This is a genomic window from Kitasatospora sp. NPDC048194 (assembly GCF_043202455.1).
Classification (GTDB): domain Bacteria; phylum Actinomycetota; class Actinomycetes; order Streptomycetales; family Streptomycetaceae; genus Kitasatospora.
In genome coordinates this window covers 55,872-112,654 of sequence record NZ_JBIDAK010000014.1, presented here as the reverse complement: position 1 = coordinate 112,654, position 56,783 = coordinate 55,872, and the positions used below count along the sequence as shown (strand labels likewise).

The 56,783-nt window shown below is 74.0% G+C and carries 48 protein-coding genes (2 of these 48 cut by a window edge); 10 read left to right on the top strand and 38 right to left on the bottom strand.

Translation table 11 applies throughout. From position 1 onward, the window contains the following. Together ACGF07_RS19060 and ACGF07_RS19055 are read left to right on the top strand one after the other, a co-directional pair. Positions 1 to 325: the 3' portion of an arylsulfotransferase family protein gene (locus tag ACGF07_RS19060; protein WP_392900147.1), read on the top strand. It extends 896 nt beyond the left edge of the window; 325 of the gene's 1,221 nt are visible here — the last part of the coding sequence; its start codon lies off the left edge, out of view; the stop codon is at positions 323 to 325. Between the two features lie 187 nt (positions 326 to 512). Further along, complete coding sequence (locus ACGF07_RS19055; RefSeq protein ID WP_392900144.1) at positions 513 to 1,460, top strand: hypothetical protein; 948 nt, start codon at positions 513 to 515, stop codon at positions 1,458 to 1,460. A gap of 63 nt (positions 1,461 to 1,523) precedes the next feature. On the opposite strand, the gene ACGF07_RS19050 is transcribed toward ACGF07_RS19055, so the two are convergent. The 4 genes from ACGF07_RS19050 to ACGF07_RS19035 form a co-directional block, all read right to left on the bottom strand. After that, a complete protein-coding gene (locus ACGF07_RS19050) occupies positions 1,524 to 4,238 on the bottom strand; it encodes a LuxR C-terminal-related transcriptional regulator (protein ID WP_392900141.1) in 2,715 nt (904 codons plus the stop codon). 140 nt (positions 4,239 to 4,378) lie between these two features. Beyond that, positions 4,379 to 5,269, bottom strand: a complete 891-nt coding sequence (locus ACGF07_RS19045) for a YhjD/YihY/BrkB family envelope integrity protein (RefSeq protein WP_392900138.1) — start codon at positions 5,267 to 5,269, stop codon at positions 4,379 to 4,381. Between the two features lie 216 nt (positions 5,270 to 5,485). After that, a complete protein-coding gene (locus ACGF07_RS19040; protein ID WP_392900135.1) occupies positions 5,486 to 6,895 on the bottom strand; it encodes an MFS transporter in 1,410 nt (469 codons plus the stop codon). 12 nt (positions 6,896 to 6,907) lie between these two features. Next, on the bottom strand, positions 6,908 to 8,737 hold the full coding sequence (locus ACGF07_RS19035) for a glycoside hydrolase family 15 protein (RefSeq protein WP_392900133.1): 1,830 nt from the start codon (positions 8,735 to 8,737) through the stop codon (positions 6,908 to 6,910). A 183-nt stretch (positions 8,738 to 8,920) separates the two neighbouring features. On the opposite strand from ACGF07_RS19035, the gene ACGF07_RS19030 reads away from it, so the two are divergent. After that, the gene (locus ACGF07_RS19030) at positions 8,921 to 9,442 is read left to right on the top strand and encodes a hypothetical protein (protein WP_392900130.1); all 522 of its coding nucleotides are present in this window, start codon (positions 8,921 to 8,923) and stop codon (positions 9,440 to 9,442) included. Positions 9,443 to 9,483: 41 nt separating this feature from the next. Here the strand turns inward: ACGF07_RS19030 and ACGF07_RS19025 are convergent, their stop codons facing one another. Next, positions 9,484 to 9,768: an SHOCT domain-containing protein gene (locus tag ACGF07_RS19025; RefSeq protein ID WP_392900127.1), complete on the bottom strand. Its 285-nt coding sequence runs from the start codon at positions 9,766 to 9,768 to the stop codon at positions 9,484 to 9,486. Positions 9,769 to 9,791: 23 nt separating this feature from the next. Further along, the gene (locus tag ACGF07_RS19020; RefSeq protein ID WP_392900124.1) at positions 9,792 to 10,292 is read right to left on the bottom strand and encodes a DUF6325 family protein; all 501 of its coding nucleotides are present in this window, start codon (positions 10,290 to 10,292) and stop codon (positions 9,792 to 9,794) included. A gap of 443 nt (positions 10,293 to 10,735) precedes the next feature. On the opposite strand from ACGF07_RS19020, the gene ACGF07_RS19015 reads away from it, so the two are divergent. Both ACGF07_RS19015 and ACGF07_RS19010 read left to right on the top strand, forming a co-directional pair. Next, positions 10,736 to 11,980 (top strand): hypothetical protein, encoded by a 1,245-nt coding sequence (locus ACGF07_RS19015; RefSeq protein ID WP_392900121.1) that lies wholly within the window; start codon positions 10,736 to 10,738, stop codon positions 11,978 to 11,980. 144 nt (positions 11,981 to 12,124) lie between these two features. Then, on the top strand, positions 12,125 to 12,577 hold the full coding sequence (locus ACGF07_RS19010; RefSeq protein WP_392900119.1) for a hypothetical protein: 453 nt from the start codon (positions 12,125 to 12,127) through the stop codon (positions 12,575 to 12,577). Positions 12,578 to 12,777: 200 nt separating this feature from the next. Here ACGF07_RS19010 and ACGF07_RS19005 read toward each other — a convergent pair whose 3' ends face one another. The 21 genes from ACGF07_RS19005 to ACGF07_RS18905 all read right to left on the bottom strand — a co-directional run bounded on the left by ACGF07_RS19005 (position 12,778) and on the right by ACGF07_RS18905 (position 38,008). Beyond that, a complete protein-coding gene (locus tag ACGF07_RS19005; protein WP_392900116.1) occupies positions 12,778 to 13,362 on the bottom strand; it encodes a hypothetical protein in 585 nt (194 codons plus the stop codon). Continuing rightward, positions 13,355 to 14,077, bottom strand: coding sequence for a 4'-phosphopantetheinyl transferase family protein (locus ACGF07_RS19000; protein ID WP_392900114.1), 723 nt, complete (start codon positions 14,075 to 14,077; stop codon positions 13,355 to 13,357). The genes ACGF07_RS19005 and ACGF07_RS19000 overlap by 8 nt, the downstream gene beginning before the upstream one ends. Further along, positions 14,074 to 15,123 carry a C45 family autoproteolytic acyltransferase/hydolase gene (locus ACGF07_RS18995; RefSeq protein WP_392900111.1) on the bottom strand — a complete coding sequence of 350 codons (1,050 nt, stop codon included), beginning with the start codon at positions 15,121 to 15,123 and terminating at the stop codon, positions 14,074 to 14,076. The genes ACGF07_RS19000 and ACGF07_RS18995 overlap by 4 nt, the downstream gene beginning before the upstream one ends. After that, entirely contained in the window at positions 15,120 to 15,734 is a 615-nt protein-coding gene (locus ACGF07_RS18990; RefSeq protein WP_350740969.1) for a GNAT family N-acetyltransferase, read from the bottom strand. The genes ACGF07_RS18995 and ACGF07_RS18990 overlap by 4 nt, the downstream gene beginning before the upstream one ends. A 2-nt stretch (positions 15,735 to 15,736) precedes the next feature. After that, positions 15,737 to 16,000: a phosphopantetheine-binding protein gene (locus tag ACGF07_RS18985; protein ID WP_350740971.1), complete on the bottom strand. Its 264-nt coding sequence runs from the start codon at positions 15,998 to 16,000 to the stop codon at positions 15,737 to 15,739. Next, entirely contained in the window at positions 15,990 to 17,489 is a 1,500-nt protein-coding gene (locus ACGF07_RS18980) for an AMP-binding protein (RefSeq protein WP_392900107.1), read from the bottom strand. The genes ACGF07_RS18985 and ACGF07_RS18980 overlap by 11 nt, the downstream gene beginning before the upstream one ends. Further along, positions 17,486 to 20,821, bottom strand: coding sequence for an amino acid adenylation domain-containing protein (locus tag ACGF07_RS18975; protein WP_392900104.1), 3,336 nt, complete (start codon positions 20,819 to 20,821; stop codon positions 17,486 to 17,488). Before ACGF07_RS18975 ends, ACGF07_RS18980 begins: the two co-directional genes overlap by 4 nt. After that, entirely contained in the window at positions 20,818 to 23,076 is a 2,259-nt protein-coding gene (locus tag ACGF07_RS18970; protein WP_392900102.1) for a class I tRNA ligase family protein, read from the bottom strand. Before ACGF07_RS18970 ends, ACGF07_RS18975 begins: the two co-directional genes overlap by 4 nt. Then, positions 23,073 to 24,104 carry an FAD-dependent oxidoreductase gene (locus tag ACGF07_RS18965; RefSeq protein ID WP_350740979.1) on the bottom strand — a complete coding sequence of 344 codons (1,032 nt, stop codon included), beginning with the start codon at positions 24,102 to 24,104 and terminating at the stop codon, positions 23,073 to 23,075. The genes ACGF07_RS18970 and ACGF07_RS18965 overlap by 4 nt, the downstream gene beginning before the upstream one ends. A gap of 6 nt (positions 24,105 to 24,110) precedes the next feature. Further along, complete coding sequence (locus ACGF07_RS18960; protein ID WP_350740981.1) at positions 24,111 to 25,427, bottom strand: SidA/IucD/PvdA family monooxygenase; 1,317 nt, start codon at positions 25,425 to 25,427, stop codon at positions 24,111 to 24,113. A gap of 109 nt (positions 25,428 to 25,536) precedes the next feature. Then, a complete protein-coding gene (locus ACGF07_RS18955; protein ID WP_392900098.1) occupies positions 25,537 to 26,796 on the bottom strand; it encodes an MFS transporter in 1,260 nt (419 codons plus the stop codon). Beyond that, complete coding sequence (locus tag ACGF07_RS18950) at positions 26,786 to 28,102, bottom strand: ATP-grasp domain-containing protein (protein WP_392900096.1); 1,317 nt, start codon at positions 28,100 to 28,102, stop codon at positions 26,786 to 26,788. Before ACGF07_RS18950 ends, ACGF07_RS18955 begins: the two co-directional genes overlap by 11 nt. After that, positions 28,099 to 29,298: a saccharopine dehydrogenase family protein gene (locus ACGF07_RS18945; RefSeq protein WP_392900093.1), complete on the bottom strand. Its 1,200-nt coding sequence runs from the start codon at positions 29,296 to 29,298 to the stop codon at positions 28,099 to 28,101. The genes ACGF07_RS18950 and ACGF07_RS18945 overlap by 4 nt, the downstream gene beginning before the upstream one ends. Next, a complete protein-coding gene (locus ACGF07_RS18940) occupies positions 29,291 to 30,349 on the bottom strand; it encodes a saccharopine dehydrogenase (protein WP_350740990.1) in 1,059 nt (352 codons plus the stop codon). Before ACGF07_RS18940 ends, ACGF07_RS18945 begins: the two co-directional genes overlap by 8 nt. 67 nt (positions 30,350 to 30,416) lie before the next feature. After that, positions 30,417 to 31,541, bottom strand: a complete 1,125-nt coding sequence (locus tag ACGF07_RS18935; protein ID WP_350740992.1) for a cytochrome P450 — start codon at positions 31,539 to 31,541, stop codon at positions 30,417 to 30,419. A gap of 23 nt (positions 31,542 to 31,564) precedes the next feature. Beyond that, positions 31,565 to 32,743, bottom strand: a complete 1,179-nt coding sequence (locus ACGF07_RS18930) for an acyl-CoA dehydrogenase family protein (RefSeq protein ID WP_392900089.1) — start codon at positions 32,741 to 32,743, stop codon at positions 31,565 to 31,567. A gap of 10 nt (positions 32,744 to 32,753) precedes the next feature. Further along, a complete protein-coding gene (locus tag ACGF07_RS18925) occupies positions 32,754 to 34,937 on the bottom strand; it encodes an iron-containing redox enzyme family protein (protein ID WP_392900086.1) in 2,184 nt (727 codons plus the stop codon). Positions 34,938 to 35,084: 147 nt separating this feature from the next. Then, the gene (locus tag ACGF07_RS18920) at positions 35,085 to 36,017 is read right to left on the bottom strand and encodes a 3-oxoacyl-ACP synthase (RefSeq protein WP_392900083.1); all 933 of its coding nucleotides are present in this window, start codon (positions 36,015 to 36,017) and stop codon (positions 35,085 to 35,087) included. After that, the gene (locus tag ACGF07_RS18915; RefSeq protein ID WP_392900080.1) at positions 36,014 to 36,892 is read right to left on the bottom strand and encodes an isocitrate lyase/phosphoenolpyruvate mutase family protein; all 879 of its coding nucleotides are present in this window, start codon (positions 36,890 to 36,892) and stop codon (positions 36,014 to 36,016) included. Before ACGF07_RS18915 ends, ACGF07_RS18920 begins: the two co-directional genes overlap by 4 nt. Positions 36,893 to 36,983: 91 nt before the next feature. After that, positions 36,984 to 37,769 (bottom strand): alpha/beta fold hydrolase, encoded by a 786-nt coding sequence (locus ACGF07_RS18910; RefSeq protein ID WP_350741002.1) that lies wholly within the window; start codon positions 37,767 to 37,769, stop codon positions 36,984 to 36,986. Between the two features lie 47 nt (positions 37,770 to 37,816). Beyond that, positions 37,817 to 38,008 carry a hypothetical protein gene (locus ACGF07_RS18905; protein WP_392900077.1) on the bottom strand — a complete coding sequence of 64 codons (192 nt, stop codon included), beginning with the start codon at positions 38,006 to 38,008 and terminating at the stop codon, positions 37,817 to 37,819. Between the two features lie 330 nt (positions 38,009 to 38,338). Here ACGF07_RS18905 and ACGF07_RS18900 point away from each other — a divergent pair, with 330 nt between their 5' ends. Beyond that, positions 38,339 to 39,142 carry a LuxR C-terminal-related transcriptional regulator gene (locus ACGF07_RS18900; protein WP_392900074.1) on the top strand — a complete coding sequence of 268 codons (804 nt, stop codon included), beginning with the start codon at positions 38,339 to 38,341 and terminating at the stop codon, positions 39,140 to 39,142. A gap of 82 nt (positions 39,143 to 39,224) precedes the next feature. On the opposite strand, the gene ACGF07_RS18895 is transcribed toward ACGF07_RS18900, so the two are convergent. The 9 genes from ACGF07_RS18895 to ACGF07_RS18855 form a co-directional block, all read right to left on the bottom strand. Further along, complete coding sequence (locus tag ACGF07_RS18895) at positions 39,225 to 40,112, bottom strand: DMT family transporter (RefSeq protein WP_392900072.1); 888 nt, start codon at positions 40,110 to 40,112, stop codon at positions 39,225 to 39,227. Positions 40,113 to 40,422: 310 nt separating this feature from the next. Further along, positions 40,423 to 41,832, bottom strand: a complete 1,410-nt coding sequence (aspA, locus tag ACGF07_RS18890; RefSeq protein WP_392900069.1) for an aspartate ammonia-lyase — start codon at positions 41,830 to 41,832, stop codon at positions 40,423 to 40,425. 56 nt (positions 41,833 to 41,888) lie between these two features. Further along, on the bottom strand, positions 41,889 to 42,929 hold the full coding sequence (locus ACGF07_RS18885) for an asparaginase (protein WP_350741012.1): 1,041 nt from the start codon (positions 42,927 to 42,929) through the stop codon (positions 41,889 to 41,891). A 119-nt stretch (positions 42,930 to 43,048) separates the two neighbouring features. Continuing rightward, entirely contained in the window at positions 43,049 to 44,548 is a 1,500-nt protein-coding gene (locus tag ACGF07_RS18880; protein WP_392900066.1) for an amino acid permease, read from the bottom strand. Beyond that, positions 44,545 to 45,225 carry a FadR/GntR family transcriptional regulator gene (locus ACGF07_RS18875; RefSeq protein WP_350741019.1) on the bottom strand — a complete coding sequence of 227 codons (681 nt, stop codon included), beginning with the start codon at positions 45,223 to 45,225 and terminating at the stop codon, positions 44,545 to 44,547. Before ACGF07_RS18875 ends, ACGF07_RS18880 begins: the two co-directional genes overlap by 4 nt. Before the next feature lie 304 nt (positions 45,226 to 45,529). Then, positions 45,530 to 46,789 (bottom strand): hypothetical protein, encoded by a 1,260-nt coding sequence (locus tag ACGF07_RS18870; RefSeq protein WP_392900063.1) that lies wholly within the window; start codon positions 46,787 to 46,789, stop codon positions 45,530 to 45,532. A gap of 158 nt (positions 46,790 to 46,947) precedes the next feature. After that, positions 46,948 to 48,888, bottom strand: coding sequence for a YhgE/Pip family protein (locus ACGF07_RS18865; protein WP_392900060.1), 1,941 nt, complete (start codon positions 48,886 to 48,888; stop codon positions 46,948 to 46,950). Next, complete coding sequence (locus ACGF07_RS18860; protein WP_392900057.1) at positions 48,885 to 49,694, bottom strand: ATP-binding cassette domain-containing protein; 810 nt, start codon at positions 49,692 to 49,694, stop codon at positions 48,885 to 48,887. The genes ACGF07_RS18865 and ACGF07_RS18860 overlap by 4 nt, the downstream gene beginning before the upstream one ends. 494 nt (positions 49,695 to 50,188) lie before the next feature. Then, positions 50,189 to 51,469 (bottom strand): Ig-like domain-containing protein, encoded by a 1,281-nt coding sequence (locus tag ACGF07_RS18855; RefSeq protein WP_392900055.1) that lies wholly within the window; start codon positions 51,467 to 51,469, stop codon positions 50,189 to 50,191. Positions 51,470 to 51,733: 264 nt separating this feature from the next. Between ACGF07_RS18855 and ACGF07_RS18850 the strand changes: the two genes are divergently transcribed. Together ACGF07_RS18850 and ACGF07_RS18845 are read left to right on the top strand one after the other, a co-directional pair. Then, positions 51,734 to 53,128 (top strand): helix-turn-helix domain-containing protein, encoded by a 1,395-nt coding sequence (locus ACGF07_RS18850; protein ID WP_392900052.1) that lies wholly within the window; start codon positions 51,734 to 51,736, stop codon positions 53,126 to 53,128. Between the two features lie 274 nt (positions 53,129 to 53,402). Next, complete coding sequence (locus ACGF07_RS18845) at positions 53,403 to 53,924, top strand: hypothetical protein (protein ID WP_392900049.1); 522 nt, start codon at positions 53,403 to 53,405, stop codon at positions 53,922 to 53,924. A 92-nt stretch (positions 53,925 to 54,016) separates the two neighbouring features. Here the strand turns inward: ACGF07_RS18845 and ACGF07_RS18840 are convergent, their stop codons facing one another. Both ACGF07_RS18840 and ACGF07_RS18835 read right to left on the bottom strand, forming a co-directional pair. Then, the gene (locus tag ACGF07_RS18840; RefSeq protein WP_392900047.1) at positions 54,017 to 54,991 is read right to left on the bottom strand and encodes a right-handed parallel beta-helix repeat-containing protein; all 975 of its coding nucleotides are present in this window, start codon (positions 54,989 to 54,991) and stop codon (positions 54,017 to 54,019) included. A gap of 164 nt (positions 54,992 to 55,155) precedes the next feature. Further along, positions 55,156 to 55,764, bottom strand: coding sequence for a GNAT family N-acetyltransferase (locus tag ACGF07_RS18835; RefSeq protein ID WP_392900044.1), 609 nt, complete (start codon positions 55,762 to 55,764; stop codon positions 55,156 to 55,158). A 173-nt stretch (positions 55,765 to 55,937) separates the two neighbouring features. On the opposite strand from ACGF07_RS18835, the gene ACGF07_RS18830 reads away from it, so the two are divergent. Then, on the top strand, positions 55,938 to 56,285 hold the full coding sequence (locus ACGF07_RS18830; protein WP_392900041.1) for a GntR family transcriptional regulator: 348 nt from the start codon (positions 55,938 to 55,940) through the stop codon (positions 56,283 to 56,285). 14 nt (positions 56,286 to 56,299) lie between these two features. Continuing rightward, positions 56,300 to 56,783 carry the 5' portion of a DUF1648 domain-containing protein gene (locus ACGF07_RS18825; protein WP_392900038.1) on the top strand. The gene runs 524 nt beyond the window's last position, so the window shows 484 of its 1,008 coding nt (coding positions 1–484); its start codon is at positions 56,300 to 56,302; its stop codon lies beyond the right edge, outside the window.

Below are 56,783 nucleotides of genomic sequence, written 5' to 3'. Positions count from 1 at the left end.
GTACACCTTCTTCGACAACGAGGCCGCGGGTAGGGCGAACACCGGGTCCGACCCCGTTTCCGAGCTTCCGTACAGCCGGGTGGTCACCGTGCGCCTGGACACCAGGACGCACCGGGCGACCCTGGTGAGCTCCGCCGACCAGCCGGCGAAGCTCAGCGCCTCGTCGCAGGGCAACGCCCAGACGCTGCGCAACGGGAACCTCCTCGTCGGGTGGGGCTCGCTGCCCGGCGTCTCCGAGTTCGGCCGGAAGGGCGAGCTGCTGTACGACGCCACGCTTCCCGCGGGGGTGAACAGCTACCGGGCCTACCGGTTCGACTGGAAGTGACCGACGCGCACGAGCGCCCGGGAGACGCCTTCGTCTCCCGGGCGCGGTGCGGGGTGGTGGCCGTGGACGTCGCGGCTCTCCCAGGCGTAGTCGTAGAGATACGCACCGCCGGTCCGCCCCGGCCTCACCCCGGCCGGGTGATCCGGCCCCGGGGCGGGCGTCGACCGGCGGGGTTATCCTGCGGCTGATGGGCGGAGCGGAGCACGAGCGGCAACAGCGACCCGGCGTCGTGGGACGACTGCTGGCGACGGTCCGAGCGGATCCCGCCCACCTGCCCGAACGCCTCGCGGCCTTCGTGGTCGACTACCTGGGCCCCCAGGCGGCGGAACAGGCCGCGGCGCCGCGCCGGAGCGAGCCGGCGGGGACGGCCGGGCAGCCGGATCCGGCCGAGCGGATCATCGAGCGGGGGGTGCGCCGCACGGTCGTCGAGGGATCCTTCCTCGGGGGCCCGTTCATCCTCCTGCTCCCGGTCGCGTTCGTCGCGGCGCTGCTCGCCCAGCTGCGCATGGTGCTGGAGCTCGCGGCGCTGGCCGGCCGCGATCCCTGCGGCGACGACGCGGCGGCCCAGATCCTGGTGGTGCAGGGGGTCCACCCGACGGTCGAGCAGGCGCAGGAGGCCCTGCGGAGGGCGGCGCGGGCCGGAACCGGCGCCGGGGAGAAGGCCTCCTGGGCGGCCGTCGTCCGCCGCCAGGCGTACCTGATCGGGCTGGTGACCCCCGAGGACCCCGCCCGCACCAGCCTCCGCAAATGGCTCGGCTGGATCGGCCTGGGCGCGCTGGTGCTCATCGGAACCGTCGTCCCGTTCGTGTGGGTGCCGGCGTGCGGCGTCATGTACCGCCGCGCCACCGGAGAGCTCGGCGAGCGTGCGCTGCGCCAGTTCGGCTTGGCCCTGCCGGAGGCCGCGCGGACCGGAAGGACCCGGTCGATCCTGCGTCCGGGGATGCTCCTCGTGGTGCTGCGGACCGTGCTGGCGTGCCTGGCGACCGTGGGCGCTGTGCTGCTGGTGCTGGTCACCGGTGCCCGCGTCGCCCACAACGCGTGGCTCACGATGTTCCTGGTGATGATCGGCGCGAGTGCCGTGGTCGTCGGGTGGCGCCATCTCCGGGCCCGCCGGCGCCGGCGTCGGCGCGGCTGAGGCGGGCCCGGGCGGACGGGCGGCCGGAGCAGGACGGGCGCGGCCGGGGCAGGACGGGCGCGGTCAGAGCAGGTGCAGGGCGCGCGCCCGCCGCACGGCCCTGTTGCGCCCGGTGACGGCGAGTTTCCGGTTGATGCTCTTGAGGTGCGTCTTGACGGTGTTCACCGACAGGAACAACTCGGCGGCGATCTCGTCCGTGGAGAGCATCTGCGCGGCCAGTCTGAGGACGTCCAGTTCGCGGTCGCTGAGCGGTTCGACCGGGTCGGTCACCGCGGCGGCCTCCTCGGACGCCTTGGCCGCAGCGCCGGGCAGGAGGTCGGGCGGCAGCCAGCCGTGGGACTCCACCAGCTCGGGCCGGGCGTGCAGCAGGCGCCGCAGCCACGGACCGGCTTCCCGGAAGGGCCGACGCAGCCGCTCCGGCCGGGCGACCGCGAGGGCGCGGGCGAGCAGGCGTTGGGCCGCGGCCTCGTCCCCCAGGGCCAGCGCCGCCTGGGACCGGGTCAGCAGGACCCGCACGGTGATCGCGGGTCCGTGGCCGTCGCGCTCGGGGATCGCCGCCAGGATCCGCAGTGCCCCTCGGCTCTCCCCCGCGGCGAGGTGGGCCCGGGCGGCGGCGACGGCGTGTTCCGGGCCGTCCGCGCCACTGCGCTCCAGCGCCTCCAGCGCGGCGGCCGGGTCGCCCTCGGCGAGGTGTCCGGCGGCCGCGGCCACGGCGACGCCCTCCCGTACCCAGGGCGGTGGCGGTCCGGCGACGGGGGTACCGTCCTCCAGCCCGCCGAGGAGGTCGAGCGCCGCGCGACTACGGCCGTCGGCCAGCAGCATCCTCGCCCGGACGATCGTGATCCCCGCCGCGACGGTGGGATCGTGGTCGGCCGCGGCCGACTCGGCGGCCCGGTCCAGTGCCGCCCGCGCCGCGGGCAGGTCGTCGCGGTCGACGGCGAGCGCGGCCAGCACGAGCTGGTCGGCCCCCGTGCGGGAGTCCGGTGCCAGGCCGCCGAGTTCGGCCTCGGCCCCGGCCCTGCGCAGGTGGATCTCGGCCTGTCCCGGCTGACCCCGGAGCAGGTCGATCAGGGCGAGCCGAGCGAACGACTCGTGGCGCGGACAGGCCGTGGCGGCACCGTCGGCCTCCGCCGTGGCGGCGGCCGACAGGGCCGTTCCGGCGGCGTCGAGGCTGCCTTTCCAGAGCAGTGCGGAACCGAGGTCGGTCAGGCGGAGCGCGGGAAGTTCGGGGTGTTCCCGCCGGAGTCCCTGCGGGACCTCCTCCTCCAGGCGCGCCGCCCGTTCGGCGGCGGCCCGTGCCATGTCGGCCGAGCCGAGCAGCCGGCCGGCCAGCACCCGGAGGTGGGCCGCATTGAGCAGGGCCGCCGCAGCGGCGTCGGCGCCGCGCTCGGAGAGCAGCGTCTCGGCGTGCCGGAGGTGCTCGAGCCCGCCGTCCACCTGGTGGTGGGCGAGGTCGCGGGCCGCCCGGATCAGTTCCGGGGCCGGCCCCCGGGCATCGGGTGGCATGTCGGCGAACAGGCGGTCGAGCCGCTCCGCGTCTCGACCGGCGAACAGCCGTCCGATGGCGAGCCGGTCGACGACCTCGGTCGCGGCGAAGTCCCAGTCGCCGGCTGCGGCGGCGTGCACCAGGCCGTCGGTCAGGTGCCCGGCCGCGGTCAGCCAGCGGGCCGCCCTGCGGTGGAGCGTCCGTTCCAGCCCCGGGCTGCACGCCGACAGGTGGTCGCGGAGGATCTCGGCGAACAGCGGGTGGCAGCGGTACCAGGAGCGGCCGACGGGTTCGACGAAGGTGTCGGCGCGGGCGAGGGCCGTGAGGATCCGGGATCCGTCCGAGCGGCCGGTCAGGGCGTCGGCGAGGCCCGGGTGGATCCGGTCCAGGACGCTCGTGCGCAGGAGGAGGTCCTGCGTCTCGGCGGGCTGGTCGCCGAGCACCTCGGCGAGCAGGAAGTCCGCGACGGTGCTGCGGCAGGCTTCGAACTCCTTCAGGTACACCTCGGGGTCGGCGGCCCGCTGGGCGGCCAGGGCGGACAGTCGCAGCCCGGCGGCCCACCCGCCGGTCCGCTCGGTCAGCGCCCGGGCGGTGTCGTCCGAGAGGGCCAGGCCGTGCCGGCGCAGCAGCACGGCGGTCTCCTGCGGCCGGAAGGCCAGGTCGGCGGCCCGGACCTCGGTGGCACTGCCGGAGGCACGGTAGCGGTGGAGCGGCAGGGACGGCTCGTTGCGGCTGATCAGGACCAGCCGCAGGCCCGGGCCGGCGTGGCTGAGCAGGAAGTGGAGCCCGGAGGCCACTTCCGCGGACGACACCTGCTCGAGCTCGTCGAGGACGACGACCACGGGATCCTCGCGGCGGCTCAGGTGGGCGGCCAGCCCGGCCAGCAGCGAGTGGTCGATCCCGTCGGCCCGGGCGGGGGTTCCGATGTCGTCCGGCAGGACGACGCCCTGGTGCCGCACGGCTTCCAGCAGGTGGGCCCAGAAGACCCCCGGTGCGTTGTCCTCCCGCTCGACGGTGAGCCAGACCGCCGGGCCCCGCAGCCGCGTCGTCGCCAGCCAGTCGGAGACCAGCAGGGTCTTGCCGGCTCCGGCCGGGGCGGTCACCAGCAGGAGGGGCGTCCGGAGACCGTCGCGCAGGCGCTCGGCCAGGCGCGGTCTGTGCACGAACGTCCCCGGGACCGGCGGGACGGCGAAGCGGGCCGCGAGGACGGGGTCGCCGCCGGGTATCCGGGTCGGCCGGGCGGTGCCGGGTCGGGGCGCGTCCGCGGGGTGGGTGGGCGAGCCGATGGTCATGGTGCTCACCTCGGAGTACGGCGCACGGTGGCGCGGAGCACTGACAATCCCCATCCTGGGTGACACCGCTCGGCCTGGCAAAGGGGCCACCGGCCCCCCGTCCGGGGCCGCCCGCCCCTGCGGTCACGGTGCGACGGGCCTCAGTCCGCGCCCGCCGGGGCCGGCTCCGGGGTCGCCAGGAGCCGGGCCAGCCGCCCCTGGCTCGCCACGACGTACCCGATCGCGATGCCGAGGGTGACGGCCGTGAAGACCACGATGAGCCAGCTGAGCAGGGTGAAGACCAGGCCGAGCGGGCCGAACTGCGTCACGCTGCGGTTCAGCGAGCGGGGGACGTAGAGCTGCGACACCCAGGCGAGCGCCGTCAGCGCGGCTCCGGTCAGCAGCGCGCCCGGCAGCAGGGGCAGCCAGGGGACCCGGCCGCCGAGCAGCAGGTGCTGGGTCCACCACCAGAGCAGGGTGGCCGTGATCAGGTAGAGCACGACCCCGAGGCCGGAGCCCGCCCCGAACCCGGACCGCACCTGGCCCTGGAGGATCAGGGCGGTCAGCCACACCAGGAGCCAGGCGAGCCACCGCCACGCCGCCAGGCGCCCGGCGAGGTGGGGCAGGTGCCAGCTCCGCTCGCACAGCCGCTGGAGGATGCGGCTGCAGCTCGTGGCCGAGAGCAGGGTCACCAGGATCCCGATGCCGCCGAACGCGTCGATGGTGGAGCCCTGACCGCTGGGGCGCAGCGCCGCCCGGATCTCGTCGAGCGAGGCACCCTGGAGCCCCAGGACGGTCCGCAGGGATTCGGAGACGCTGTTGCGCACCTCCTGGGGCATGAAGGCGGCCAGTACGAACAGCACCGGGATGGCGGTCAGGAAGGCCTGTGCCGCGAGGCGCGTGGCCATGTCCAGGACGTGGACGTGGAGCAGCTGCGAGGCGAGCCGGCGCAGGAACGGGGCCTCGCGCAGGGTGGCCGTCCGTTCCCTCAGCCAGGCGCTCCTGGCGCGGAACCATTCGGCACGGCCGGGCTCGTCACGCTGTGCCGCCACCGCGCGCTCCCTCCGGTCGTGCCCGCATCCGGTCCGCCCCGGCTCGTCCTCGACCCGAGCGCTGGGCATTCCGTCCAAGAGTGGGCGACGGGAGGGCGCGCGGCACGTCGGACGGTCCGCCGTTCGGCGCAGCGCGTCCGCTGTCCTCCCCGCGCCGGCGGCCGGTGCACGGCGGTTCGCAGGGCGAGCCGTCGAGCTCGTCCGGCGTCGTGCGCCTCAGCGGGATCGCGGCGCCTGGCCGCGCGCGGTGGCGGCCCCGTCGCGCGGCAGGAACATCGCCGCGCAGAGTCCGATCACGCCGCAGAGGCCGAGGGCGGCCATCGCCGCCGCGTAGCTGTTGCGGGTGAGTTCGGAGACCAGGATGGTTCCGGCGATCGCGGTGCCCAGGGAGGAGCCCAGGTTGGAGACGCTGCGGGACAGGCCGGAGATCTCGCCCTGGCGGCTGTCGGGGAAGGCGGACTGCACGATGTTGACCGAGGGCGTGAGCATCAGGCCGATGCCCAGCCCGATCAGCAGCAGGCCGGGGGTGAAGGCCCAGATGTCGTCGACGGCGCGGACCAGGAGCAGCAGCACGACGATGCCGACGGTGGTGACCGCGAAACCGGTGAGGATCAGGGTGCGCTGGGAGCGGCGCTTGGCGAGGCGCTCGGCGGCGAGCGAGGTGGCGAGCAGGCCGAGGGTGGCGGAGGTGAAGACGCCACCGGTGGCGATGGCGCTGTAGCCGCGGACGACCTGGAGGTAGGCGCCGACGGTGAACGAGACGCCCATCAGCACGAGCCACTGGGCGTTCTGGGTGATCAGCCCCAGGTTGGAGGTGCGGTTGTGGAACAGGGCGGGGGCCAGCAGCGGTTCGCGTCCGGCGCGTTCGACCCGGCGGATCCAGCGGAAGAAGCCGGCCAGCACCGCGGCGCCGGCGAGCAGGAGCGCGATCATCAACCAGGTGTTGTTGTCGGCGGCGAGGATGCCGGTGACCAGCAGGATCAGGCCGGCCGCGGACAGCACGGCGCCGACGGTGTCGAACGCCCGGGTGGGATCGGCGGGAAGGGGGTCCTCCAGTTTGCGGGTGAAGAGCAGGATCAGAACGATGACCACGACCTGGAAGCCGAAGTTGGCACGCCAGTCGATGGCCGTGGTGAGCAGGCCGCCGAGCAGCGGTCCGGCCGCGGCGCCGACGCCGCCGAGGGCCATGATGGTGCCGAAGGCGCGGGCCCGGGCGGCCGTACCGGTGAAGAGCAGGGTCGTGAGGATGTAGACGGGCGGGATCAGCAGGGCGGTACCGACGCCCTCCAGGACGGAGTTCCCGAGGATGAGGACGCCGAGTCCGGGGGCGGCCGCACTGAGCAGGGCGCCCACGCCGTAGACGGCGAGGCCCGCCATCAGACAGCGCTTGCGGCCCCAGCGGTCGGTGAGCTTGCCCCCGGGGATCATCAACGCGGCCATCACCAGCAGGAAGACGGTGATGGCGACCTGGATGCCCTGGACGCTGGTGTCCAGGTCCCGGCTCATGTCGTTGATCATCACGTTCATGCTGGAGCCGGCGAAGCTGCAGATGAACTGGGCCAGCGCCAGCGGGATCAGTACCTTGCGTCCGGCCGCGGTGGGGGTGGGGACGGCGGTGGAGGTCATCGCGCGCGCCCCTCAGGACGTCCCTCGGCGGTCGAGTTCCTCGTCCAGGGCCATGGCCGCGTCGATGAGGGCGAGGTGGGTGAACGCCTGCGGGAAGTTGCCGAGTTGCTCGCCGGAGGGGCCGATCTCCTCGGCGAACAGCCCGACGTGGTTGGCGTACGTGAGCATCTTGTCGAAGGCGTACCGGGCCTGGTGGACCCGGCCGGCCCGGGCCAAGGCCTCGACGTAGAGGAAGGTGCAGAGGTTGAACGTGCCCTCGGAGCCGCTCAGCCCGTCGGGTGAGGCGGCCGGGTCGTAGCGGTAGACCAGGCTGTCCTGGACCAGTTCCCGGTCCATCGCGTCGAGGGTGGTCAGCCAGGACGGATCGGTGGGAGAGAGGAAGCCGACCTTGGGCATGAGCAGCAGCGAGGCGTCCAGGACGTCGGTGCCGTAGTGCTGGGTGAAGGCCTCGCGCTCGCGGCTCCAGCCGCGTTGCACGATCTGGCGCAGGATGTCGTCGCGCTCCGAGCTCCAGCGGTCCAGGTCCGCGGGGCGGGCGAACCGGCGGGCGAACCGGACGGCGCGGTCGAAGGCCACCCAGCACATCAGACGGCTGTAGGTGAAGTCCTGCCGTCCGCCACGGGTCTCCCAGATGCCCTCGTCCGGGCGGTCCCACTGCTCGGTCAGCCAGTCCACGAGTCCGCGGAACGCCGCCCAGCCGCGCAGGGCCCCCATGTCGTCCTCGTCGGCGGCGAACGCGTAGGCCGCTTCACCGTAGATGTCGAGCTGGAGCTGGTCGGCGGCGGCGTTGCCGGCGCGCACCGGGGAGGAGCGGCGGTAGCCCTCCCAGTGGGTGAGGGACTCCTCGGTCAGGTGGGGGTCGCCGTCGACGCGGTACATGATCTGGAGGCGCTCTCCGGCGCCGTCGGCGGCCTCCATGCGGTCCCGCACCCACCGTCGGAAGGCGCGCGCCTCGTCGCGGAAGCCGAGGCGGATGAGTGTGTGGACGGAGAGCGAGGCGTCCCGGATCCAGGTGTAGCGGTAGTCCCAGTTCCGCTCCCCGCCGACCTGCTCCGGCAGCCCCATCGTGGCGGCGGCGATCAGCGCACCGGTCGGGTGGTAGCTGAGCAGTTTCAGCGTGATCGCCGACCGGTCCACCATCTGGCGCCAACGTCCCTGGTACCCGGAGGACCTGAGCCACCCGTACCAGAACTCCCGGCAGGCGTCGAAGGCGGCGACGGTCTCCACGTCACTGGGCGGGGCGGCCGGCACGGAGCCCGGCGGCTGGGTGCTGAGGAGGACGGTGGCCATCTCCCCCGCGCCCAGGGTGAACCTCGCGGTCACGTCGGAGCCGTCGGCGCGGAGCACGACGGGTGCGGTGACCTGTACGGACAGTTCCTGGTCCGGGCCGCGGAGCACCGCGCTGCGTTCGTCCGTCAGGGTGAGCTGGTGGGGCGCCCGGCCGTAGTCGAAGCGCGGTCGGCACTCCAGCAGGAAGGGCACCCTGCCGCGGACCACCCGGGCCGTGCGGGTGATCCGGTGCCGGTCGCTCGGGGACTCGGACGTGTCGGGCTGCATGAAGTCGACGACCTCCGCCACGCCCTCCGGCGCGAGGAAGCGGGTCACCAGGATGGCCGTGTCGGCGAGGTAGAGCTGCTTCACCTGGACGTCGGGCACCGCTTCCCGGTCGACGGCCAGCCCGCACCGGCCGCCCTTCTCGTGGTCCAGCAGGGCGGCGAAGATGCTCGGGGAGTCGAAGCGGGGGGTGCACCACCAGTCGATGTCGCCACTGGTGGCCACCAGCGCGGCGGTCTGGAGGTCACCGATGACCCCGTGCTCGGCGATCGGGGGGTAGGGGTTCACGGTGAACTCCTCGGTGGACGACGGGGAAACAGCCCTTGCCGTGCTGACGTTACGAGCGGCGGCCGGAACGCGGGTCACCCGGCGGGGGTGAGCCGCACGGACGCGCCGGAACCCGGGTCGCGGGCGATGATGGCCCAAACGGTCCCAGCGGTCGGCCTCGCGGCGATGACGGGAGCAGGCGCCATGACAACGTCTCGCGGGCATACCGACGCCCCGCGCGAACCGGCTCCGGACGGAACCGGGAACCGGACCGACTACACCGGCGCGGTGTACGGTTCGATGCTCGCCGCCTCGGTGATCGCGGCCTCCGACCTGCACGAGCCCCACCCCCGGCTGTCGCTCATCCTGCTGCTGGTGGTCACCGGGCTCGTCTTCTGGGCCGCCCACGTCTACGCGCAGGTGGCCGGCGAGCGCGAGGCCGGCCGGCCGGTCACCCGGAGCCAGGTGCGCGAGGTCGGCCGGCACGAGTGGCCGCTCGTCGAGGCGTCGGCGCTGCCCGCCCTGGCGGTGCTGGTCAGTCCGTGGCTGGGGGCGGGCGAGAACGCCTGGCTCGCCCTCGCTGTCGCCGTCGCGCAGCAGGTGGTCTGGGCGACGCTGGGGGCCCGCCGGGCCAGCGCCTCGTCCGGCCAGATGGCCGCCGAGGGCGCGGTCAACCTGCTCCTGGGCCTGGTCATCGTCGCGGCCAAGGTCGCCGTCGGGCACTGAGGCACCCGCCGCGGGTGCTGCCGCGGCCCCGCCGACGGCGCTCAGCCGGCCAGCAGCCGCCGCTTCTGCGTGGCGAACTCCTCCTCGGTGAGGACGCCCTGGTCCCGCAGCTGCGCCAACTGCTGCAGCTGGGAGATCTTCGCGTCCATGTCCGCCGCGGCGGGTGCGGCAGGGGCCGGCGGCGGGGGCGGGGGCGGTGCGTACTCGGCCGCCGCGTCCTGTTGCGCCCAACGGCCCGCCTGGCGACGGGACACCCGGTTGGACACGGCGGTCGCCGTCCCGGCGACGACGGCGGTGCGCGCGATGCCGCGCAGCAGTCCAGGCATGACTCCCACTCCTCTCGGCGACGTCACCTGGCGTCGGACGGGCCCGAACCGGAGCCGTCCGCCGCACCGGCCGGGCCGCCTTCCGCGGCGTCCAGCTCGTCCAGGGAGCGCAGCAGCTCCGGCAGCGGCACCCGGCCGCTGGCGACCACCCGCGCGCCGCCGCGGCGCAGCGCCGCGGCGAACGGGGCGGCCCAGGTGTTCTCGTAGATGAGCACACCGGCCGAGTTGCCGGGCTCGACGACCGCGGCGGCCTCGCTCAGGTCCCCGGCGTCGAGCAGGCCCGACCCGGCGCCCTCGAAGACGGCGAGGTCCAGGCGGCCGTCGCCGTCGAAGTCGGCGATCTCCATGCCCGAGACGGTGCCGTCGGTGTCCTTGCGCACGAACGCGAAGTCCAGGATGCGGATCACACCCCGGTCCACCAAGTCGATCAACAGCGGAAGCCCTTCCCCGGTCATCCGGTTGCCGGGGAACTCGACCACCAGGTAGTCGATGGGCCCGGTCTCGGCGAGGTCGTCCTCGGCCATGGTGGTGCTCCTTCCGGGTGACGTCCGGCGTGAAGTCCGGTGAGGTCCGGTGAAGTCGTCAGGGCCTCACGCGCCCGTCCCTGCGGGCCGTCGCTGCTTTCGACCGTAGGGACCGCCGGGTGGGCGCGGATCACCTGCCCGGGGTGAGACGGCGGCCGGGGCCGGGCCGCGCACCGGTCGGGCGGGCGTGACCGGCCGGCCACTGCTCCCGCGCCTCCGGACGGCCCAGCCCGGCGCGCCGGACCAGGGCGGCTGCGGCGTGAATGGTGTCAGCGGCGTCGCAGCCGCTTCAGCGAGAGCCGGCACCAGGAGGGCAGTTGAACGGGCCGAGCGAACCCCAGCCGGCCGGGGCGCCGCCCGGCGGCCCGGCCGGCGACAGCACCCCCGCGCAGCCCCGGCACAGTTCCCGGGCGGGCCGCATCGTCAGGAGCACCGTCTCGGCCGTGCTGATCACGTTGACCTGCATCCTGGTGCCGGTCTCGCTGCTCACCGTCTGGGTGCACGACATCGCGCTGGACACCGACCGCTACGTCTCCACGGTCGCGCCGTTGGCCATGAACCCGGCGATCCAGGACGCAGCGGTCCACCGGATCACGCAGGCGGTGGACGTGAAGGTGGACGGCCCGGACGTCGCCTCCGACCTGGCGTCCTGGCTGCAGTCGCAGGGCCTGCCACCCCGGGCCGCGTCCGCCGTCAGGTCCCTGGGCCCCAGGATCGACGACGCCGTGAACCAGGTGGTCACCAGGGCGGCGACCGGGGTCGTGCAGAGCGACGCCTTCGGGACCGTCTGGACGCAGGCGAACCGCGGCGCCCACACCGCGGTGGTGCGCGCGCTGACCGGCAGCGGCCGCGGCGCCGTCGGCGTCAGCGACGGCACGGTCACCCTCGACGTGGGCCAGGCCGTCGACCAGCTGAAGGGGCAACTGGTGGCTGCGGGGCTGACGCCGGCCGAGAAGATCCCGGACGTGGACAAGCAGATGGTGCTGTTCCAGTCCGACAAGCTGGCCAAGATCCGTGGTGGCGCGCACGCGCTGGACGTGCTGGGCAACTGGGTGCCGGTGATCACCGTGCTGCTCGGCCTGGTCGGCGTCCTGCTGGCGCGCCGGCGGCGCCGTGCGCTGGTGTCGACGGCGCTGGGAGCGGCCGGAGCGGCCCTGCTGGTGGCGATCGCCCTGGTGATCGCCCGGCACTACTACCTGGACCACCTGCCGCCCGCGGTGCAGTCCCCGGCCGCCGCGGCCGCGGTCTTCGACACACTGCTGAGGTTCCTGCGGGTCAGCCTGCGCACCGCCGTCGTCCTCGGCGTGGTGGTCGCGCTCGGCGCCTACCTGTCCGGGGCGGGACGACTGCCGCGCGCGGTGCGCGGCGGGGCCGACCGGGCCGCGGACTCGGCCGCCCGCTGGGGCGGCGCGCACGGCGTGCACACCGGGCGGGTCGGCGCCTGGACCGACGCCCACCGCCGCGGGCTCGCCCTCGCGGCGCTGCTGATCGCGGCCCTGGTGTTCGCCCTCTGGAACCACCCGACCGTGCTGACCGTGCTCCTGCTCGTCCTGGTGCTGCTCGCGGTCCTCGCCGTGCTGGCACTGATCGCCGCCTCCGGGCGGGTGATCGCCTCCGGACCGGGCGGCGCCGCACCGGGTGATGCCCTGGAGCCGGGCGACGCCGGGCATCCGCCCCCGCAGGACTGACCGGGCTCCGCGGGGCCCGCACCGCCCCCCGGCCGCTGCCCACGACAGGACGCGGATCCGGTCCTACCGTGAACGTAGGACTTCTGTTCGACCCCCCGCCTTTTGCGATCCGCCGGGCGGGACGCCACTGAAGGAGTCACGGCCATGACGAGCAGCGTCAGCGGAAGCGGCAGTGTCAGCGGAAGCGGCGGCAGCCAGGTCGCCCCGCCCCGGCAGCACGGCTACACCAGCGGATGGACCATCTTCGCCGGAGTCATGCTGATCACCGGTGGTCTCATGGCGGTCTTCGAGGGGATCTCCGCCATCGCCAAGGACGACCTGGTCGTCGTCACCCGCAACTACGTGTACTCGATGAACACCGCGGGGTGGGGCTGGATCCACCTCATCCTCGGCGTCCTGATCGTGGTGGCGGGCGTCGCCGTCTTCAGCGGCATCCTGTGGGCCCGGATCTTCGGTGTCGCCATCGCCGGCCTCGGAATGATCGCCAACTTCCTGTGGCTGCCCTACTACCCGGGGTGGGCCATCGTCCTGATCGCGATCGACGCCCTGGTCATCTGGGGGCTGTGCCACGGCGGCCTCGAGCGGGCGGCCGAGTGACCGAGTGACGCCGGAATCCGCCGCCCCGGTGCGACACGGCCCGGCCCCGGACGTCGTCCGGGGCCGGGCCGTGAGCGGTGCGGAAGCCCCGACGGCGCCGGGCGAGGCGGATGCCGGGCGAGGCGGACGCTGCCCGGGGCGGACGCTGCCCGGGGCGGCCGGAGGAGCAGACGCGCCGGAGCCGCTGTCGAAGGCGGGGCCTAGCCCGGCGCACCGGCCCGGGCCACCAGCAGGGACCACTGCGCGAGGAGCACGGCCAACTCCTCGCGCCCGAGGCTGCCCGGCGAGCTGACCGCCAGCCGCGGACCTGACCGGACCGTGAACTGCACCGGACCGAACGCGGGGTTGACCCAGGACTGCAGCAGCCACCCCTCGGGGAGGACCGGCTCCGCGTGCAGGGCGAAGGAGTAGCGGCCCCGGTCCTGCTCCGGACGGCGCCGCAGCAGTTCCTGCCAGCCCGCCAAGGCGAGCCCGGCCGCGTCCCCGACCGTGAGCCCGGCCGCGGCCGGGAACGGTCCGGTCACCGTGACCGCCCGCGCCCCGGCCGCCGGCACCTCGCCCGCCACGGGCGCCGCTCCGCCGCCGCCGGGACCGCGCAGCGCCCGCTCCACCTCCCCCGCGGCCCCCGGGCCGGCCGGGCACCCGACCCACGCCTGGGGACCGTCCCAGCCGTCCCGCACGGCGACGGTGAACCGCGGGTCGCCGGCCACCCGCGCAAGGCGCTCGCGCAACCGCTGCACCGTCAGCAGCGGGGCCACCGCGTGCAGCACCGCCGATTCAGCCATCTCCCGCACTCCCCTCCGGCGGCCACCGCCGCAGCCAGATCCGACTCCGTTGCCCCCGCATCACGAACGAGGCCATCAGCCGGGCGTCCGTCGTGGCCGGCGCCTCCAGCAGCGCCGTGCTCGCCGCCCACGGCTCTCCCCCGGTGCGGGCGATGCCCAGCAGGGCGGCGCCGCCCCGCGCCGGGAAGGAGAGGGTCACGTCCCCCACCCCCTCGGCCAGCCCCCGGCCGGTGGCCTTCACGGCGGCCTCCAGCAGGGTCCAGGCGGAGAAGAAGAACTCCGGTCCGGCCCCGTCGGCCTGCGGCGGCAGGGCCGGGTAGAGCGAGGCGAGCACCTGGGTGGCGGACGGGATGAGCCGGATCCGCTCCAGGTCCACCCCCAGCGCCCCCTGCTCCGAGATGCCGAGCAGCAGCAGGTCCTCGGAGCGCGACCAGCTCACCTTCAGCTCCGGATGGTCCGGCAGGTAGGGCTTGCCGCCCCTGGTCCGGGCCAGCCGGACCGCTCCCGGGGCCTCCCCCAGCCGCGTGGCCAGCAGCCGCCTGACGGCCAGTCGGGACCGCAGGAAGAGCCGGGCGTCCTCGCCGTTCAGGTAGCCGGCCGCCCGGCGGCGCTCCTCCTCGGTCAGGTCCACCGCGTAGTGCGCCGGCGACAGGGGCTCGGCGTCGGCCGTCAGGTCGGCCAGCCAGGCCTCCACCCCGGCGCCCGGGGCGGTCACGTCGGACGCAGGCCGAAGACCTGCGTGGCCGATCGGGAGGGGTCGCCGGGCCGCAGGTGCAGTTCCCCGCGCCCGGGCAGCAGCACCACGGCGGCGACCGTGCGCTCGCGCCGGATGTCGCCCTCGTCCGGCACGCAGATCGGCGGCCTGGACAGCAGGGCGAAGTGCTCCTCCGGCCCGGCCGCCGGGTCGAGCTCGGCGAGCCCGGCCCGGGCCTCCTTGAGGCGGCGCACCGAGGAGTTGCGGGCGAACACGTTCAGCTCGTCGCCGCGCGCCAGGTCCGGGTCCAGGAAGTGGTTGGTGTGGGCGGTCTCGTGCGATTCCACCACCCGCAGCTCGTCCCCCAGGACCTCGACGCAGACGGCCCGCTCCCGGTCGCACAGGGTCAGCGAGCGGGAGCTGGCCAGCCGCATCCCGCGCAGCAGCTCCAGCGCCTCGGTCACGCTGCCGGCGGTGTCCAGCAGGTGGCGGATCGCCAGGTACGGGGGCAGCCCGGGCCGCCAGTCGCCGCCGAGCACCAGGTTGAGCCCGATCGCCAGCCCGTCGCTGTTCAGCCCGAGGTACCCGAGCAGTCCGGCGAAGGAGAGCACCAGCGAGCGCCGGGCGGACCCGGCCGGTGCCACCTCCAGGACGGCGATCGCGTCGTCCAGGTTGCCGTTCAGGTCCACGGTCTGGGCCAGCACCGGGTGCCCGGTGTACCGACCGCCGGCCCGCGCGTAGGTGGTGCAGTCGCCGGCCGTCGGCACCTTCTGGTAGCCCATGATCTCCCGCCGCAGCTGGAGCAGCCAGGCCTCGTCAGGGCTCAGCCCGGCCCCGGCGGCCAGGCCCTCGACCTCGGCGGCCAGGTCCGGGGCGGCGGCCGCGACCGCCGCCCGGTAGGCGTCGATCCGCGGCCGCAGCCCGTCCAGGGTCAGCGGGGTGGCCGTCAGGTGGTCGAGCCGGGCCAGCCCGTCGTCCAGGAAGGCACGCAGCTCACCGGCCAGCGCCCGCCCGTGCTGCTCGCCCCGCTCGAACGCGGTGCCCGTCAGCAGCAGCCGCCCGGTCATGCCCCCTCCTGTCGGACCACCCGCGGGCCGCGGGCCAACTGCTCGCGCACCTCGGGCCATTCGTCGCGCAGCACGCTGTAGAAGACGGCGTTGCGGCGCCGGCCGCCCGGCATCGGGTTGAAGCTGCGCAGCGTGCCCTCCTCGCGGGCGCCGATGTTCAGCAGTCCGCGCCGGGCCTGCTTGTTCAGCTCGTCGGTCTTGAACTCCACCCGCAGGGCGCCCATGGACTCGAAGGCGTGCTGCAGCAGCAGGTACTTGGCCCAGCGGTTGACCCCCTTGCCCTGGAAGTCCAGGCCCAGCCAGGACCAGCCGATCTCCAGGCGGCCGTCCGCCTCGGCCATGTTGCCGAAGCTCATCGACCCGGCCACCCGGCCGGTCCGCTTGTCGGTGATCACGAACACCGCCCGCCGGCACGCCTGGTGGTCCGCCAGGGTGGCGTCGAAGAAGGCCTCGTAGTCCTCCGGGGACTCGATCCGGGTCACGAAGTACCGCCAGATGTCCGGCGCCAGCGCGATCGCGCGCAGCCCGTCCCGATCGGCGGCGGTCAGCGGGCTCAGCCGCACGAACTCGTTCTCCAGCACCACCGGTGCGTCAACGGCCCAGGTTCCCATGGTCACACCGCCTCGACGGTCGAGGGGGTGACGGCGTCGACGACCTCGCGCAGCGTGGTCATCCGGGCCAGGTCGTGCTCGGTGAAGCGGGACAGGTCGGTGCCGGTCTCGTCGCACAGCGAGGTGAGGAAGAGCACCTTGTTGAGCGAGGTCAGGCCGTAGCGGGCGGCCAGGTCGGCGTCCGGGTCGATCGTCTCCGGCTCGACGGGACTGGTCAGTACCAGCACCAGGTTCTCCCGGGCCGCGGTCTCGGTCTCAGCGTGCATGGATACCCTCCTGGGGGTTGGCGAGGTCAGCTGCGTAGGCGGCCCGGATCTGCGGGCGCCGGGGTTTGAACTGCGAGGTGAGCAGGCCGTTCTCGACGGTGAACGGCTCGCGTGCGACGATCGCCCGGGCGATCCGCTCGTCCTTGCCGAGCGCCGCGTTGGCGTCGGCGAGCGCGTCGGCGATCGCGGCCTCGTCGGGCGGGTAGTGGGTGGGGCGGACCACGGCGACCAGCTCGGTCTGCTGCGGGCAGAACAGCACCGCCTCGGCGACGGCGGGCCCGGAGGTCAGCCGCTCCTCGATCGGCCGGACCACGATCTTCTTGCCGTTCTCCAGCACGATCACGTCGTCCGCGCGGCCGAGGATGTAGAGGTAGCCGTCCTGGTCGATCAGGCCGAGGTCGCCGGTGCGGACGATGCCGCCGGGCCGGAAGACCTTCTCGCTGTCGCCGGGGGCGGCGTAGGCGTAGTGGTCGTTGACGGGGTGGACGCTGCGCACGCTGATCACGCCGTCGGCGTCCAGCAGCACCTCCTTGCCGGGCACCACCCGGCCCACGCTGCCCTCGCGGGAGGCGCCGGGGTGGTTCTTGGCCACGATGCAGGTCTCGTTCAGGCCGTAGCCCTCGAAGATCGGCAGTCCGGCCTCGTTGAAGAAGCGCAGCGTCGCGGGGGCGGCCGGGGCGGAGCCGGTCCACAGGTAGCGGATCCGGTCGCCGAAGAGCTGCGCGGCCTGCTCGCCGACCGGCTTCCCCGAACGGGCCGCCCGGGCCTCGATGTGCCGCCGGGCGGTCTCGAAGAAGGCCGGCACGCCCATCACCACCGTCGGCCGGGCCCGCCGCAGGGTGGCGAAGGCGGCCTCGTAGGTGGAGACGGTCACGTCGTGGCCGTGCCGCAGCGCGGAGTAGATCCAGTACCGCTGCTGCAGCAGCGACAGCGGCAGGAAGACGAACAGGTCGTCGCCCGGCCGGTGGTGGAACATGTCCTGGACGGCGCGCAGCGAGCCGTCGACGGAGGCGGCCGTGGCGCCCAGGCCCTTGGGCTCGCCGGTGCTGCCGGAGGTGAACTTGACGGTGGTCACCTGCCCGGGCTCCCAGACCACCGGCTCGGGTGCCGCGTCGGCCTTCTCGACCAGCCGGTCCACCTCGGCCAGCGGCAGTGCGCCGGCGGCCTCGGTCGGGCGGTCGGTGAACAGCAGCCGCAGTCCGTACCGGCTGATCAGCTGCTGGTCCGGCTCGAACTTGCCGGGCTCGAAGCCGGCCGTCTCGGCGCCCAGCCAGAGCGCCGCCAGGTCCAGCAGCACCCACGGCAGGCTGTTGGCCGCCAGGATCCCGATCCGGTCGCCCGGGCCGATCCCCAGCTCGGCCAGCGCGCTCGCCAGCCGCCCGGCCCGGCGGTGCAGTTCGGCCAGCTCCAGGGTCTCGGTGCCGTCCAGCCTGGCGAACGAGATCCGCCCGCCGGTCGGCGCGTTCGCCGTGATCCGGTTGACGATCACCGCTGCCCCTCCTTCGCCGCCACGGCCGCGTCCACGTGCGCGGCCATCAGTCGCACCGTCTCCAGCGCTGCGAGCTGGCCGAGTTGGATGCCCACGCCGAAGCGCTTGCGCACCGCGGTGAGGATCCGCGCGGCACTGATCGAGTCGCCGCCCAGCGCGTAGATGTTGTCGTGCGGCCCGACGGCCGGCCGGTTCAGGATCTGCGCCCAGATGCGGGTCAGTTCGGTCTCGGTCGGCCCGGCCTCGCCGTCGTCGGCCACCGGCGCGGCCGCCTGCTCGGCCGGCTCGGCCACCGGCGCCCGGCGGATCAGCTCGCCCCGGTCCACCTTGCCGTTGCGGGTCAGCGGCAGCTCCTCGTGCCACACCACGGCGGCCGGGACCATGTACTCGGGCAGCGCCTCCCGCAGGTCGTCACGGATGGCCTGCACGTCGGGCCGGTCGGTGCCGGCGGGCACCAGGTGGGCCACCAACCGGTCGCCGCGGCTGCCCTCCTGGCGGACCACCACGGCCTGGCGCACCGCCGGCAGCGCGGCCAGCCTGGTCTCCACCTCGCCGGCCTCGATCCGGTAGCCGTTGACCTTGATCTGGAAGTCGCTGCGGCCCAGGATCTGGATCTCGCCGCTGGGCAGGTAGCGGCCCAGGTCGCCGGTCCGGTAGAGCCGCTCGCCGAGCCGCTCGTCGTAGCGGAACTTCTCGGCGGTGCGCTCCTCGTTGCGCCAGTAGCCCTTGGCCACCCCGGCTCCGGCGCCGCAGATCTCGCCGGTCACCCAGTCCGGCGCGTCCTGGCCGTCCGCGTCCAGCACGTAGGCGCGGTTGTTGACGTTCGGACGGCCGTAGGGGATGGACTCGGAGCCGTCCTCCCACTCCTCGACCGGGTGCAGGATGTTCCAGATCGTGGTCTCGGTCGGTCCGCCGAGCGAGACCACCTCCAGGCCCGGAACCAGCCGGCGCAGCGCCGCCGGCAGCGCGGGCGGCAGCCGGTCCCCGCTCATCATCACCAGCCGCAGGGCCGGCGGCGCCGTGCCCTCGGCCAGCGCCTGGTCGTGCATCAGGCCGACGATGGCGGGCACCGAGTTCCACACCGTCACCCCGCCCGACTCGCACATCCGCAGCCAGTGCGCGGGGTCGACCGCCCGGTCGGCGTCCGGCATCACCAGCGCGGCGCCCGCGGTCAGCGCGCCGAACACGTCCCAGACGGACAGGTCGAAGTTGAAGGCGCTGATCGCGAAGAACCGGTCGTCCTGGTGGATGCCGAACCGGGTGTAGCAGTCGGCCACCACGTTGGCCACGTTGCGGTGGGTGACCATCACGCCCTTGGGCGCGCCGGTGGTGCCGGAGGTGTAGAGCACGTAGGCCAGGTCGTCCGGGTCGGCGCCGGCCAGCGGTTCGAGCAGCGCGGGCGCACCGGCCGGCGCCGGGTCGGTGGCGTCCAGCCGCAGGACGGCGCGGCCGTCCCGGTCGGCGTCGGCCACGTTGGTCAGCACGCAGCGGACCTCGCCGTCGGCCAGCATGTACCGGCGGCGTTCCTCGGGCAGTGCCGCGTCCACCGGCAGGTAGGCGGCCCCGGCCAGCACCGTGGCCAGGATGCCGATGATCTGCTCCGGCCCGCGCCGCATCACCAGGCCCACCAGCTCGTTGCGGCCGACTCCGTGCGAGCGCAGCCAGGCGGCGGTCCGCGCCGCACGGCGGTGCAGTTCGCCGTAGCTCATCCGGAGCTGGGAGGTGATCAGGGCGGGGTTGTCCGGGCAGCTGGTCGCCCGCTCGGTGAAGGCGTCCTGGAGCAGCACGTCGGGCAGCTCCACGGCGGTGTCGTTGGCCGCCCGCCGGCGCCGCAGCTGGTCGCCGGGGAGCAGGTCGAAGCCGGTGCGGGCCCAGCTCCGCTCCTCCAGCAGCTGCTCCAGGAGGGACTGGTAGCCCTGGGTCAGGGCCTCCAGCAGGCCGGCCGGGAAGAGCTCGTCCAGCCCGTCGAGCTGGATCACCAGGCCCTGGTGCTGCTCCATCGCGAAGGCGTTCAGCCAGATCTGCGGGGTCTGGCTGACGCTGAACACCTCCGGGCCGAACAGTTCGAACGCCGAACCGTCCACCTCCTCGGTGTAGCCGATCGCGCTGTTGAAGGTGAACGGCATCCGCGCCTCGGCGCTGCCGCGCCGCCGGCCCAGCTCGCGCAGCACCTCGATGCCGGACTGGTGCCGGTGGTCCAGGTCGGTGCGCAGCCGCCGCTGGAGCGCCTGGGCGCGGGCCGCGAAGGGCTTGCCGCGGTCGACCTCGATCTCCACCAGCAGGGTGTCGGAGAACTGGCCCACGGCCTCGGCGATCCGGTGGTGCACCGGCGGGCGGTTGGCCACCGTGGTGGTCACGGTGAACCGCTCGCCGGCGCCCCAGCGGGAGAGCACCTCGCCGTAGGCGGCCAGCAGCGCACCGGACGGGGTGAGCTTCTCCTCGGCGGCCCGGCGCTTGAACGCCGCCCACTGCGCGGCATCCAGCCGCACCTGGCGCTGGACGAACCGCGGCCGGGTGATCGCGGCCGGGCTCGCCGCCACCGGCAGGTCGGGGTGGGCCGCCAACTGGTCCAGCCGGCCCGACCAGTAGGTCCGGGAGCGGGCCGCGGGCGCCTTGACCGCGGCCGCCGCCAGTGCCGAGACGTAGTCCTCCAGCGGCAGTTCGGCGCCCTCGGGGGCCGGCTCGCCCTGGTAGGCACGCCACCACTCGCGGAAGAACAGGAAGGAGCTGATCCCGTCCATCACCAGGCCGTCGTGGCTGACGTGCAGCACCATCGCCCGGTCGGAGAGCTCGGTCACCTCGACCGCCAGCAGCGGCGCGCGGTCGGCGGGCAGCACCCGGTGCGAGCGCTCCTCGCGCAGCGCGGCCCGGGTCCGCAGCTGCTGCTCGGGGCTCTGCCCGCGCAGGTCGAGCCGCTCGATCAGCACCGGGGCGACCGACTCCTCCACCACCTGGCGGCCGTCCTCGGTGAACCGGGCCCGCAGCGCGTCGTGCCGGGCGATCACCGCGTTCAGCGCCGCCTCCAGCCGGCCGACGTCCCAGTGGCCCTCGATCTCGTGGTAGACGTGACTGGCGGTGGAGATCTCGAACACGCCGCCGCGGCCGAGCAGGTAGGCGTGCTGCAGCGGGGTGAGCGGGAAGCTGCCGCTCTCGGGCAGGGTGGCCGCGCTCAGGTACTCGACCAGCTCGGCCTTCAACCGCTTGATGCGGCCGACCAGTTCCGGGTCCATCCGGTCGCGCATGCCTTGCAGGCGCAGGTCCGCTCCGGTCACCGAGACGGACAGGCCCCGCTCCTCGATGTCCTGGACCAGTTCGACGAGTTCGGCGTTCATGCCGCCGCCTCCACGACCGCCGTGCCCGCCCGCTCGCCGATCAGCCCGGCCAGTGCGGCCAGGTCGTGCTCGCCGAGCAGCTCGTCCACCAGCACGTCCACGTCCAGCGCGGTGAGCAGCTGGTACTGCAGCTGGACCGCCTGCAGCGAACTGATGCCCAGGTCGATCAGGGTGGCGTCGGCGGCCGGCCGTTCGGCCAGCTGGAGCGCCTCGGTCACCAGGTCGGTGAGCAGGCCCAGGTGCTCGGGCTGTGCGGCGGCCGGGGCGGCCGGGGCGGTGAAGAACACCGCGTCCGCCAGGGTGACCTCGGTGCCCGGCGCCAGCAGCTCGACCGAGGTCGGCCAGTGCGCCGGCTCCGGCAGGCCCAGCGCGGCCGAGAGCCGGGCGGCGAAGCGCGGCATCACCGGCGCCGCCACCCGCGCCAGCAGCTTCGCGGCCGCCAGCTCCAGCGCCACCGCCGTACGGGCCTCGGCCCGCCAGCGGGCGTCGTCCGCGGTCAGGCTCTCCAGCTCGGCGAACCGGACCGTGTCGCGCACGATGCCGTCCAGTTCGGCGGCGGCCTGGTTGAGCGAGAACCCGGCCTGGCCGAGCGCACCGGTCACCGCGGTCAGCCGGGCGCCGAGCCGGGCCAGGAACGCGGTCTGCTCCGGGGTCCAGTTGCCGGCGTCCGGGGCCGCGCCGTCGTACTCCTTGCGGACCCGGGCACCCAGGTCGGTCAGCCAGTGCTCCCAGGTGCCGACGAGGGTCTCGGTCAGCACCCGCTGGTACTCCTCGCGGCGGAAGTTGGTGCGCCGGCCCTCGGGCCGGGTGAGGCTGAGGAAGAACCGCACCGCGTCGACCGTGTCGGCGGCGAGGATCTCCTTGCCCCAGATCGCGTGCCGCCGGCTGGTGGAGAACTTGGCGCCCTCCAGCAGGTAGAACTCGTTGACGTGGTAGTCGATGTCAGGCGTCCAGTCGGGGTACGCGACCCGGTACAGCGCGGGGTAGAGCACGCCGTGGTAGAAGCTGTTGTCGTAGCCGAAGAAGTGGACGATCTTCCAGTCGGCGCCGGGCTCCGCGGCCCGCCAGTCCTGGTCCAGCCGACGGCCGAGCGTCTGGATGCCGTGCAGGAAGCCGTAGGACATCTCCGGCCAGACCCAGATCACCTGGTCGGCGCCGGCCTCCTCGGCCGGGCGCACGCCCCAGTCGGCCGGGTGGCTGATCGGGATGTCCACCTCCGGGCGGGCGAACAGCCGCCGGGCGAGGTCGCGCAGCCGGACCGGGACCCGGCCCAGTCGGTGGTGCGCGGCGATCTCGTCCTCGAACTCGTGCAGCGGCAGCGAGAAGCGGGTCGCGGTGCCGGTCAGCGGCGCTGCCTGCGAGCGGGCCGAGCGCGGGTCGACGAGGTCGACCACCAGGTTGGGCTCGCCGCACTCCTCGCAGATGTTGCCGCTGGTCCCGGCGGCGCAGGTCGGGCAGGTGCCCTTGACGTCCACCTCGTAGAGGTAGGCGCCGCTCTCGCCGTCGAACAGGGCCGGTGCGGCCTTCGGGGCGACCGTGCCGGAGTCGACCAGCCGGGTGAAGAACTCCCGGAGCCCGTCCGGGTACTCGGCGTCCGCGTTGGTCACCGTGTACTGGTCCAGCGGGATGTCCATCAGCTCCAGGGTGGCCGCGATCTCCGCGCTGAAGTGCGCGGCGGTCTCCGCCGGGGTGTTGCCGTCGCGCTCGGCCGCGCCGACGACGTAGCTCTGGAAGTCGTCGCTGCCGGTCAGGTGCCAGGCGCGGGCGCCGTTCATCCGCTGGAACCGGACGAACGCGTCGGCGCCCAGGTACGGGCCGGACAGGTGGCCCAGGTGGAGGTCCCCGTTCGGGGTGGGCGGCGTGGAGAAGACGAAGACCGGCCGGTCCCCGAAGCCGGTGCCCGCGGGGGCGGTGGCCGCCCGGGCGGCGCGCTCGGCGTCGCGCCAGTACTGGGTGACGAACACCAGGTCGTCGGCGCCGGTGTTGTGCAGCACGTGCGTCTCGAAGGGCTCGAACAGGGCGACCGTGCCCGGCACCGCCGGGTGGCGCTCCCCGCCGACCTCGAACTCGCCGCGGCCGGCCACGATCACGAAGAACTCGGTCTCGTCGTGCCGGTGCAGCTCGGAGCTGACGCCCGGAGCGACCCGGCCCCAGCCGGCGCCCGAGCCCTGACCGCCCGCGATTCCCTCGATGCTGCTCATGTCGATGCCGAAGGCCTCGTGCAGCACGCCCTCGTCGTAGCTGCTCAGTATCATGCGTTACTCCTGGTCGGACTGGTCAGGAACGGAATGTCGATCAGATCGGCGGCCTGCGCGGCGATCGCGGGGGCCAACCGGTAGCCGGAGCCGTTGGCGGCACCGGCGAAGACCACCCGCGGGTCGGCGGGCAGCGGGCGGACGACCGGCTCGCCGGTGCCGCTGTAGGCGTCGCAGAAGACCCGCCCGGAGGCACAGTGCGCCGCGTACTCGGGGGCGACGGCGCGCAGCACCGCCAGCGCGTCGCCGAGGTCCTGGTCGGACAGGCCCTCGCCCAGCGCGTCGGGGTCCACGCCCCACTCCTGGCAGGTGTAGCTGAACAGCCAGTGCCCGCGGTCGTGCAGCGGGAGCAGGAAGGCGTCCTCCGCCTGGAAGACGACCGCCCGGTCGGTCGGCGCGGGCACCAGGTCGATGTGCAGCGCCACCACCTTCTTCACCCGCACGCCCAACGGGGCGACCAGCTCGCGCCAGGCCGGGGCCGCGATCCACGGCCCGGGGGCCAGCACCACCTGGCCGGCCGTCAGTTCACTGCCGTTGCTCAGCGCCAGGGTGATCCGCTCGGGGCCGAGGCCGATCGCGGTGACGCCGGTGCCCTCGTGCACCACCGCGCTGCTGCCGCGCAGCTCGCTGGCGAGCCGACCGGTCAGACCGGCCACGTCCGCGTACTGGCCGCCCTCGACGTGCCAGACGCCCGCGGTGGCCGGGGTCGGCCGGGCGCTGGCCAGGTAGCTCCCGCGCACCGTCTGCTCCGCGCCGACCACGTCCATGCCCACCTGGTGGATCGGCAGTTCCGGTCGGTGCGAGGTCAGCTCGGCGTAGTACTGCTCGCTGTAGGCGGCCATGCCGCGCACCCGGCCGGTCGCGCCGCGCGGGAAGTGCAGGCCGGCCGAGCGGCGGCTGGCGCCGGAGCCGACCGAGTCCCGGTCCAGCACCGCCACCGTCCGCTCCGGGCGCCGGGCGAGCAGTTCACGTGCGGTCAGGCAGCCGATGATGCCGCCGCCGACGACCGCGATGTCGACCTCGTTCATCGCCGCTCACGCTCCCCAGCCGGCGTCGGCCCCGACCTTGGCGGACCAGTCGATGAAGGACTCGAGGGGCTCGTTGCTGCGGAGCCCGCGGATCCGGTCGACGATGCGGCGGCTGCGCCAGGCGTTCAGGCTGAGGTTGGGGTCGGCCAGGCCGCGCTGCTGCTTGGCCGCGTTCTGCACGAAGATGTTGCGGTCGGCCGGACCGTCCCAGCGGACCGCGTAGTCCTGGTCGATCCGCAGCTCCTCGCCCTCGCGCTCCAGGCGGTCGGCGATCGGGGCCAGGAAGTCGGTGGCGGCCGGGCGGAAACCGGTGGCCCAGACGATCACGTCGGCGTCGATCCGCTCGGTGCCCTGGCGCTGGTCGTTGTGGCGCACCTCGACCGTCCAGCCTCCGCCGTCGGCGGCCCGCACCGTCTCCATGGTGCGGTTGGGGGCCAGCAGCACCAGGTCCTCGGCGCCCTCGATGAACCGGTGGACGTAGATCCGCTGGTAGATCTCGCGCAGGGTGGCCTCGGAGACCCCGTCGCTGGTCAGGATGTGCTCGGCGTTGAACCGCTCCCGGGCCGCCGGCGCGAGCCGGTAGAAGTACTCGGCGTGGCCCGGCATGTAGAAGTCGTTGGTGAAGGGCGAGTCGTCGATCGGGAAGTAGTTGCGCCGGCGGGAGATCCAGGAGACCCGGCGCGGCAGCTCGCTGCCCGACCGCGAGATGAGGTCCAGGAAGGCCTCGGCGCCGGACTGCCCGCCGCCGATCACCGCGACCCGCTTGCCGCCCAGGTGCTGGGCCCGGTCCAGGAACTCGCTGACGTGGAACTGGGTCGGGCCGATCAGCCCGGCGGCCTGCGGCGGCACCCACGGGCGGTTGCCCACCCCGAGCACCAGGTTGTCCGCGGTCAGCCGGCGCCGGTCGGTGTCCACCACGAACCGTGCGCCGTCGAAGTCGACCGCCCGGACCTCCTCGCCGAACCGCACGTTCGGGTTGCGGCGACTGGCCCAGTCCAGGTAGTTGCGGAACTCCTGCCGGGGCACGTCGCTGAACTGGGCGTTGAGGAAGTGGTAGATCCGGCCGTGCTCGTGCAGGTAGGCGAGGAAGGAGAACGGGTTGGTCGGGTCGGTCAGGCTGACCAGGTCCTTGTAGAGCGAGACCTGCAGGGTGGAGCCGGGCATCTGCTGCCCGTCGTGCCAGCCGAACTTCTCCTTGCGGTCGAGGAAGAGGTTGCTGACCTCGGGCTCGCTGTGCAGCAGTGAGGCCAGGCTCAGGTTGGCGGGACCGGCGCCGACGCCCAGGCAGGTGTAGTGGGCCTCGGCGGGGTGGGTGTGGGACATGTTGCGGGCCTCTCTTTGTTCTCGGACGACGAAGGTGGAGAGTGGAGAAGCGGGCACAGCGCACTGCCCGCCCAACGGGGCGTCAGGGAAGGTGGGGTGGGGCGGGGGGTCAGTCCGCGCGGGGGGCGGGCCGCACGGCGGCCAGGCCGAGGACGGTGGCCGCCAGCGAACCGAGCGCCAGCAGCGGCCAGACCAGCACGCCGGCCTGGATGAACAGCCAGCCGCCCAGCATCGGGCCGAGCGCACTGCCCAGGCCGAACACGAACTGGAAGCTGCCGATGTAGCGGCCCTTCAGCTGCTCCGGCCCGGCGGTCCCGGGGTAGGCGAACACCGTGGGGCCGCCGATGATCTCACCGATCGACCAGACCAGGGTGCCCAGCACGATCGCGGACGCCCCGATCGGCAGTGCGTAGCAGGCCACTCCGGCGCCGACCAGGGCGAATCCGAGGCCGATGGTGATCCGCGCCGGCCAGGACTGGGCGAGCCGGGTGACCAGCAGCTCGAAGGCGATCACCACGAAGCCGTTGAGCGCGACCGCGACGGTGTACCAGACGACGGCCAGGTGCTGGTCCTGCACGAACAGCGGCAGGGTGGACAGGTACTGCACGTAGACGACGGCGTGGCAGAAGGCGGCGGCCAGGTAGCGCAGGTAGCGGCGGTCGCGCAGCACGGCGCGGTAGCCGCCGGCCTGCGGCGCCGCGGCCGCGGTGGCACTGCGGCGGGTCGCGGCGGGCAGCGTGGCCAGGGCGAGGACCGCGTAGGCCAGCGCGATCAGCGCCTCGCCCCAGAAGAGCAGCAGGTACCGGTCGTGGCCCGCATGGTAGAGCCAGAAGCCGACCAGCGGGGCCGCGGTGGCGCCCAGGTTCAGGCCGAAGCGGTACATCGCGAAGACCATCACCTGCCGCTCGTCCGGCGTGAGTTCGGCGAGCAGGGTGGCCGAGGCGGGCCGGAAGACCTGCGCGCTGAGGCCGGCCAGGCCGACCGCCGCCATCAGCAGGCCGTACCCGGGCAGGTAGAGCAGGGCCGCGGTGAGCACCGCGGTCGCGCTCATGCTGACCACGGTGGCGTTGCGCACGCCCAGCCGGTCCGCGAGCGAGCCGCCGACCAGCACGCCGAGCACGGCGCCACCGCCGTACACGCCGAGCGCCAGCACGGTCTCCGGCTTGGAGTAGCCCTTCGAGCCGAGGAAGAGCACCAGGAAGACGTTGAGGAAGCCGCTGAGCCGGTTGACCAGCACACCGGCCAGCACGGTCTTCACCGCGAGCGGCGCGTCCCGGAAGGTGGCCCAGACCGTCACCCGGGGCGGCGCCGGTTCGGCCACCGCCTGGGCCTGCTCGACCGGCTCCGGGCGGACGGTGTCAGTCGACATCGCGCACCTCGATCGCGACCGCCGCGCGCACCCGCTGCTCCAGCGCGTCCAGCTCCTCGGGTGAGGGGGCGTCGATCAGGAAGCAGACCGCGCGGTCCTCGGAGCTCTCCAGCGGGCCGAGCCGGCTGCCGCGCTCCTTGAGCACCAGCACCGCGCGCAGCTCCGCCGGCTCGCCGGGGCCGCCGACCGGCGGGTCCGGCCAGATCCCGGCCTCGCCCAGCCAGACCGGGCGGACGCCGGGCCAGTCCACCCGGACGTCGTCCAGGATCCCCTCCCGGTGCTCCAGGTAGACCTGCCGGGTCCAGCGGCGCGGCTCGGGGTAGCCGGCCGGCTCGCCCAGTGCCAGCCGGACGATCTCCGGCTCCAGCGGTTCTCCGGTGGCCAGCCGGTAGAGGGCCAGCAGGCCGTCGCCCGGGGTGCGGGCGGCCACCTCCATCAGCACCGGGCGGCCGGCGGCGTCCACCCGCCACTCGGCGTGGGCTATCCCGCTGCCGAAGTCGAGCGCCGCCAGCATGGTGGCGTTGGCCTCCAGCAGCTCGCGGTCCACCGGCTCCGGCGCGCTCGGCACCGAGTGCGAGAGTTCGACGAAGGTGGCCGCGTGCGACTCGGTGGTGGTCTTGCGGGTGACCGAGGCGAAGATCACCTTGCCCTCCTGCACCAGGCTCTCCACCGAGTACTCCTGGCCGACCACCTTCTGCTCCACCAGCAGCGTCTCGTGCTCCGGGTAGTCGGCCAGCCGCGCGGCCAGGCCCTGCTCGTCGTCGACCGTCACCACACCCGAACTCGAGTGCCGGGCGGCCGGCTTGAGCACCACCGGGTACGCGACCGAGGCCGGGTCGAAGGCGGCCCGCTCGGCCGCCGGCAGCACCGCGCCGGGCGGCGCGAACTCCGGCAGGTACCAGCGCTGCAGCGGCTTGGAGCGGCAGACCCGGGTGGCCCGCAGGCCGGGGCCGGGCAGGCCCAGCGCGTCGGCCAGCAGCCCGGTGGGCTCCACCAGGGTCTCGCCCACCGCGTAGGCGCCGACGATCCGGTAGCGCGCCCGCCAGTCGGCGGCCCGGGCCAGCACGCCCGCGGTGAACGAGCCGTCCTGGTTCAACTCGCCGTCCACGAAGGCGATCTCGTCGATGAGCGCGGCCGGCCCGGTCGGGTCGGCCTGCGCGGCCAGCGCGCGCTCGCGCCAGCCGCGCGGGGTGATCAGCAGGATCTTCAGCCCGCGGGCGGCCAGCTCCTGGAGGTAGCGCGGATTGCGGCAGACCACCCAGAAGGCTCCGGTCAGGACGAAGGCCGGTGGTCGTCTATCGGTCACAGCAGTGCTCCTTGGGTCGTGCTTTCGGTGGTGCGCAGCTCGGTGGTGATGCCGCGCGCGGCCAGGAAGTCCAGCCACTGCTCGGCCTCCCGGGCGCCCTCGGCGGCCCGGTGCAGGCCAGGGGCGAGCGCGCCGTCGAGGATCCGGGTGATGCCGTACGCCAACGGCAGCGAGACCAGCAGGGCCATGGCGCTCTCCCGCTCGTCGCCGCGCAGGTCGAGCAGGCAGCTCCCCGACCAGGCGCCGTCGGCCCAGCTCAGGTCCAGCGCCACGGCGAGCACCACGCGGTCGCGGTCCGTCTCGCGCATCGGGTGGCGTTCGGCCAACTCGCCCGCCAGGGAAGCGATCCGCCCGTCGTCGCCGGACTCCACGGTGGCGAAGACCTCGGACCAGGCGGCCCGCCAGCCGGCCGGGCGCAGCGTGCCGCGGACGAAGGTGCGCTTGCGCCAGTGCCGCGGGAAGCCGTACTGCTCGGCGAAGGGCAGGCTGTCGCGGTTGGGGTACACCTCGAACGGCTCGCCGGCCACCGGGTACTCGGTGGTCGCCTCCCAGGGGCGCGGTGCGGTGCGCTGCTGCCAGTCGCGCAGGTAGCGGGCCGGCGAGCGCAGCGCGTTGAGCACACCGAGCGGGGCCCAGCTGAAGCGGTAGCGGAACTCGTTGAGCTCGGCGGGCAGTCCGCCGCAGTAGGAGGTGAAGTCGGCGGTGGTGACGGCCTCCCCGGCGGCGGTGCGGCCGAGTTCGACCAGGCGGTGGGCCATCAGGTGGTCGATGCCCGGGTCCAGGCCCGCCTCGGTGAGCACCACGGTCCGCTCGGCGGTGGCCGCCAGTTCGGCCAGCTCCGGCGAGACGTAGCTGGAGCACGCGAAGTGGGCACCGTGCGCGAGCGCAAGGCGCAGCAGCTCGGGGTGGTGGGCCGCCGGGAGCATCGACACCAGCACGTCGCCGGGGGCCAGCGCGGCGGCCAGCGCCGCCGTGTCGAAGCCGCGGGCCCCGGCCCGGCCGGCCAGGCCGCGGGCCGCGAGGCACTGTTCGGCCTTGGCCGCGGTCCGGCCCCAGAGCACCACGCGGGCACCGTGCTCCAGCAGCAGTTCCAGGCCGCTGCGGCCGGTGGAGAGCCCGGTGCCGATCCAGTGCACCGTGCGTATCGAGGTCGAGAGGTCGGACACGGGCGGCTCGGACACGGACGGCTCAGACATGGACGGCCTCCAGTTCGTGGCGGCGGCAGGCGGCCCGGAAGTCGGCCCGGCAGTGCCGCCAGGGCGCGGCCGGGTCGGCCAGGGCGCCCAGTTGGGCGACGAGTTCGGCGGAGAACGCCCGGCTGGCTTCGGCCGGCAGCAGCGAGGGCAGGTTGTCGATGGCGATCAGGTCGAGCGGCGGGTCCTGGTGCAGGCGACGCACCGGCTCGGACCAGTCGGTGACGGTGCGGTAGACCGGCAGCACGTTGAGGTCGGAGGTGACGTCGCAGGTCACGTCGACCACCAGGCTCAGCCGTCGGTCGGCGACCGGCAGGTCGGCGGGGCGCAGGAACGGCGGGATCGGACGGGTCGTCAGCACGGTGTTGACCAGCAGGTCGTGGTGGAGCAGCGCGGCGCGGTCCAGTTCGCGGGTCTCCGCCTGGTCCCAGCAGGTGGCGGCGAGCCCGGCCACCTCCAGTGCGTCCACCGCGCCGCGCCCGCAGCGGCCGAGCGCGCCGATCACCAGCGCGTCCGGGGATCCGGCCCGCATCGAGTCGCGCAGCTGCCGGTCCAGCTCGCTCTTGTCCATCGGGCGCAGCGGGGTGGTGAGCCGGCCGCGGGCCTGCAGCACACCGAGCGCCGCACCCACGTAACCGGCCCAGTAGCCGAAGGCGGCGAGCCGGCGCCCGGTGTCGTCCACCAGGTACTCCAGGTCGAGCAGCTCGCCGCCGCCGCGGGCGAACCTGGCGAGCAGCTCGCGGCCGCCCTGCTGGCCCTTGTAGGCGTGGCCGAAGAAGATGTGGCGGTGGACCAGCTGGTCGGGCAGGTCCGGGAGCTCCTTGAGCCCGAGGACGTACGCCGGTTCGGGGGCCTCGGTCCAGGAGCCGGCCTCGGCCCCGTGGCAGCCGGCGGCCAGGTACTCGTCCAGCGGGAACACCCGCTGCGGGGACTCCTCCACGGTCAGGTGGAACCCCAGCTCCACCAGCCGGCGTGCGTCCTGCGGCACCAGCGGGGCCCGGCGCTCGGTGGCGCGCACCTCGTGCCGGATCCACAGCCGCGGCTGCTCTGCCATCGCTCTCGTCCTTCCTGGATGTGTCGTGCGGGGGGTGGGGCGGTGGGACCGAAGTGGGACGGGCTGCTCAGAGCAGCGGGATGCGCGCGTTCGCCAGGGCCCGGTAACGCGGCCCGGCGGGCAGCGCGGCCGGCTCGAAGCCGTGCGTCAGCAGTTCGTCGAGGACCCCCGCGGTGATCGCCACCGCGAGGTCGGCGCCCGGGCAGCCGTGCGGGCCGGCGCCGAAGGTGAAGCAGCTGGGTGCGGTCCGACCGGGGTCGAAGGCGTGCGGGTCGGGGTTGGCCGCGGGGTCGCGGTTGGCGGCGGCGAGCACCACCAGCACGGTCTGTCCGGGCTGGACGGTCGCCGCGCCGTGGCTCCAGGGCTCGGCCGCGAACCGGCGGGTGTTCTGGATCGGCGCGTCGTGCCGGGCCACCTCGCGGGCCAGCGCGCTGAGGTCGCCGGGCGGCTGCTCGCGCAGCGCCAGCAGGGAGTTGCCGATCAGGCCGGCCGTCGCGTCGTAGGTCTGCGAGAGCAGCCCCACGGCGTTGGCCAGCAGCGGCGCCTGCCGCGGCCAGTCCCGCCGACCGGCAGCCCGGACCAGGGCGGCCAGCAGCCCGGTCGGCTCGGCACCGGTCAGGCCGGGCCCGAGCAGCTCCCGCAGCCGCGCCGCGGCCTCGGCGGCCGCCCGCTGCTGCTCCGCCGTGGCACCTGCGGGGATGCACTGCACGAAGTCCCCGACCAGTCGCGCCGCCTCCGGTTCCAGCCCGGCGTCCAGGCCGCACAGCGCGGCCACCACGCGGGCCGGCACCTGGAACATCAGCTCCTCGAGGCCGGGGCCGCCGGCGCGCTCCAGACTCTCCCTGGTCCGTTCCGCGGCCAGCTTGCCCGCCTCGGCCGGATCGGCCTCGCCGAGCGCGTCCAGCACCACCTGCTTGAGGCGCTGCTGGTCGGAGCCGTCGGTCATCCGGACCAGGTCCCCGAAGACCGCGCCCGCGGCGGTGCCGAGCAGCCCGGCCGGCACCGGCTCGGCCGGCGGGCGGACCCGCAGTTCGGCGGCCGACAGCGCAGCGGTGACCGAGGCGGCGTCGGCGGCCACCCAGGCCTGCAGCTGCTCGTCCCAGCCGAACGGGCGTTCCGCGGTCAGCCGCGCGTAGTACGGGTACGGGTCGGGGTGCCGGACGGCCTCGACCGGGTTCGTCGGGGTGTGCATGGCTGTCGTGCTCCTTGACGGCGTCAGCGGGCCCGGCGCGCGTCGAGCGCACCGGCGATGGTCAGCTGTTGAACCTCCGAGGCGCCCTCGTAGACACGCAGCGCCCGGATCTGCCGGTACAGGCGTTCCGGCAGGCTGTCGGCGACCAGCCCGGCGGCGCCGTGCAGCTGCACGCACCGGTCGACGATCCGCTGCGCCGCCTCGGTGGCCTGCAGCTTGGCGATGCTGGAGTGCTTGCCGAACCCGCGGTGGCCCTGGTCGAGCTCCCAGGCGGCCCGCCCGACCAGCAGCGCGGACGCGTTCACCTCGACCTCCATCGCGGCCAGGTCGAACTTGACCGTGGGCAGGTCGAACAGCACCCCGCCGTAGATGGCGCGCTGCCGGGCCCGCGCCTGGGCCGCGTCGGCGGCCCGCCGGGCGAAGCCGAGCGCGGCCGCGCCCACCGTCATCCGGGCCCGCTCCAGCAGGTCCATCGCCACCACGAAGCCGCGCCCCGGGCGTCCGAGCACCGCGTCGGCGGGTACCCGGCAGTCCTCGAACGCCAGGTGGGCGAACGGGCGGGGCGCGATCGCGTCGATCGGCTCGCGCACCCGCAGGCCCGGGGTGTCGCCGGGGACGAGGAAGGCGGTCAGCCCCAGCGGCCCCGGTCCCTCGCCCGTCCGGGCGATCACGCAGACCACGTCCGCCACCGTGCCGTTGGCGATCCACGCCTTGCCGCCGTTGAGCACGTACTCCTCGCCGTCCCGCTCGGCGGCCAGCGCCACCGCGGCGACGTCCGAGCCGGCCTGCTCCTCGGAGACCGCGAAGGCACCGGCCAGGGTGCCGGCCGCCAGGCCCGGCAGGTAGCGCCGCCGCTGCTCCGGAGTGCCGTACCGCAGGATCGGGGTGGCCGAGAGCACCTGGATCGCGAAGGCGAAGTCGGCCAGGTCCTCGGCGTAGGCGAGCGCCTCACGGGCCAGGCAGACCGAGCGGTAGTCGCCGTCGGGGCCGGGCTCCTCCTCGTCCAGGAAGGCCAGCCAGCCGGCCTCGCCGAGCGCGGCGAGCGCCCGGCGCACGGCCTTGTCCGGGCCGTCGGCGCGCAGTTCGGTCCACAGGGCGGCCCGCTCCCCGCACCACCGGTCCAGCCGTTGGGCGCGGTCGCGGTGCTCGTCGGTGTAGAAGGGCAGCCGGAGGATCTCCGGGTCGAAGGCGTTGAAGGTCACGGCGGGCTCCTCAGATGACCAGGTCGTCGGCGGTCTCGGCCCCGGTGGCCAGCGAGTTGACCAGCTGGTGCTCCACGAACCAGGCGAAGGAGGCGTAGCCGCGCCAGATCCGTCGCCACTCGCGCCGCACGGCCGCCTCGCCCGCCTCCCGGCGCACCCCGTCCAGGTGGGAGACGATGATCTCGGCGGACTGGCGGGCGTGCCCGGCCGAGAAGTTGTCGATCGACAGGTGCGCTTCCTCGTAGGCGGTGTCCAGGTTGTGGCGGCGCAGCTTCTGCACCTCGTGCAGGCGCATCTCACCGAGCCCGAACATCTCGATCCCGAGGTTGTAGCCGAGGATCTCGCCGTGCAGCCGGTCCGGGAACAGCGCCAGGCAGATCTGGTGGATCGAGAACCGGTAGAGCTCGTCCGGCAGTTCGCCCTGGTCCAGGAACTCCGCCGAGCGGATGTGCGGCAGCTGGACGTCCATGCTGGCCAGCACCTGGCGGATCAGCGTGATGTGGTTCTTGGCGAGCTCGCCGCGGCCCATCTCGTCGGCGTAGATCGAGAAGAGCATGGCGTCGCTCTGCCGGTGGTAGCGGCCGTGGTTGCCGATCCGGTGGGCCCAGGTGCCGTCGATCAGGCTGCCGAGGGCGAAGGTCTTCTGGTGGAAGATCACCTCGTCGCGCTCCGGCACCTCCTGGAGTGCGCGGTACGGCCCGACCAGCTTGTCCCAGTAGATCCGGTCCACCCGCTCCAGCAGCGCCTCGGGGGTGTAGTCGAACCAGCTGGCGTCGGTGTACCGGCCGCCGGCGCCGTGGCGGAAGAGCAGTTCGGCCCGCTCCAGGCCCTCCTCGGCGGTCTGCGCGGCCAGCGGCAGGGTGTTGGGGAACTGCTCGATGTTGACCAGCCGGTGGAAGAACTCGCGGTCGTCGGCGGGGGACGCCTCGGCGAACCGCACGTCCGGCGGGTCGGTGGCGAGCACGGCCCGCTGCCAGTGCGCGGCCTGCTCGTCGCCACTGGTGTCGGGCCGCAGCGGCGCACCGGCGGGTTCGCCGGCGGCGACCGACTCGGCCCACTCCTTGAAGACCGCGGCCTCGGCCTCGTCGAAGATGCCGAACATCGGGCCGCCGAACTTGACCGCCCGGGTGAACGGGCAGCCGCCGCGCCGCAGCGGGCGCAGCTGGCGGGAGGCGCGGAACTCGGCCATGAAGGCGTCGAGGTCGAACTGCGGGTCGGCGAAGGTCTCGGAGAGCAGCTCGCCGCCGACCTTGACGTTCTTGTGCTGGCGGCCGGCGAACGGGCGGTGCCGCTCGACGATCTCGGCGGCCCGCGCGTCCACCGACAACCCGGCCCGGTACGAGACCAGTTCGGCCAGCAGGGCGAGCTGCTCGCGCTCGATCCGGACCACCAGGCGGACCGCCGCGGCCAGGCGCCGCCGGTCCTGCGCCCCGGTGTCCGACCGTTCGGTCAGCTCCAGGTACTCGGCGAGCAGCTCGTCGACCGCGAGCGTCGGCTCGGTGCCGTTCAGCAGGTCGTCCAGGCCGAGCGCGTGGAAGGCGTACTGGACGCCGACCACCTCCGGCAGGAAGGCGGCGGGCAGCCGGGACAGGGCCAGCAGGAAGGCGCCGTGCAGGGCGGCCAACGGGCGGGCCTGGGCCCGGACGAGGAAGTCCGCCTCCTCCGGCTGCGGCAGCAGCACCCCGGCGTCCTCCAGGGCGCGGCGGCGGCGGTACGGCACGGAGTGCTGCGGGCGGCCCTCACCCTTGAGCGTGAAGTACTGGGCGTAGAGCCGGTTCACCACCAGGGCGGGCTGGGTGGCGGGCTGCGAGACGGTGTCCAGCCAGCAGCCGGCCAGCAGCGCCACCGGGGCCCGGCCGCGCAGTGCGACGGCCCGGTCGGCGGGCGTGGCGGTCAACCGGGCCGCCGTCGGGGCGAACTCCGCCCTGGCGCCGGCGACCAGGGCGGTGAGCGCCTCGGCGGTGACCGGGTCGGCGCCGGGGTCCTCCGCGTCGAGGAAGGCGGCCAGCACCCGGCGGGCCACCAGCAGGGTGGTCTGGGACTCCTGGTCGGTGAGCAGCCGCTGGTAGGTCACGGCCGGGCCGGCGGCCAGCACCGCTTCGGCCTCGGCCTGCGCGGTGGGGCTGAACTCGAAGCCGCCGGCGGGCAGCGAGGTGGTCAGGTCGTCGAGGTCGTGGGTCTGGTGGGCGTACACGGGCACTCCATCGGACGGTGGCGTGGCAGGGCGCGCCGGGGCGACCCACGGACGGCGGGCAGCGCGGCGGAAGGGGGTTCTGGGGAGGGGCGGCGGTGCGGAGGGCGGCCCGGGCGGGGCCGGCCCGGCGGATCGGCCGGCGGGGCGTCAGCCGCCGTCGCGCTGGAGCAGGACGGCGACCCGCGAGCCCGGCACGCTGACCGCGGCCAGGTAGTGGCCGCCGTCGCGCAGCAGTCCGGCGCGTTCCTGGTCGGCCAGGTTGATCAGCGGGTCCGCGGCGAAGCAGTGCCCGAACCGGGTGATGTTCGCGGTGTACAGCTGGCGGGCGGTGAAGCCGGCCTGGCGTTCCTTCATGGTGACCAGCGGCAGGAACAGGTTGGCGTGCAGGAGTCCGTCCACCTGGTCGGGCGCCAGGCCGATCGGCGCCAGCAGGCGTTCGTTGGCCTCCCGGGCCAGGTCGGCGCTGATCTCGTGCGACCAGTCCAGGGCGGCCGCCTCCTGGGCGGCGGCGGTGGACCGGATCCGGTAGTGGGCTCCGGTCCCGCTCCCGGCCCCGGCCGTGTCACCGGCCGAGACCAGGCAGCTCGCCGCCCCGTCGCTGAAGAGCGCGAAGCTCTCCATCCGCTCCTTCTCGTCCTCGATCCGGTCCGTGGTGACGACCAGGATCCGGCGGTGCCGGCCGGCCGCCACCAGGGCGTGCGCGGTGTCGAGCGCGACCAGCAGGTTGGTGCAGCGGTTCAGCGTGATCCCGAGGAAGGCCGCGCGCTCGAGGCCGGTCCCGGTCAGGATCCGCTCCACGAACCGGCCGTGGGTGCGCGGCCCGCCCGGGAACCGGGTGGAGCACAGGATCAGCGCGTCCACCTCGGCCGGGTCGACCCCCGCCGCCCGCAGCGTGGCCGTGCCGCTGTCGATCGCCAGCTCCGCCAGGCCGCGGCCGGTGCGGCGCACCGAACCCCAGCCCCAGAGCGCGGCCCTGGGCACCATCTTCAGCTCGGCGGCGCGTTCGGCCAGGCACTCGACCTCGGTGTGGTCCAACTCCTCCTCTCCGAGGACGTACTGCGGGGCCTGCAGGACACTCATGACGTCTCTTCCTTCGGGGGTCGATGGATGTCGGACAGCTCGGTGAAGACCTCGTTGGCCCTGGCGTACGGCAGCGCCCGCGCCGCGAACCCGAAGGTCCCGGTGGTGCGCACCTCCTCCGCGGCGGCCAGCAGCCCGCCCAGCGCCGCGCGGACCAGGGCGGATCCCAGGCTGATCCGCCGCACGCCGAGCTCGGCCAGCTGCGCGACCGACAGGCTCAGGCCGCCGGCCGCGGCGAGCACGTTGACCGGGCGGTCCAGCTCGGAGCAGACCGCGCGCACCGCGTCGGCGTCCGGCAGGCCCGGGGCGTAGAGCACGTCCGCGCCGGCCTCCTGGTAGGCCTGCAGCCGCGCGATCGTGTCCTTCAGGTCCGGGCGTCCGTAGAGGAAGTTCTCCGCCCGCGCGGTGACCGTGAAGGGGAAGTCGAGCGAGCGCGCGGCCTCGACCGCCGCCCGGACCCGGTCCGCGGCCGCCGCCGGCTCCAGCACGGGCGCCTGCGGGTCCCCGGTGGCGTCCTCGATCGAACCGCCCACCAGGCCCGCCCGGGCAGCCAGCCGGATGGTCCCGGCGACGTCCTCGGGGCTCGGCCCGTAGCCGCTCTCCAGGTCGGCGGTGACCGGCAGCGGTGTGGCGGCCACGATGTCCGCGGCATTGGCCAGGGCCTCGGTCCGGCTCACCCGGTTGTCGCCGTCGGGGCGGCCCAGCGAGAAGGCCAGCCCGCCGCTGGTGGTGGCGAGCGCCGGGAAGCCGAGGCCGGCCAGCAGCTTGGCGGATCCGGCGTCCCAGGGATTCGGGACCACGAAGGCGGTGGACCGCTCGTGGAGTTCCCGGAACACCCGGGCGCGGTGGTACTGGTCTGCGGCTGCCGACTGCATCGCAGGTTCCTCTCTGTTGTGACGCGGGTTGCGGGGCGTTTCCCCGGCTGCGGTTCCGGACGGGTTACCACCCGTCCTTCCGGCGGCACAACTAGATAAGTTCGACGTGTTCCTCCTGCGCCCTCGGCGCACCGGAATCCGCACGAATGAGTGAGCGCAGCAGGTCGACCGCGGGCGCCGGGTCGGGACCGAAGTAGAAGTGGCCGCCGTCGGCCCAGTGGTAGCGCAGCGGCAGTACGGACTCGTGCTCCCAGTGGCGCAGTTCGGCCGGCCCGACGTGCGGGTCCTCGCGGCCGTTGACCAGCGAGATGCCGATCGGCAGCGGCTCACCCGGCTGGTAGCGGTAGCCGGAGACCAGGCGGAAGTCGGCCCGCAGGCCCGGCAGGAGCAGGTCCTGCAGTTCGGGTTCGGCGAGCACCTCGGGCGGCAGGCCGCCGAAGAAGGCGACCGCCTCGGTGAACTCCTGGCCGCGCAGCTTGGCCGTCTGCTGCACCCGCTCGCTCGGCAGCAACCGCGGGGCGGCGCAGCCGGACGCCACCAGGTGCCTCAGCAAGGGGTGTTCGCGCAGCCGGCGGGCCGTCTCGAAGGCGAGGACGGCGCCGAAGCTGTGGCCGAAGAGCAGGAACGGACGGTCCGCGGCGGCCGCGACGGCCCGGGCGGCGCCCTCGGCCAGTTCGGCGATGTCGGCCGGGCTCGGCTCGTCCAGGCGCAGGCCGCGTCCGGGGGCGCAGACGCCGACGAGTTCGGCGTCCGCCGCCAGGTGCTGCTGCCAGCTCAGGAACGAACGGGCGTTGCCGCCGGCGTGCGGGAAGCAGTAGACCAGGTACGGGGCCCGGCTGCTGGTGGGGCGGGAGACGAACCACGGTGAGTCGGACATGGCAGACGGCTGCTCTCCTCGGATCTGGCGGGGGTGGGCCGGAAGGGTCAGGCGGTGGGCGCCGGGGTGGGGGTGGCGGTGCCGCCGATCGGGATGTTGTTCCAGCCCACGTCGGCGCGGTTCTGCACCGCGGACGCGGCGGTGCCGTGGAGCAGCGAGGTGCCGGCGACCACACCGGCCACCGGGGCCAGCAGGAGGACGAGCGGGGCGAGGAACCGGACGGAGGCGTACTGGCGCATGGCAGACCTCTTTCGTGAAAGCTTTGATCGGGGAGGGCTTTTCCGGACAGCGCCGACCGGGCGGCAATTTCCGTAAATTCATCGCGCTGCAACGCAATGACCTGATGGATACTCAGTTCGCTTGTGCAGTAGCTGAGTTCGAGTGCTGCGGCGGTTTTTCCCGGTGTTCCCGGGGGAGTTCCGCCGCCCGCACAACCAACCTTCCCCTGGCTGGGTTCACGGCTCCAGACCTAGGATGGTTCGGGTCGTCGCATTGCAGTTAACCGAGGGGTCTATATGCGAGCAGGATCGGGCAAATCGGATGCGCAGGACCACGCCGGGGGGTCGTTAGTGCCCGAGGGGACACCGCCGGGTCAGGACCTCAACAGCAACCTGGTCGAGGCCGCCCTGAAGCTCGCCCTGGCCCAGTTGGCCAAGCAGCAGAACGAGGAGAAGGCGGGGCCGGCGGCCGCCGCGGCCGGGGAGCCCGCCGCGCCGGGGGTGGTGTACCTGCACGGGCTGCCGGAGATCAACCAGACCATCCAGACCGCCCTGGAGGACGCCGAGCGGGAGATCCTCACCGCCCAGCCGGACGGCCCCAGGCCCGGCGCGGTGCTCGAGGAGGCGCTGGAGTCGGTGCGCCGCCAGATCGCCGGCGGGGTGGCCATGCGCACCCTCTACCAGCACACCACGCGGTTCGACGAGGCCACCAAGGGCTACGTCCGCACGGTGACCGACCACGGCGTCCACGTGCGCACGCTGGCCGAGTTCTTCGACCGGCTGATCGTGATCGACCGCAGCACCGCGTTCATCTCCGCCAACGACGACCGCACGGTGGCCTCGATGATCACCGAGCCGTCCGTGGTCCGCTTTCTCAGCGACGTCTTCGAGCGCTCCTGGGACCGGGCCGAGCCGTTCCCTTTCGTCCCCATCCACGCCGCCCAGGCCGCACCCGAGATGGTGCCGGCGATCCGCGAGTCGATCCGGCGGCTGCTGGTGGAGGGGCACTCGGACAAGGTGATCGCCCGCCGGCTGGGCATCAGCGAGCGCTCGCTGCAGGCGCACGTCGCCGCCATCAAGGACGGCCTGGGCGCCAAGAACCGGCTGCACCTGGGCTACCTGCTGGGCCGTAGCGAGACCACCCTGGTGCTGTAGCGCCGTCCCGCGTTCCGGCACGGGACGGCCGGCCCTGCGCCGCGCGGGAGCCCCACCCCCGCGCGACGGGTGCGCGGGGTCGTCAGCGGCGCCGGGTGACGGCCACACCGCCCAGGCAGAGCACGCCGCCGAGCAGCGTCAGCCAGCCGGGCACCTCGCCGAGGACGGCCCAGGACATCAGGACCACCAGGGCCGGCACCGCGTAGGTGGTGGCGCCCATCTTGCCCGCGGTGGTGCGGGAGAGCGCGTAGGCCCAGGTGGTGAAGGCCAGCGCGGTCGGGAACAGGCCGAGGTAGACCATGTCCAGGACGGCCCGCAGCGGCGCGTGTCCGACCTGGTCCAGCAGTTGCGGGCTGAACGGCAGGCAGGCCACCGCGCCGACCAGGCAGCCGAACGCGGTCGTCTGCAGCGGCGAGGCGTGCCGCAGGGCCGGCTTCTGGCTCACCACGCCCGCGGCGTAGGCCGCCGCCGCCAGCACGCACAGCACGATGCCGAGGACCGAACTGCCGCCGCTCCCGGACATCGAGGCGCCGACCACGATCGCCCCGGCGAACGAGACCGCCATGCCGGCCAGCAGGCTGCGCGGGAAGCCCTCCTTGAGCAGCCAGCCGCCGAGCAGCGCGATCAGCACCGGGCCGATGTTGACCACCATCGCGGCGGTGCCGGCGTCCACCTCCTTCTCGCCCCAGTTGAGCGCGACCATGTAGAGCCCGAACCAGAGCACCCCCGAGGTCAGGATCCCGGGCCAGGCGGCGCGCGGCGGCAGTCCCTCGCCGCGCACCAGCAGCAGGGCCAGCAGCGCCAGCGCGCCGGTCAGCAGCCGGCCGAGTGCCAGCGCCCCCGGACCGAACGCGCCGCCCGCGTCCCGGATCGCGACGAAGGCGGAGGCCCAGAGCACCACCGTGGTCGAGGCGGCGGCGACCACCTTCGCGTCGAACTTCACCGTTGCTTGTGTCGTACTGATATCCATGGCGCCAAGCTAGCGCGGTTTGGACCTTCCGAACGGGCGTCAGACGGCTCCGAAACCCGCAAATCGGTGGTCTGGCCAGCACGTTCGTCCCCCGCACACGGGATCGAGTCACCCGCCCCCCGGCTCACTCCGGCCCCTCGAGGCGACCCGCCGCACGGGGAGCGACACCTGTCCCAGCACCGGCGCGGGTGCGGCGGTCGGCCGCCTCGAACGCGCCGAGGAGCCGCGGCGTCCCGCGCCGCGGCTCCTTCCCCCGCCCGCCGCTCCAGCAGCCCCCGCTCGCCGCTGCGGCCCCCGCTCCCGCCTCCCGTCAGCGCACGGGCGCGCCGGTGCCCGCGATCACCTCGGGACGCAGCAGCTCGGCGAGCCGCTCCGCCGGCAGCAGGCCCTTCTCCAGCACGAGTTCGGCCACGCCCCGACCGCTGGCGAGGGCCTCCTTGGCGATGTCGGTGGCGGCCGTGTAGCCGATGTGCGGGTTCAGGGCGGTCACCAGACCGATGGAGTTCTCGACGGTGGCGCGCAGCGCCTCGGTGTTGGCGGTGATGCCGACCACGCAGCGCTCGGCCAGGGTGAGGCAGGCGGCGCGCAGGTGGGTGACGGACTCCGAGAGCGAGTGGAGGATGATCGGTTCGAAGGCGTTGAGCTGGAGCTGGCCGGCCTCGGCGGCCATGGTGATCGCGACGTCGTTGCCGATCACCTCGAAGGCGACCTGGTTGACGACTTCGGGGATCACCGGGTTGACCTTGCCGGGCATGATGCTCGAACCGGCCTGCACCGGCGGCAGGTTGATCTCGCCGAGGCCCGCACGCGGCCCCGAGGAGAGCAGACGCAGGTCGTTGCAGCTCTTCGACAGCTTGACGGCGATGCGCTTGAGCACGCCGGACATCTGGACGAACGCACCGCAGTCCTGGGTGGCCTCGACCAGGTTGGCGGCGGTGACCAGGGGCAGCCCGCAGATGTCCGCCAGGTGCCGGCGGGCGGCTTCGGCGTAGCCGGCCGGGGCGTTGAGGCCGGTGCCGATCGCGGTCGCGCCCAGGTTGATCTCGTGGATCAGCTCGACGGCCTCGGCGAGCCGGCTGCGGTCCTCGTCCAGCATGACCGCGAAGGCCGAGAACTCCTGCCCGAGCGTCATCGGCACGGCGTCCTGCAACTGGGTGCGGCCCATCTTGAGCACGTCGCGGAACTCGGCGGACTTGCGGGCGAAGGCGTCCTGGAGGACGGCCATCGCGTCGAGCAGGCCGCGCACGGCGTAGACGGTCGCGATCCGGACGGCGGTCGGGTAGACGTCGTTGGTGGACTGGCCGAGGTTGACGTCCTCGTTGGGGTGCAGGTGCCGGTACTCCCCCTTGGCGTGCCCCAGCAGTTCCAGCGCCCGGTTGGCGATGACCTCGTTGGCGTTCATGTTGGTCGAGGTGCCGGCGCCGCCCTGGATGACGTCGACGACGAACTGGTCGTGCAGCTTTCCGGCGCGGATCTCCTGGCAGGCGGCGACGATCGCGGCGGCCTTCCGGGGCTCCAGCAGGCCGAGTTCCTCGTTGGCGAGGGCAGCGGCCTCCTTGACGGCGGCGAGTGCCTCGATCAGGTGCGGGTAGGTCGAGATGGGCGTGCCCGTGATGGGGAAGTTCTCGGTGGCGCGCAGGGTGTGGACGCCCCAGTAGACGTCGGCGGGGACGTCGCGGTCCCCGAGCAGGTCGTGCTCGCTCCGGATGGCGGTCGGCATGGTGTGCGGGTCCTCTTCCTGGGTCCTGAGGTCGGGGGTCGGCGGGTGGTGGTCGCTCACGCGGGACGGGCGGCGGCTCGCGGAACCGGTGCCGGCACCAGCGCGTCGGCCAGCGCCGGCACCGGCCGGACGCTGCCCACGCGGCGGCCGCCGCCCGCCGTCGCCTCGCCGGCGCAGTCCACCAGCAGCTGGGGGTCGACGCCGGCCAGCGCCAGCGCGGCCGCCGCCACCGGGATCCGCGCCCGGTTCGCGCCGTCCGCGATCTTCACCGCGACGGCGCGGCCGTCCGGCAGCGCGGCGATCTGCACGCCCTCGAAACCGTCCTTGGCGAGCAGTCCGGGCACCGCGCGCATCAGCGCGGCCGTGTCCCGTCCGGTGCCGGAGGCCATCTCCGGGTGGCCGCGCAGCGCGTCCGCGACCCGGAACTCGGCGGTGCCCGGCCGCGCCCCGGCGATGCGGGCGGCGGCGCGGGCGAGCCCGTGCAGCGAGACGGCGAACAACGGGGTGCCGCAGCCGTCGACGCTGACGTGCGCGGTGCGCTGGCCGGTGAGCTCCTCCACGACCCCGGCGATCGCCGTCTGGAGCGGGTGCGCCGGGTCGAGGTACGTCCGCAGGGGCCAGCCGTTGAGCCTGCAGAGGTAGAGCATCGCGGCGTGCTTGCCGGAGCAGTTCTGGGCCAGGCGGGAGGGCGGGCGGCCGCCCCGGACCCAGGTGTCCCGCACCGCCGGGTCGTACGGGAGGTCCGGGACGTTGCGCAGGTCGGCCTCGCCGAGGCCGGCCAGTTCGAGGATGCGCCGGGTGCCCGCGAGGTGGCGCTCCTCGCCGGAGTGGCTGCCCATCGCGAGGGAGAGGAGTTCACCGTCCAGCGGCAGGCCGGCCCGCACCATGGCGACGGCCTGGAGCGGCTTGAGGGCGGAGCGCGGGTAGCAGGCGACCTCGATGTCGCCGAGCCGGAAGCGGACCTCGCCGTCCGCGTCGAGGACGACGACGGAGCCGTGGTGGACCCCTTCGATCAGGCCGCCGCGGGTGACGTGGGCGACGGGGGCGTGCCGGGGCTCGCGGATCGCGGGCGCGTCCGCAGGGGTGGTTCTGTGCATCACTGCCTCGCTCGGTGGTGGTCGGGTGCCGGTCCTCGGCCGGGCGGGCGGCCCTCGGGAGCCGCGGAGTCCTTCCCCGCCCCGGAGGCCGCCCGCCCGCTGTCGGCCGCCGCCCGGTGTCAGCCGTCGGAACGGCCGCCGTCGGAACGGGCCTCGTCGGACAGGCCGCCCTCGGGACGGCCCTCGCCGGGACGGGCGCCGCTGCGCGCGAGGCGGCCGCGGATCGCGTACCAGCCGGCCACCAGCGCGGCGGCGATCAGCGGCACGCAGAGCACGGTGGTGCGCCCGGCGCCGCCGTCGGCGTACATCAGGACCAGGACGGTGGCGAGGAAGGCCAGTGTCACGGTCTCGGTCCAGGGCGAGCCCGGCAGCCGGTAGGCGGGCCGGGTCAGCTCACCGGCCCGGGTCTTCCGCCAGAAGGAGAGGTGGCAGATCATGATCATGCCCCAGGTGGCGAGGATGCCGATCGCCGCGAGGTTGAGCACGATCTCGAACGCGTTCGCCGGCACCACGTAGTTGAGGCCCACGCCGAGGACGCACATGCCGCTGGTGAGCAGGATGCCGCCGTAGGGCACCTGACTGCGGCTCATCCGGGCCGTGAAGCGCGGGGCGGAGCCGTTGACGGCCATCGAGCGCAGGATGCGGCCGGTGGAGTAGAGGCCGGAGTTGAGCGAGGACATCGCCGCGGTGAGGACCACCAGGTTCATCACGCTGCCCGCGGCCGGCACCCCGATGTGGGACAGCACGGTCACGAACGGGCTCTGGCCGGCGGTGTACCGGTTCCACGGCAGCAGCATCGACAGCAGGAGCACCGAACCGACGTAGAACAGGCCCACCCGCCACATGATCGAGTTGATCGCCTTCGGCATGATCTTCTCGGGGTTCTCGGTCTCCCCGGCCGTGACGCCGACCAGTTCGACGGAGGCGTAGGCGAACACGACGCCCTGGATGATCAGCAGCATCGGCAGCAGACCGTTGGGGAAGATGCCGCCGTTGGCGGTGATCAGGGAGGGGCCGGGGGTGGCCCCGTCCACCGGGTGCCGGGTCACCAGGAGGACGATCGCGATGACCATGAACACGACCAGGGCGCTGACCTTCACGATGGCGAACCAGAACTCCAGTTCGCCGAAGATCCGCACCGATATGAGGTTCACGGTGAGGACCACCGCCAGGGCTACGAGCGCGATCACCCACTGCGGGACGTCGGAGAACAGGTGCCAGTAGTGGGCGTAGGTGGCCACCGCGGTGATGTCGGCGATGCCGGTGGTGGCCCAGTTGAGGAAGTACATCCAGCCCGCGGTGTACGCCCCCTTCTCCCCCAGGAACTCCCGGGCGTACGAGACGAAGGCGCCGGAGGACGGCCGGTACAGGACGAGTTCGCCGAGCGCTCTCACGACGAGGAACGCGAAGACGCCGCACACGGCGTAGGCGACGAACAGGGAGGGACCGGCATCGGCGAGGCGGCCGCCCGCGCCGAGGAACAGGCCGGTGCCGATGGCACCGCCGATGGCGATCATGTTGACGTGCCGGGGCTTCAGGGACTTGCTGTAGCCGGTGTCCCCGGCGTCGACGTGTCGGGTGGAGGGGCGCTTCTCGTCTTTGAGGAACTGCTCGCTCACGCCTCGGGTCTGCCTTCTGTTGGGGGGATGTCCGCGCGCTGGGGGCGCACGATGTCGGTGAGGGTCGCCTCGACGCGGCGCAGGTGGTGGGACATGGCCTCCACCGCGTCCGGCTCGGACCCGTCGATCAGTGCTTCGACGATCGCCCGGTGCTCGCAGTTGGACTGCTCGCGTCGATCGCCGAGTTCGTTGAGGAAGGCCGACTGACGCGCCAGTGCGTCACGGATCTCCTCGATGACCCGCCGGAAGACCGGGTTGCGGGAGGCCTCGGCCACCGCCAGGTGGAAGACGGTGTCCAGGGCCACCCATGCCGTGGTGTCGGTCTCCCGCTCCATCCGGTCGAGCAGATGGGTCAGGTGGTCCAGGTCCTCCGGGGTGCGGCGCAGCGCCGCGTACCCGGCCACCGGGATCTCGACGTGGCGGCGCACCTCCAGGAGGTCGCTGGCGGCGTAGTCGCCGAAGGTGGGGTCCTCGACCGTGTTCGCCACGACGAAGGTGCCCCTGCCGGTCTTCGAGACGGTCAGTCCCATGGCCTGGAGGGCCCGGAGCGCCTCCCGCAGCACCGGCCGGCTGACCTCGAGGGTCCGGCACAGCTCCGCTTCGGAGGGGAGCTTGTCCCCCACCACGTACTCGCCGCGCTCGATGGCACCGCGGAGGTGGCCGAACACCGCTTCCATGGCGCTCACGCGCTTCGGCATCGGACTGACTGTCTTGCTGTCTGACAGGTTCACGGGCCGATCCTGGGGGATTCCGTACGGTGGTGTCAAGGCCCCGGCGTCGCCCCGCCAACTCCGCCCGGCCGAGGCCCGGTTCGCCGATCCCGACCGGCGGCGCGAGCGGCTGCGCCACTGCCGGCCGCCCGACGGGCGGAGATCGGGCACCCGACGGAGCGGGCGCCGGCGCTCCCCCGACCCGGCTCACGCCCGGCTCCCGGCTCCCGCAGGTGGGGCGCCCGGGGCTGCCGCCGCTGCTCCGGCCCCGCTATTCCGGGTGGCCGCTCGGGCTCGCGGTCAGCCGCTCGCGCCACTCGGCCACGGCCGTCGGGGACATCGCAGCCAGCCGGCCGATCTCCTCGTCGCCCCGCCCGTCGGTCCAGTTGAGGACCCGGGTCAGGACGGTGTTGCGGGCGCGGCGGAGCTCCTTGACCATCTCCTCCAGGCGCTCCAGTTCCTCGCCGGTGGCGGCGAGCGTCTCGTCGACCGCCGCCCGCTCCTCGGCGCGCTGTCGCCACAGGTAGGCGTTCAGCCCGGTGAGGACCACGCCGTCCTCCTCCGCCGCGGTGCGGAAGGTGTCGGCGAGGTGGCCCAGGACGCAGTCCGGCGCGTCCGCGAGGCTCGCGCCCGCGACCCTGGCCGCCTCCCAACTGGCGCGCCCGGCCTCACTGCCGCGGAACCAGGCACCGGCCTCGACCGGTGTGCGGTCGCCGCAGGCGGCCGCGCGGAAGGCGTACAGGGCGGCGCGGTGGCCGTAGAACGTGTATCCCTCCTCGATCCGGACGTTCGCCGGAGCGCACATCCGCCCCGGCACGCCGCCGTACCCGGAGGGGGGTTCGTAGGCGGCATACGCGTCCAGCTCCGCGTCCGTGGCCGTCGACCAGGACGGATCGCACAACTCCGGGTTCCGGGCGAGGAACTCCGCCACCTCGACGCGCGTCCCGCGGACCCGGCTCGTGCGGGGTTCGGCCCAGGTCACCGCTCCGGTCGCGTCGCACGAGTAGCGGCAGGCCTGTTCCAGATCGGCCCAGGCCGTGGCGGCCTCGGCGGACCACTCCAGGTCGCCGGCCGGGCCCACCCGGTGCAGGGAGTCGACCACCCGCTGGACCGTGGGCAGTGTGCGCCGGGCCAGCGCGTGGAGTTCCTCGGCCGTGAAGAAGCGCCAGGTGGACGTGCCGTCGCCGTCGGTGGTGCGGTGGGTGAGCGGGTGGACGAGGACGGCCGGCGAGGGCAGGGCCCCGTCCCCGGCCTCGCAGCGGCGAAGCCCCGGGAGCCCCTCGGCGTAACCCTCCTCCCGCGTCCGCCAGTCGGTGTCCCCGAACCACACGGCACCGGTGGCGACGTCGACGGCCAGCCACTGCTGGTAGCCGTTGCCCGGCCCGAACCGCTCCTTCCGGTGCTCGGCCTGGCGGTCGTACCACACGTACTCCGCCGGCGGCGGGCTGAGTTGGACGGCGACGAACCCTTCGTGGGGGCTGTACCCGACGACGACGTGTGCGGTCGGTTTGCGGTGTTCGGTCCCGGACATGCGGCTCCCCTCCGTGGCGGACCGTGGCTGACCCGCCACGGTGCGCACCGAGCCTGCCGTGCGAAAGCCTGTCCGATCAAATCCGATCACTTGCGGACTTGTCCTCCAATGAGGGTCCGTACACGATCTGCTGGGGGGCGGCCGTCGGTCCCCGCCCGTCACAGGTCCAGGCCGGGGTGGAGGCGGGCGACCGTCCACACCCGCCGACGGCGCAGGGTCAGCGAGGTGAGGGCCAGGAACAGGACGCCGAAGCCCGCCAGGACGGCGAGGTCCCGGATGAGGTGGGAGGTCAGGCCGCCGCTGATCGTCACGCGGAGCCCGTCGACCAGGTAGGTCATCGGCAGGAAGGGGTGGGCGGCCTGGAACGGCGCCGGGGTGGTCTGCATCGGGTACAGGCCGCCGGAGGCGGTGAGTTGCAGGATGAGCAGGACCAGTGACAGGACGTCGCCCACCGTACCGAAGACGGTCCGCAGGCAGTGGTCGACGGCGACGAACGCGGCGGCGCCGACCGCGAGGAGCAGGACGGTCCTCCAGGGGGCCGCGGCGTGCAGCCCGAGCCCGGCGCTGACGACGCCGTAGAGGATCACGGCCCCGAGCACGCCGAGTGCCGCGGCCGGGAGCCAGCCCGCGACGGCGAGGGTGGAGGCCCGGGTGCGGGCGGCCAGCGCCCGGGCGTTGACCGGTCGCAGGAAGAGGTAGGCGAAGAGGCCGAACACCCACAGCGCGATGCCGAAGAAGAACGGGGCCAAGCCGCGGCCGTAGACGCCGGCGGGGTGCAGGTTCGACCGGTCGATGTCGACGGGAGTCCCCAACACCCTTGAAGCGTGGTCCAGTTGTTCGGCGTCCAGGACGGGCACCTGCTTCTTCCCGTCGTCGATCAGCGAGGCCAGCGTCGTGGCACCGGTGTGCGACTGGTCGGCGGCGTTCTTCAGTGCCGTGGATCCCTGCTGGAGCGCGGCCAGTCCCGTGGACACGGTGGCGGTCCCGGCGGCGATGCTCTGGGCTCCGGAGTCGACCAGGGCCAGCGGGGTCTGCGCGTTCTGCGCCGACTGCTGGACGGCCGCGGCCGTCTTCTGGAGGCCGACGGCCTGCTGGAGCGCCGTGTGGGCGGTGCCGCTGGCGGTGGCGGCGTGCGCGTCGATCTGGCCGGCCGCGGTGTCGGCTGCCGTCATTTCCTGCTTGACGCGCTGGAACACGGGGTCGTCGCCCAGTCCCGGGTGCGCCGCAGCCAGCTGGTCCAGGTCGGACACCGCCTTGGCGGTCCCCTGCTTCACCGTCGATGTCGCGGTGTGGACGGCGTCCACGCCCTGGCTGACGAGCGTGGCTGCGCTGACCACGGCGCCGGCGGCCGTGTTCAGCTGGGGCGCGGCCTCGGTGAGGGCGGTGGCTGCGGTGTGCACCTGGGTCGTGGCCTGGCTCAGCTTCTGAGCCCCGTCCGCGAGCTGGGTGGAGCCGGACTGCAGCGTGGCGCTCGCGCCCACGGCCGCGGAACTCCCCTGCTGGGCCACGGTGGTGGCGTTCACGAGGCCCTGGGCCGCCTGCGCCGCCGTGTCCAGCTTCCCGCCGATGTCCGCGAGCCGGCCGTAGACCCCGCGGACGTAGGCCTCGTGCGCGGCGGAGTTGACCTGTTCCTGCAGCTTCGCCTGGACGACCTCGGTCATGACGCCCGCGATGTAGTTGTTCGCGTCGTTGAGCAGGATGTGGATCCGGGCCTGTTCCGGTTGGGTGTCGGGGCCGGTGGCGAGGCGGGCGCTGAAGTCGGCGGGGATCCGGACCGTGAACGCGTAACGCCCGTGCTCCAGGCCGCTGCGGGCCGCTGCCTCGTCGACGAACGCCCAGTCGAACTCCCCCGAGGCCTTGAGCTCCTTCACGACCTCGGCGCCCGCGTCCACCCGCTGTCCCTGCCGGGTCTCGGCCGCGCGGTCCTCGTTGACCACCGCCACGGGGATGTGCCCGGTCTTCCCGTAGGGGTCCCAGTTCGCCCACAGGTACATGGCCCCGTACAGCAGGGGAACCAGACACAGCACGAGCGGGACGAAGCGCCGCAGAGGGCCGCGGAAGCCGCGCAGCTCCAACCCGGCCAGCCTGATCGCGGTCATGCGTCCTCCTCGCCCCGGGGCGCACCGACGCGCCCGCCGTCCGGTCCCCGCCGCCCGAGCAGTCGTTGCGCGAGCAGTCGCCGTACGCGCGCTCGCCACGGGCGTCGCGCCGACGCGCCCGCCTCGTCCGCCCCCTCCTGCTCGGCCGCCCCGGCCTGCTCGGCCGCCCCGGCCCGATCGTCCGCTCCGCCCGCCGTCGCCGATCGCTCGGGCAAGCGGCTGAGTCGGGGCAGCGCCACCAGCACCGGTGCCGTATCGAGGCCGGCACCGGATCCGGGCGGGTCGAGGGCACCCGCCACGACCGTGCAGCCCACCCCGCGGACCCGGCCCACGAGCTGCCAGGCCCGGGTGCGCTCCTCGGCCGGGCACCCGCGGTCCACGTCGTCCACGACGACCACCGCGGGACGCGTGGCCAGAGCGAGCGCGAGGGCCACCCCCAGGGCCTCCACCGGCGACAGGTCCCGGACCAGCGTCCGCCGGTCCACCTCGACACCGAGGACCGCGAACGCCTCATCGACCTGCGCGCAGCTCAGCCGGCGGCTCGACCAGCGGCGCTCGGCCACCAACTCCCGGACCCGCAGGTCCGGGTCCAGACCGAGGGCGGGCTCCGCCCGGGCCACCGCCACCAGCTCCCTGACGCGACGGCCGTCGCGGGGCAGGACGTGCCCGCCCACCTGAACCGCGCCACCGTCCAACCGCATCCGCCCCGCCAGCGCGAGCAGCGCCGTCGTCCGGCCGGAGCCGGCCGGCCCGTGGAGCACCAGCAGCCCACCGGGGTCCACGCCCAGATCCAGGTTCTCGAACACCGCTCCCCGGGGCCCCCGCACGCTCGCTCCCCGCGCGACCACGTCCATGCCGGCTATCTCCACCCCCAGCCGATAACCCGTCCGTGCCGCGGCATGTCTGTCAGACCGGTCACATTCCCGCGCCCGCCCGCCTCCGGGCCCCCTCCCGGACGGGACGAACGAGCGGCCGGGCATCCTTCCGAGCGGTGGACGATTCGCCCGACCGGCTTGAGCGCTGACGCCTGGTCGCGCGTCGAGCACTCCTCGATCCGGTCGATCCGGGCCGTGCACGGCCGCGACGGCCGCGGTCAGTGCGGCGCCGGGCCCGGTGCGGCGCCGGGCCCGCTGAAGCGAACACCGGGCGGACCGGGCCGGCAGCCGGACTCGCCGGACCGTCAAAGGCGGTGGGGCGCCTGCCGCGCGCGTCAGGCGCTCCGGCGCCTTCGGCTGCTGCTTCCGCGCGAGCCCCCGGCCGTCCCGCTCGCCGAGGGCCGCCCGGGGCTGGCGTCCGGGTGCTACCAGGTGGCCCAGGGGAGGTTCCAGCCGCCGAGGCCGTTGTCGGGGGCGACGGTCTTCTCCTTGGTGTTCACGACCGTGACGACGTCGCCGATCAGCGAGCTGTTGAAGAACGAGCCGGCGACGGAGGTGTCGCTGCCGCCCTCCACGTCCTTGAGGGAGACGCAGCCGTGGCTGGTGTTGGCCTTGCCGAACGGGTCGCCCTTGTACCAGTAGTTGCCGTGGAGGTAGGTGCCGGACCTGGTCAGCCGCATGGCGTGCGGGACCGCGGGGATGTCGTACTCACTGCCCAGGCCGACGGTCTGGGAGTTCATGTGGGTGACCTTCTCCTTGGACATGATGACCATGGTGCCGCCCCAGGAGGGGTGCTTGTCGTCGCCGAGGGTGGCGGGCACGGTGGTGGACTTGCCGTCCCGCACGATCGTCAGCTGGTGGGTGGCGGCGTCCGCGGTGGAGACCTGGGAGCGGCCGATGGTGAACGGCTCGTCCTTGTCGATGTCGCCCCAGACGCCGGGGGCGACCTCGACGTTCTTCAGCCGGTAGTGGATGGTGACCTTGGTGTTCGGCTTCCAGTACTCGGCCGGGCGGAAGTCGATCCGGTCGTCGCCGAACCAGTGGCCCTTCACCTCGGTGCCGTTGTCGGTCTCGAAGGTGATGGCCTTGGCGACGGCGTCCTTGTTCACGACCTTGGTGCTGAAGTCCACCTTGACGATCATGCCCACGCCGTAGGTCTGGCCGTCGGCGATGTTGTCGTTGGTGGAGACCTGCTTGCCGGGCGCGCGGGTGGTGAAGGTGCTGGTGGCCGCGGAGACCAGACCGTCGGCGTCCTTCGCCTGGGCGTTCACCGTGTACGACGTGCCGGGGGCGAGCGCGGCGGCGGGCTTCCAGCCGGTGCCGTCCGGGGTGATCGAGCCCTGGACGGGCTTGCCGTCCTTGTCCGTCACGTCGACGGCGGTGAGCTTCCCGTGGGAGACGGACACCTGGAGCGCGGTCGGCGCGACTGCCTGCGCCCCGTCCTTCGGCTGCACGTCCAGCACCGCGGTCGACGCCCTCGGCGTCTCCGCGGCGGCCGGCCCGGCGGAGGCTCCGGCGGCTGCGGAGGAGCCGGAGGCCCCCGAAGGTCCGGAGGCCGCGGCCGACGCGGCGGCGCCGCCGTCGCCCTGGCCGTCGCCGCAGGCCGCGGTCATCAGCAGGACCCCGCCCATCGCCAGTGCCGCCGCGCCGCGGTGGAAACGGTCGCTGGTGCGTATCGCGGCCCGGGCCGCCCCAACAGTGCTCACAGTTGCTCCCTCTCGGTGTTCGCCGTCAGCTTGGGCGCCGGTTCGTCCCGGCCGCAACGGTGCGCCGGCGATCAGGGACGCGGGGACGCCTCTACCCGGTTTGAGCTGGGAAGACGTAGTCTCTCTGGGACGCGCTCGCGGGGCGCAGGGAGGGCGCGGCCGATGCCGGCGGCGCCCTCGGGGAACCGTGGGACGGTCTGCGGCGTGCTTCTCTGCCGGGGCTCGCGTCGACACCGAGGGGGCTCACGAGCGGGTGGAGGAACAGTGCCGGAGGGGACCGGGGAGTTGAGGGAGGCGGACGAGGTCGCGCGGCTGCTCCAGGAGCTGAAGAGCCGGTCGGGCCTCAGTTACGGAGCGCTGGCGAAGCGGCTGCACGTGAGCACGTCGGCCCTGCACCGCTACTGCAACGGCGAGGTGATGCCGGTGGAGTTCGCCCCGCTGGAGCGCCTCGCACGTCTGTGCCGGGCGACACCGGAGGAACGCACCGAGCTCTACCGGCTGTGGATCGTCGCCCACGCGGCGCGGACGAACCGGCAGACGCCCGGGACCGCGCCTACGCCGGCGCCTGCTCCTGCTCCTGCTCCTGCTCCTGCTCCTGCGACGGAGGCAGCAGCGAAGGCAGAGGCGACGGGCGGGGCGGAGGCTTCGCCGGCGGCTCCGGAGGACCGGACGGTCCCGGACCCTCCTGCCGCTCCGGAACCGGAGGAGACCGCGGAGCGAACCACGGCGGAGCGGCCGCCGGGGACACCGCCGGAGGCACCGGCCGCGGCCGACGCCGCCGGGGCCGGGCCGGCCGCCCCGGTCCTCACCCCCGTCGTGGTACGGCGGCGGCGAGTACCGCGGGCCGCGCTCGCCGCCGGGACGGCTGCCGCCGTGCTCGCCACCGTCGGGGCGGTCGCCACCGGCCTCACGACCCACTCGGGCGGTCCGCTCAGCTCGGCTCCCACCCGGGCCGCGGCGGCCGGTCCGGCCGCCACCGGGTCCCCGGCGCCCGTCGCCGCCGCCGCGCCCGTCGACACCGCCGCGGGCCAGGACGCGAGCGCCCCGATCAGCGTCGCGGTCCGCCCGTCCGCCTGGGACAGCGCCTGCGACCAGTACCTGGTCGACCGCCCGCCGTCGGAGGTCCCCCGCCCGCCCGCCGTGGTGGACGTCCCGGCCTGGGTCTCCCGGGTCGGTGCGGTCGCCGGCCACTACCAGTCGATCGAGCTCACCGTGCAGGGCACCGGCAGCGAGACCGTGGTGCTGACCGCCCTCAACGTCCGGATCGCCCGGATCGCGGCCCCGCTGCCGTGGAACGCCTACGCCATGGGCGAGGGTTGCGGCGGCGGAGTCGACGTCCACTCCTTCGACCTCGACCTGGACGCGGCCCGCCCCCGCCCGGTCGTCACCGAGGGCAGCACCGGCCTGCCGGTCAAGGTGAGCGAGCGGGACCCGGAGGTCATCGAGGTGACCGCCGAGACCACCTCCCACGACGTCAGCTGGTACCTGGAACTGGAGTGGACCAGCGGCAACCGGAAGGGCACCCTGACCATCGGCCTCGACGCGGGCGCCCACCCCGGCCAGGACACGCCCTTCCGCACCAGCGCGGTCAAGGGCCGGCCGCTGTACAGCTACCCGGTCGACGGGACGGCCTGGCGGCCGAGCCCCTTCCAGCAGTGACGTCCGCGCGGACTCCCGGCGCCGTGGCCCCGCCTCGGTGCCGGGAGCCGGGGCCACGGGAACAGGCTCCGCCGGCCTGCATTCCGGTCCGAAGCGGGTTCCCGTCCTGAACGCGCCGCCTGCCCGGTAGACCCTGCCGGCGAGCGGGTACGACACGGTGTGCGCCCGCGCCGTCCGGGGTCATGACCAACAGCAGGCGATCAGTGGTGAGCGCCGACGCCACGGGCCGCGACCGCAACGAGGCACGAGGCACGAGGGGGGAACGATGCGCTGGGTGGTGACTGCCGCTCGGGCGGCGGCCGTGGTCGTCGCCACCTGGCTGGCGCTGTCCGTGCTGATGGTGCTGCTGGGCTCGCTCCTTCCGGGCCCCCGGCCCCACGGCACCGCCTGGTCCACGGCCCTCACGCTGTGGCTGCTCTCGCTGCTCTTCGGGCCGCTGGTCGCCTGCGTCGCGTTGCGCCGGTGGATCGCCGGCAGCGGAGCCGGGAGGCCGGACGAACCGACTCCTCCTGGGCCGTACGGGCAAGGCCGGCAGGACACGCCGCGATCCGGCGGACATGCCTGGCGGACGGACGCGTCACCTCCTCCGCGGTCCGACGAGCCGGGGCACTCCCAGGGCCCGCGTGCCGCAGCGGACCCGGACTCCGAGGCTCGGCGACGAGCCCGAGCGGAAGCCGAGCGGAAGCTTGCAGCAGCGGAGCGCGCCCGCGCGCAGGCCGAGCGGGCGCGCAAGGAGGAAGCCCGCCGACGCGCGGCACGCAACCGCCGGCTGCGCGAGCGGGGTCGGCGGTACTGACAGGCCGCAGGCCGGTCGAGAAGGGCACGGCTCGGGCACGGCCGGCCCTGCCGCTCTCCTCGGGACTGCCGGTCGTGCGGCGGTCCCGGGTGCTACCTCGCTCCGACCGGGACCCCGGGGTTCACCAGGCCCCGACCGCCGGTGACGGTGTTGCCCGCGCCGATCGTCACCGGGCAGCTCGCGGAGTAGTTGGTGACGTCGATGGCGTAGCGGTCCGGCCCCGTGGCGCCGGTCAGGTCGGAGCGGTTGCCCCGGAAGACCGTGCCGCAGCCCCAGCCGGGCTGGACGCTGTGGGTCTGGTAGCCGTCGTCGGTGGTGCGCCGGCCGGTGTTGTTCTCGACGGTGTAGCCGTTGCCCTTCACGTCGACCCACGAGTCGTCGTAGTTGCGGCCGGTGAGGCCGTCCCCGTCGAAGGTGTTGCCGGAGACCACGCCGCCCCGGGTGCCCTCCTTGAGGTCGACGTTCTCGGCGCCGATGCCCGGGCCGAAGGTGTTCCCGGTGATCTGCACGTAGTCGCTGTGGTCGGTCAGGGTGTTGGCGGTGCCGACGTAGACGCCTTCGCCAAGGCCGTCCCGGTTCAGCCCGGTGTCGTGGATGTGCGAGTCGCGCAGCGTTCCGTGCGCGCTGGAGTTGCGGAAGTGCACCCCTTCCATGGTGGTGTGGTGGACCGTCACCCCGTCCAGCACCACGTAGTCGGCGGCGTCGGCCATGATGCCCTTCTGCGCGCCGGTGACGGTCAGGCCGTGGACGGTCCAGTGGCTCGCGCCGTCGAGGTGGAGGCCGTAGCCGCCGCCGGTCGGGGTGGTGAGCACGGCCTTCGGCGAGCCGGTGAGGGTGATCCGCGCGGCGGCGGTGCCGGGGGTGGTCGCCGTGAAGCTGCCGGAGTAGGTGCCGTCGGCGAGTTGGATGGTCTGGCCGGGCGCGGCGGCGGCGAGGGCGGCCTGCAGCTGCTTGGCGGTGCTGACCTTGACCACGGTCCCCGCCGGGGAGGTCGCGACGGCAGCGGGGGCGGCGCAGCCCAGGGTGAGGGCGGTGAGCGCGGCGAGGGTGGTGAGGCGGGTCGTCACGACGGTGCTCCCTGCGGTGGGTGCGACGGGTAGGAACGGGCCGTCGCCCACAGTGGACTGGACCATTCGAGGCGTCAAGGGTGCCTCGACGGGCGCGCGGGGAGCACGGGGCCGGAAGACCGGGACCGGGTGGGGCCGGAAGACCGGGAGCGGGTGGGCCGGGCCTACCCGGCGGCCGGGCGACGCGGAGCGCGCCGCATCACCCAGAGCGCCGGCCCGTTCGCCGGCAGCCGGACCTCCTCCAGCACCTCGAAGCCGTGGTGTCCGTAGAAGGGCAGGTTGGCCTCCTTGGAGCACTCCAGGTAGGCCGGCAGCCCCGCCTCGTCGGCCTCGGCCAGGCCCGAGCGCAGCAGGGCCGATCCCTGGCCCCGCCCCTGGACGGCCGGGTCGGCGCCGAGCACCGCCAGGTACCAGTGCGGCTCCTGGGGCGCGTTGGCGGCGGCCGCCTCGACGGAGCACCGGAACGGCTCGGCCCGGTCGCCGAGCAGTTCGGTCAGCTCGTGGATCGTCCCCTCGTCCGGGACGGCCTTGTCCTGCGCCTCCGGCGGCACCCAGAGGGCGGCGGCGTGCTCAGTGCGCTCGCACACGCCGTACGGCAGGTACTGCCGGGTGAGCAGGATGGTGAAGTACCTGTCCAGCGCGGCCGGTCGTGTGCTGCCCCCGGGGAAGAGCCACCTCATCATCGGGTCGTCCTCGAACGCCCGTGCCAGCATCCCGGCCATCGGCCCCGCGTCATCCTCGGTCGCCGTCCTCGGCGTGTTCGTCATCCGCATACGGACATACTGGCGTCTCTTATCCCCGCCCCCGCAGCCGGGCCCGTCAACCACCCTGCGGCGCAGCAGTACTGACGATCCGACGGCCGAGCACGGGGGCTTGAGCGGGACACCGCGGCCGCTGGGGGCGGGCATCGCCACCGGAGCGCCATGGTGCTAACGTCAGTAGCACCATGTTGCTGAAGCTGGACCTTGGTGACGCCCGCCCCCTGCACGAGCAGGTGGCGGGTGCGATCCGACGTGCCGTCGCCGAGGGCGAGTGCGCCCCCGGCGACAGACTGCCGCCCGCCCGGGAGCTCTCCCGGGCCCTCGGGGTGAACACCAACACCGTGCTGCGCGGGCTGCGCGCCCTGCGCGACGAGGGGGTGCTGGAGTTCCGCCGGGGCCGTGGCATCACGGTCGCGGAGGATGCCGGACAGCGAGCCGAACTCGTCGACCGCGTACGGCAGTTGATCGCCGAAGCGGCCCGGGTCGGCTACAGCAGGAACGATCTCGTGGATCTGATCAGGGGGATGCCGTGAACGATTCGGAGCCCGTGGGAACGGGACCGGCGACGACGCCCCGGCCGGGCGCGGTCCGGGCGGGGGCGGCCTGGGCGGGGGCGGCCTGGGCGCTCGGCGTGCTGGCGCTGCTCGTCACGATGCCGCTGGTGGCGCGCGACCGGCTGCCGGACCCGGTGGCCACGCACTGGAACGGGAGCCGGCCGGACGGATCGATGTCGGTGACGTCGGCGGCCCTGTTCCCGGCCGGCGTGTGGCTGGCCCTGGTGCTCGCCGCCGTGGTCACCCGTCGCTACTGGGGCGGCTCCGCCTCCGGGCTGCCCGCCGCGCTGCTCGCGGGCGGCGGGGTGCTGCTGATCGGGGCGCAGGCGTCGATCGTCCATGCCAACCTGGGCCGCTCCCACTGGCAGGACGCCGACTCGGCGAACCTCTGGGTGGCCGTCGTCATGGCCCTGACCGCCCTGGCGTCGGCGCTCGCCTGCCTCGCGACCAGGCGGCCCGGGAGCGCCCTCGCCGGCG

Coding starts and splice junctions, on each gene's coding strand:
- ACGF07_RS19055 (WP_392900144.1), top strand. CDS start 513: ATGGGCGGAGCGGAGCACGAGCGGCAACAGCGACCCGGCGTCGTGGGA.
- ACGF07_RS19050 (WP_392900141.1), bottom strand. CDS start 4,238: ATGACCATCGGCTCGCCCACCCACCCCGCGGACGCGCCCCGACCCGGC.
- ACGF07_RS19040 (WP_392900135.1), bottom strand. CDS start 6,895: ATGACCTCCACCGCCGTCCCCACCCCCACCGCGGCCGGACGCAAGGTA.
- ACGF07_RS19030 (WP_392900130.1), top strand. CDS start 8,921: ATGACAACGTCTCGCGGGCATACCGACGCCCCGCGCGAACCGGCTCCG.
- ACGF07_RS19025 (WP_392900127.1), bottom strand. CDS start 9,768: ATGCCTGGACTGCTGCGCGGCATCGCGCGCACCGCCGTCGTCGCCGGG.
- ACGF07_RS19020 (WP_392900124.1), bottom strand. CDS start 10,292: ATGGCCGAGGACGACCTCGCCGAGACCGGGCCCATCGACTACCTGGTG.
- ACGF07_RS19010 (WP_392900119.1), top strand. CDS start 12,125: ATGACGAGCAGCGTCAGCGGAAGCGGCAGTGTCAGCGGAAGCGGCGGC.
- ACGF07_RS19005 (WP_392900116.1), bottom strand. CDS start 13,362: ATGGCTGAATCGGCGGTGCTGCACGCGGTGGCCCCGCTGCTGACGGTG.
- ACGF07_RS18995 (WP_392900111.1), bottom strand. CDS start 15,123: ATGACCGGGCGGCTGCTGCTGACGGGCACCGCGTTCGAGCGGGGCGAG.
- ACGF07_RS18990 (WP_350740969.1), bottom strand. CDS start 15,734: ATGGGAACCTGGGCCGTTGACGCACCGGTGGTGCTGGAGAACGAGTTC.
- ACGF07_RS18985 (WP_350740971.1), bottom strand. CDS start 16,000: ATGCACGCTGAGACCGAGACCGCGGCCCGGGAGAACCTGGTGCTGGTA.
- ACGF07_RS18975 (WP_392900104.1), bottom strand. CDS start 20,821: ATGAACGCCGAACTCGTCGAACTGGTCCAGGACATCGAGGAGCGGGGC.
- ACGF07_RS18970 (WP_392900102.1), bottom strand. CDS start 23,076: ATGATACTGAGCAGCTACGACGAGGGCGTGCTGCACGAGGCCTTCGGC.
- ACGF07_RS18965 (WP_350740979.1), bottom strand. CDS start 24,104: ATGAACGAGGTCGACATCGCGGTCGTCGGCGGCGGCATCATCGGCTGC.
- ACGF07_RS18960 (WP_350740981.1), bottom strand. CDS start 25,427: ATGTCCCACACCCACCCCGCCGAGGCCCACTACACCTGCCTGGGCGTC.
- ACGF07_RS18955 (WP_392900098.1), bottom strand. CDS start 26,796: ATGTCGACTGACACCGTCCGCCCGGAGCCGGTCGAGCAGGCCCAGGCG.
- ACGF07_RS18945 (WP_392900093.1), bottom strand. CDS start 29,298: ATGTCTGAGCCGTCCGTGTCCGAGCCGCCCGTGTCCGACCTCTCGACC.
- ACGF07_RS18940 (WP_350740990.1), bottom strand. CDS start 30,349: ATGGCAGAGCAGCCGCGGCTGTGGATCCGGCACGAGGTGCGCGCCACC.
- ACGF07_RS18935 (WP_350740992.1), bottom strand. CDS start 31,541: ATGCACACCCCGACGAACCCGGTCGAGGCCGTCCGGCACCCCGACCCG.
- ACGF07_RS18920 (WP_392900083.1), bottom strand. CDS start 36,017: ATGAGTGTCCTGCAGGCCCCGCAGTACGTCCTCGGAGAGGAGGAGTTG.
- ACGF07_RS18915 (WP_392900080.1), bottom strand. CDS start 36,892: ATGCAGTCGGCAGCCGCAGACCAGTACCACCGCGCCCGGGTGTTCCGG.
- ACGF07_RS18910 (WP_350741002.1), bottom strand. CDS start 37,769: ATGTCCGACTCACCGTGGTTCGTCTCCCGCCCCACCAGCAGCCGGGCC.
- ACGF07_RS18905 (WP_392900077.1), bottom strand. CDS start 38,008: ATGCGCCAGTACGCCTCCGTCCGGTTCCTCGCCCCGCTCGTCCTCCTG.
- ACGF07_RS18895 (WP_392900072.1), bottom strand. CDS start 40,112: ATGGATATCAGTACGACACAAGCAACGGTGAAGTTCGACGCGAAGGTG.
- aspA (WP_392900069.1), bottom strand. CDS start 41,832: ATGCCGACCGCCATCCGGAGCGAGCACGACCTGCTCGGGGACCGCGAC.
- ACGF07_RS18885 (WP_350741012.1), bottom strand. CDS start 42,929: ATGCACAGAACCACCCCTGCGGACGCGCCCGCGATCCGCGAGCCCCGG.
- ACGF07_RS18875 (WP_350741019.1), bottom strand. CDS start 45,225: ATGGAAGCGGTGTTCGGCCACCTCCGCGGTGCCATCGAGCGCGGCGAG.
- ACGF07_RS18870 (WP_392900063.1), bottom strand. CDS start 46,789: ATGTCCGGGACCGAACACCGCAAACCGACCGCACACGTCGTCGTCGGG.
- ACGF07_RS18865 (WP_392900060.1), bottom strand. CDS start 48,888: ATGACCGCGATCAGGCTGGCCGGGTTGGAGCTGCGCGGCTTCCGCGGC.
- ACGF07_RS18835 (WP_392900044.1), bottom strand. CDS start 55,764: ATGCGGATGACGAACACGCCGAGGACGGCGACCGAGGATGACGCGGGG.
- ACGF07_RS18830 (WP_392900041.1), top strand. CDS start 55,938: ATGTTGCTGAAGCTGGACCTTGGTGACGCCCGCCCCCTGCACGAGCAG.